Consider the following 57,671-nt stretch of genomic DNA (forward strand, 5'->3'; position numbering starts at 1 on the left):
GTCGTGGACGGCGAGGGCAATGAGGTCGGCAAGGTGACGAGCGGCGGCTTCTCGCCCTCGATCGAGGCGCCGATCGCCATGGCCTATGTGCCGACCGCTTCGGCCGCGCCCGGAAGCGACATATTGCTGTCGCAGCGCGGCAAGCTTTTTCCCGCGAAGGTCGTCGCCATGCCCTTCGTCCCCCACCGCTATCACCGCAAGGGAGCGCCGAAATGAGCGTCTATTATACCAAGGAGCATGAATGGGTCCGCGTCGAGGGCGACAGCGCGACCGTCGGCATCACCGATTTCGCGCAGGGGCAATTGGGCGACGTGGTGTTCGTCGAGGTGCCGGAGGCGGGCCGCGCGGTCAGCCGGGGCGGCGACGCGGCGGTGGTCGAATCGGTGAAGGCGGCGAGCGACGTCTATGCGCCGGTGAGCGGCACCGTGACGGAGGGCAACCAGGCGCTGGTCGACGATCCGGCCTTGGTCAATTCCGATCCGGAAGGCGAGGGCTGGTTCTTCAAGCTGACGCTCAGCGACAATCACGAGCTCGGCGATCTGATGAGCGCGGAGCAGTATCGAGCTTATTGCGACACGCTATGAGAATTTTTCTCGTCCTGGCTACCCTGACTGCCTGCGCTCCGATGCAGGGAGATTTCGATAGGCCTTCGGGCTCGGCTTTGTCCGTGACCGACGTGATTTACGGACAGCGGGATTTGATCGGAACGCGTATCGTCGTGCGCGGCCGACTCTCCAGATGCCAGCCGCTAAGCTGCGTTTTGCATGGTGTCGACGAGAATGGCCGGGAGCGATTCCTTTCAATCGGTTTCAGCGAGGCGTTCGACGCTGTGGCTCGGCGCTATGGCGGCCGGACCGTCGAGATCGAGGCCCAGCTAACCGACCGCTGCCTACCATCCCGCGATCCGGACATCATAACGGCATGTGCTGATCGCCCGGCCACCTTGGCCGATCCTATCTTCATTCGCCTCCTCTGAACGGAGAACCGATGCGTTACCTACCCCTGTCCGATCATGACCGGCGCGACATGCTGGCCGCTGTCGGGGCCAAATCGATCGACGATCTGTTCACCGACGTACCGGAGGCGGCGCGGCTCAAGGGCACGATTCCGGGATTGCCGGACCATGCCAGCGAGCTGGCGGTCGAGCGGCATATGGGCGCACTGGCCCGCAAGAATATGGTGGCGGGAGACGTGCCCTTCTTCCTCGGCGCGGGGGCCTATCGCCATCACATCCCGGCGAGCGTCGATCATATCATCCAGCGCGGCGAATTCCTGACCAGCTACACGCCCTACCAGCCGGAGATCGCGCAGGGCACGCTCCAGGCCCTGTTCGAGTTCCAGACGCAGGTCGCGCGGCTCTATGGCTGCGAGGTCGCCAACGCCTCCATGTATGACGGATCGACCGCCTGCTGGGAGGCGATCGCCATGGCCGCGCGGGTGACGCGGCGGAAGAAGGCGATCCTGTCGGGCGGGCTGCATCCGCATTATGTCTCGACCGCGAGGACAATGGCGAAGTTCACCGGCGACGTGCTGGAGACGGCGCTGCCGGAGCTTTCGGCGGAGACCGATCTCGCCCGGCTGGCGACGGCGATCGACGGCGAGACGAGCGCGGTCGTCGTGCAATATCCCGACATCCTCGGCCGGATCGAAGACCTGTCCGATCTGGCGGCGAAATGCCATGCGGCGGGCGCGCTGCTGATCGCGGTGGTGACGGAGCCGGTGGCGCTGGGCGCTTGTCGGGCGCCGGGCGAGATGGGCGCGGACATCGTGGTGGGCGAGGGCCAGGCGATCGGCGTCGGCCTCAACTTCGGCGGGCCTTATGTCGGCTTGTTCGCGACGCGCGAGAAATATGTGCGGCAGATGCCGGGGCGCCTCGCCGGCGAGACGGTGGACGCGGCGGGCAAGCGCGGCTTCGTGCTGACACTCTCCACCCGCGAGCAGCATATCCGGCGCGAGAAGGCGACCAGCAACATCTGCACCAATGCGGGCCTGTGTGCGCTGGCCTTCTCCGTCCACATGACCCTGCTCGGCGAGAAGGGCTTGCGGCAACTGGCGGCGGTCAATCATGCCAAAGCGGTCGCGGCGGCGGAGCGGCTGGCGCGGGTGCCGGGCGTGACCCTCGTCAACGAGAGCTTCTTCAACGAATTCACGCTGAAGCTGTCGAAGGAGGCACGGCCGGCGGTACGCGCGCTCGCCGATGCGGGCGTGCTGGGCGGCGTGTCGCTCGGACGGCTCTATCCGGGCGAGGCGGCGCTGGCCAACGGGCTGATCGTCGCTGTCACGGAAACGGTGACGGACGAGGATGTCGAAGCCTTCGCCACGACGCTGGAAGGAGTGCTGGCATGACGATCAACCGGAGCGGCTGGCGGCCCGAAACGAGCGCGGCGTCGAACGACGATGCCGGCGCGACCTTCACGGGCAATCGGGCGCTGATGCTCGAGGAGCCCTTGCTCTTCGAGATCGGTGATACGCGGACGACGGGCGTGGATTTCGATCTTCCCTCTCCCCTTGCGGGAGAGGGACAGCCGGCGCGCAGCGACGGCAGGGTGAAGGAAACTTCATCTGTCACATCCCCTCACCCCAACCCCTCTCCCGCAGAGGGGAGAGGGGCTAGCCGCCTCGGCGGCCTCGATCGCAACAAGGAGATCGGGCTGGCCGGGCTGACCGAGCCGCAGACGGTCCGGCACTATACCCGCCTCAGCCGGCAGAATTACGCGATCGATCTCGGACTGTTCCCGCTCGGCTCGTGCACGATGAAGCACAATCCGCGATTGAACGAGAAGGTCGCGCGGATGCCGGGCTTCGCGGACGTGCATCCGCTCCAGCCGGTCGATACCGTGCAGGGCGCGCTGGGGGTGATCAACGAGCTGGCCGTGTGGCTGATCGAGCTGACCGGCATGTACGGCGTGGCGATGACGCCCAAGGCCGGGGCGCATGGCGAATTGTGCGGCATATTGTGCATCAAGGCGGCGCTGGAGGCGCGGGGCGAGGACCGCAAGGTCATCCTCGTCCCCGAAAGCGCGCACGGCACCAATCCCGCCACCGCCGCCTTCGCCGGCTTTTCCATCGAGAACATTCCGGCCAATGCCGACGGGCGAGTCGATCTCGATGCGCTGAAGGCGCGGTTGGGGCCGGACGTCGCGGGGGTGATGATCACCAATCCGAACACCTGCGGCCTGTTCGAGCGCGACATGAAGGCGATCTCCGACGCGGTCCACGCGGCGGGCGGCTATGTCTATTGCGACGGCGCGAACTTCAACGCGATCGTCGGCCGGGTGCGGCCGGGCGATCTCGGCATCGATGCGATGCACATCAACCTGCACAAGACCTTCTCCACCCCGCATGGCGGCGGCGGGCCTGGCGCCGGGCCGGTCGTGCTGTCCGAGGCGCTGGCGCCTTATGGGCCGCTGCCCTTCACCGAGCGCTATGCGGACGGGCATATCACCCTGGTCGAAGAGGAAACGGTCGGCGACCGCCATCCCGACAGCTTCGGGCGGATGAGCGCGTTCCATGGCCAGATGGGCATGTTCACCCGCGCGCTCGCTTACATCCTGAGCCACGGCGCGGACGGGCTCAAGCAGGTCGCCGAGGACGCGGTGCTCAACGCCAATTACGTGCTGAGGAGCCTCGAGGGCGTGCTCGACGCGCCGTTCGGGGCGTCGGGGCCGTGCATGCACGAGGCCCTGTTCAGCGACAAGGGCTTCGCGGGCGGCCTCTCCACGCTCGATCTCGCCAAGGGGCTGATCGACGAGGGCTTCCACCCGATGACCATGTATTTCCCGCTGGTCGTCCACGGCGCGATGCTGATCGAGCCGACCGAGACGGAGGGCAAGGCCGCGCTCGACCAGTTCATCGGCGCGGTGAGGAGCGTGGCGCAGCGCGCCAAGGCGGGCGACGGGCGCCTGAAGGCCGCGCCGGTCTTCGCGCCGCGGCGGCGACTGGACGAGACGCTGGCGGCGCGCAGGCCGGTGCTGGTCTACAAGGAGCCGGTGCAGGCGGCGGCGGAGTAGTACGAGACACATCTGCTTCGGGCGATGCCGCGAACCATGACCGCCGGCCAAAGGGGGGAGCCATGCGGACGACAATCTTCGCGATTCTGGGGCTGATCAGCGGGGCGCTCGTAGGCATTGCCGCGGCGTTTCTTCTCGTCGCGATCTGGTACGACGTGCTGGGATATGGCGCACAGGGCGGCGACGGCCTTTCGGGCCTGTCCAGTTTCATGGCGCTGGCGCTCCTGCTTGGGCTGGGCGGCGGCGCGGGCGGCGCGATCTGGCTGGCCCGGCGGGCCGGCGGCGGCGGACGGGCCAGATGGGTCGCTCCCGCCATCGTCGTGGCGCTGCTCGTCGTGGTACTGGGCCGCATACTCTTCGTCGGCATGATTTGAGTGTGACCGACGATGCCCGCCGCTCCGCGCCGCACGTTGCGCGCAATGCCGGGCCGATCGCCGATGTGCTGCGCGATGTCCTGCCGGCATACGGGCTGATGCTGGAGATCGCGAGCGGAACGGGCGAACATGCGCTTCATTTCGCGCGGACCTTCCCGAAACTGCTGTGGCAACCGAGCGATCCCGACCCGGCGGCGCTGCGCTCGATCGAGGCCTGGCGGGCGGAGGAAGGACTGTTCAACCTGCTCCCCGCCCTATCGCTCGACGCGCGCGCGGCCGAATGGCCGATCGAGGCGGCGGACGCGATCCTCGCCATCAACATGATCCACATCAGCCCGTGGTCGGCGACACAGGGGCTGATGCGCGGGGCGGGGCGGCTGCTGGCGGCAGGCGCGCCGCTCTATCTCTACGGCCCCTATCGGCAGGCGGAGGTCGAAACCGCGCCGAGCAACGAGGCGTTCGACGAATCGCTGAGGGCGCGCGATCCGGAATGGGGGCTGCGCGATCTGGCGGACGTGGTCGGCGAAGCCGAACGGCACGGCTTCGTTCTCGAAGGCGTGGTGCCGATGCCGGCGAACAACCTGTCGGTGCTGCTCAGGAAGAGCTGAGCGGCCGATCGAGGCGGTGGCCGGACAGGCGCAGCATCAGCAAGGTCCAGGCGAGGCCGAAGCTCCAGCCGGCGATCACGTCGGTAGGCCAATGAACGCCCAGCATGACGCGGGTGACGCCGATCGCCAGCGCCAAGGTGGCCGCCGCCCACATGGCCGTCGTCCGGCCCCGCGCGCCAAGCGGCAGCAGCACGGCGAGGCAGAGCCAGACCATCAGCGCATTGGCGGCATGGGCGCTGGGGAAGGACAGGTTGCTGATCATGACGAGATGTTCGGTGGAGTCCGGGCGCGGCCGGCCGATCAGAAGCTTCTGCATCTCGACCAACACGCGTCCGGACAACGTGATCGCGATCAGCAGCAGCGCCCCGCGCCCGTCGCGCCGCCAGGCCAGCCAGGCGGCGGCGAGCGCGGTAACGGGCAGGAGTATCGCCGCGCCGCCCAACTCGGTCAGCCAGCGCGCGGCGAAAGCGAGACCGGGATGCCCGCCGGCATAAGCGAATTCCAGCAGGTCGCGATCCGTTGGCGTGCCGCCGATCAGCAGCATCACGCCCCAGGCGAGGGCCAGGCCGGCAAGGGCGAAGGGCATCAGCCCGGGCGGACCGCGCGCCAGGCGGGTCCGGTGCCCACCGCTTCGATCGCCGCGCCGGTGACGCGGCCTTCATAGGTCCGCCGCCCGTCGCCGAGATCGGTGACGAAACGGATGCGATCGCCCGCGATCCGGCCATGCTCGATCCGCGCCGTGGCATCGCCGGCCGTCGCGGTGCCGCCGAAAGTCTGGAAGCTCTGGTCGATCGCGAGCGTGGCGGTGCGCCCGTTGGCGGTCAGCGTCCAGTTCCCGGCGATCCGGGCGGGCACGATCCACAGATAGACGGTCGAGGCGCCGACCGCCTGTCGCTGGTCGGCGCGCCAGTCGCCCATGTCGAAATCGTGGCTGACGACGCGCGCGCCGGGCTGCATTTCGGCAAGGATGCGCGGCCGGAGCTGCCGGTTGATCTCGCTGGAAAGATAGAGCGTAAGCACCTCCGCGTCGCCGAGCGGCGTGGTGAACAGGTCCTGGCGGCGGAATTCCACCCGACCGGTGACGCCCGCCGCGCGGGCATTGTCGTTCGATTCGCGGATGCGGGCCGGATCGATGTCCACGCCCAGCCCATGCGCGCCATGGCTGCGCGCGGCGGCGATCAGGATTCGCCCGTCGCCCGATCCCAGGTCGATCACGTCGTCGCCGGGGCGAATCTGGGCGAGCGCGAGCATCGCATCGACGACTTCGTAATCCGTAACGACATAGGCCGCGTCGAGATCGGGGCGCTCGCGCACGAAGCGCGCCGGGTTGAACTCGGCCGGCGCCTGCTCCGCCGGACGCGATGGGCGGAGCATCGCGAAGCCGGCCAGCACCGCCGATATGATGACCGCCCCCGCCAGAACGGCGCGAACCAACGGTCTTGAACGCATCGGCGACTCCCTTTGTGATGCAAAGACCTCTTTCCCTGCCGCGCGCACAATGTCACGACAAGCATTGTCGCAAGCGGGAGGACGAAGCGTGCAGGCGGACGAAACATCCGGTGAAGCGGGCGGGTTCCGCGAGGAAGCGCGGCTGACGCCGCTCCACTCGGACCAGATCAAGCTGCTGCGCATCCGCTTCGTGCTGGCGGCGCTGGCGGTGCTGGCTCCGATCGCGCTGCTCGATCTGGCGCCTTTGCGCGAGACGGCGCTGCCCCTGGGCCTGGCCCCCGGCATCGTCGCGTCGCTCGCTTTGGTCGCGGTCGCGATCCTGCCCGGGCGGCGCTACCGGGCCTGGGGCTATCGCGAGGGCGCGGACGAGATTCTCATCCGCTCCGGCCTGTTCAAGCGGGTGAAGACGGTCGTGCCGTTCGGCCGCGTCCAGCATATCGATATCGCGCAGGGGCCGGTCCAGCGGCGCTACGGTCTCGCCACGCTCATTCTCCACACCGCCGGGACGCGCGGCGCGGCGGTGCCGTTGCCCGGCCTCGCTCTGGCCGAGGCGGAACGGATGCGTGATGCGATCCGCGCCCAGATCCGGCAAGATCTGCTGTGAGCGACAAGATGGCCGAACCGCGCCGGCTTCATCCTGCGACGCTCGTCGTCCGCTGGCTCAAGATCGTGCCGCAAATGCTGGCGGCGTTTATCGGCCTCACCGTGGCCGTGATGAAGGAAGGGGTTGGCGGCGCGCTGCTGACGGCGGTGCTGCTGCTCCTGGCGGGCGGCGTCTTCGTCGCGCTCGCCTGGTGGCGCTTCACCTATCGGGTCGAGGCCAACGAAATCGTTATCGAGAAGGGCGTGCTGCAGCGCCAGCGCCGGGTCATCCCGTTCGATCGGGTGCAGGACATCGCGATCGAGCAGCCCTTGCTCGCGCGCATCTTCGGCACGGCCCGGGTGACGGTGGAGACCGGCGGATCGGACAAGGAGGAAGGCCGGCTCGACATGATCGGGCTGGGCGACGCGCGGGCGCTGCGCGACCGGGTGCGGCGCGGCAAGGCGGGGGCGCCGGCGGCGGCGGACGCGGTGGACGCGCCGCCCGCCGAGGAGCCGCTGCTGTTCGCGATGGATGTGCCCCGGCTGCTGCTCGCCGGTTTGTTCAACTTCTCGCTGGTCTTCCTGGCGGTGATCGGCGCCGTCCTGCAATATCTCGACCAGCTCGGGCTGGTGGAATGGAACCAGTGGTTCAACTCCGAGCGGGCCGATCAGGCGCTGCACATGGCGACGATGGGGACGGTGGCGATCCTGGCGGTCGCCCTTATCCTCGCTGGCATGGTCGCAGGCGTGGTGCGGATGGTTTCGGCCAATTTCGGTTTCCGGCTGACCCGGGCGGCGGCAGGCTTCCGGCGCAAGCGCGGGCTGGTGACGCTGACCGACGTGGTGATCCCGCTGCGGCGCACGCAGGTCGCCCTGATCGAAAGCGGGCCGTTGCAGCGCCTGTTCGGCTGGCACGCCTTGTCGTTCCAGACGCTCGGCGCCGACCGCAAGGAGGGCGGCGTGCAGATCGCCGCGCCGTTCGCACGGATGGCGGAATTGCTGCCGATCCTGGCCGAAGCGGGCTTTCCCGCGCCGCCGCCGCGCACGGAATTTCACGGGGTGCCGCGCCGGGCGCTGCTGCGACGGGCGGGGCCGTGGCTGGCGTTGGCGGCGATCGCGACCGGCGCGGCCTTCGCGATCGAACCGCTCGCGGGGCTGGGCGGCGCGGCCTTGCTCGCTCTCGCTCTCGCCGCCGTGCTGCGCTGGCGCAAGCATGGGCATGCGCTGGACGATCGTGCGCTGTTCGTGCGGCATGGCTTTCTCACCCGCCGGCTGTGGATCATCCCGTTCGAGAAGGCGCAGACGATCAATGTGTCGCGCGGCCCGCTGCAGCGCCCGCTCGCGCTGGCGAGCCTGCTGGTCGATACGGCGGGTGGGTCCGGCCTCTACAATCAGGCGATCGTCGATCTCGATGCGCGGGATGCGGAGCGGCTGGCCGACCGGCTGCTCGCGCTTTTCTATCCGGCGCGGGCCAGGGCGCGGTTGCAACCGCAATGAAACGGGACTGAAATAGGGGGCGATGGCCGTGATGCGTGCCTTGCCTTTCCCTCGCGCCGCCGAACACGGCTTCACGCCCCTTCGGCGTTCCGCCGAACACGGCTTCACGCCCCTTCGGCGTTCCGCCGAACACGGCTTCACGCTTGTCGAAATGATGGTCGTGCTCGTCATTCTCGGTCTCGCGGCGGCGGCGGTCGTGCTGGTCATGCCGGAACCGGGCGGGAGCGTGCAGGCCGAAGCGGAGCGCTTCGCGGCGCGGGCCAAGGCGGCGCGCGACATGGCGATCGTCGAGGCGCGGGCGGCGGCGATCGAGGTGGGCGGCAATGGCTATGTCCTGTCGCGCCGGCAGGAAGGCGAATGGCGCGAGACGGCACGCTATGAATGGATACGCGGCACCAAAGCTGAGGGCGGGCGCACCCGTTTCGACACGACCGGGCTGGCCGATCCGCTCTACGTGATGCTGCGCCGGGGCGATGCTCGTGCGGCGATCGAGATCCGAAGCGACGGGACGATCCATGTCCGGCGATAGGCGCTGCGAACAGGGCTTTACCCTCATCGAGATGCTGGTGGCGCTCGCGATCTTCAGTCTTGCGGCCTTGGCCTTGCTCCGGCTCGGCGGGGCGACGGCGGCGAACAGTGCGCGGATCGGCGAGCAGAATCTGGCCCGGATCGTCGCCGCCAATGTCGCCGCCGAGACGCTGACCGATCCGGCCGCGCCCGCCTTCGGTACGATGACCGGCGAGGCGCTGAACGGCGGCCGGCGCTGGAGCTGGACGCGCACCGTCGCGCGCTCGCCCGAGGCACGCATCCAGCAGATCGAGATCGCCGTCGCCGACCTGGACGGCGGCCCGGGCCGGGCACGGCTGACGATCTTCCGGCGGGCGGACCGATGAGGCCCAACGGCTTCGAGTCTTCTCGGCGTTCCGCCCAACAGGGCTTCACGCCCCTTCGGCGTTCCGCCGAACACGGCTTCACGCTGGTGGAAATGCTGATCGCGCTGGCGATCTTCGGGATGCTGACGGCGGCGGGGGTGGCCCTGCTGTCGGTCAGCGCGCGGACGCAGGAGACGGCGGACCGGCTGCTCGCCGAGACGGGCGAGGTGCGGCGGCTCCAGGCGTTGCTGACTGCCGACATGGCGCAGGCGGCGCCGCGCATCCATCGCGACGGCGACGGGCGACCGCAGCGCGCTTTCACCGGGGCCAGCGGCGAGCAGGAGATGCTCATGGCCTTCGTCCGGCGCGGCTGGAGCGCGGGCGACGAGGGCGCGGCGCTGCAGCGGGTCGGCTATCGGCTGCGCGGCGGGGTGCTGGAGCGGCTGGCCTTCGAACGGGTCGACGGCGGCGGCGGGGCGACGATCGTGCCGCTGATCGACGGCGTAAGCGTGGCGCGGCTGCGCTATCGCGATGATCGCGGCGAATGGCGCGATGCCTGGGACCCGGCCGACGGCACGCGGCTGCCGGCGGCGATCGAGCTGGTGACGGACAGCGCGCGACACGGGCTGCTGCGGCAGGTCTTCGTGGTGGGGACGGGCCGGTGAAGGTGCCGTGGAAAGAGCGCGGCGCGGCCCTGCTGGCAGTGCTGCTGCTGGTCGCCGTTACCGGCGCGATCGCGGCGGCGGCGATGGAGAAATTGCGGCTGTCCCGCGCGGTGGCGGCCAATACCTATGCGCTCGATCAGGCGCGGGCCCATGCGAACGGCATCGCCGAGCTGGCCCTGCTCACCATCGACGATCTGCAATCGCAGGACCGGGACAAGACCACCTTGGCCGGTGGCTGGCAGGGGAGCGTGCGGCAAATTCCGCTGCCGGACGGCGGGCTGGCGAGCGTGCAGGTTCGCGACGGCGGCAATTGCTTCAACCTCAACAGCGTGGTCGAGGGCGATCCGCGCACAAGGCTGGTCCGGCGCAATACCGGCGTGTCGCAATTCGCCGGGCTGATGATGCTGACCGGCATCGGCGAGGGCGAGGCGCGGCGGATCGCCGAGGCGGCGGCGGACTGGGCGGACAGCGATTCGATCTCCGCGTCCGCCGGGGCGGAGGACGCGGCCTATGGCGGCGGTGCGGCGCCGTTCCGTGCGCCCAACACCTTGTTCGCCGATGTCGGCGAGGCGCGGGGGCTGGCGGGGATGACTCCTGAGATTTTCGCGCGGCTGCGGCCGTGGCTGTGTGCGCTGCCGGTGGCGAGCCTGTCGCCGCTCAACGTCAACACGCTGACCGAGAATCAGGCGTCGCTGCTGGCGATGTTGGCGCCCGGCCAGATCGACGTGGCCCGCGCCCGGCGGATCATCGCGGCGCGGCCGGCGGCGGGGTGGGACACTATGGTCGATTTCTGGCGCACCGAATCGCTCAGCGAGCTGGCCGTGCCGCTGGACGCGCAGCTCCAGCCGCAGGTGAAATCGTCCTGGTTCGCGCTCGACGTGCGGGTCGCATTGATGGGCGCCGAATTCGCCGAGGACGTGCTGGTCGATGCGCGGATGGCGCCGGTGCGGCTGTCGGCGCGAAGCTGGCGCGAGTAGATCAGCCCCGCGCGTCGAGCCTGCGGCCCAGCGCGACGAAGAGGGTGATGAACACCGGCACCATCACGATCGAGAGCACCACCTTCGCGACCATCTGACCCGCCAGCAGCCCGGCGATCGGGAAGATGCCGTAAAAGGCGATGGTGATGAACAGGAAGGTATCGACGATCTGGGAGAGCACGCTGGCGATCGCACCGCGCAGCCAGACCCAGGAGCCGACACCCGGCGCGCCGTCCGCGCCCTTGCCGCGCAGGGCGGTGAAGATGGTGACGTTGAGGATCTGGGAAATGCCGTAGGCGATGATGCCGGCGAGCCAGATGCGCGGTGTCGCGCGCATCATCAGATCGAAGGCGGCGAGGCGGTCGGGCGCCATTTCCGGCGAGGCGGGCAGCGCCAGCACGAGCGTCGTCAGCAGCATCGAGAAGAGCAGGGGCACGAAGCCGATCAGCACCAGCTTGTTGGCGACCGGGCGACCATACAGCTCCGCCACCGCGCTGGAGGTGATGACCAGGAAGAGGAAGGCGAAGATGCCGGCCTCGACCGCCAATGGTCCCAAGGCGACCTGCTTGTTGCCGAGCACGCCGGCGATGCAGACCATGCCGCCGTAGAAGATCGCGAACCAGAAGAGCGCGGGGCGCATCGGCAAGGTGGAGCTGTCGTTCATCACGACGACGTAACCGCTTTCGCCGCGCGCAAAAAGGGCTTTCCGTTCCGCCCGGTTCCGGCCATCTAGCAGAGGTGATTGAGACGAGACTGGATGTGCTGGCGATCGGCGACGCCGTCGTGGACGTGATCGCCACCGCCGAAGACGATTTCCTCGCGGAAGAGGGGCTGGTGAAGGGGTCGATGCAGGTGCTCGACGCCGCCGGCGCGACGCGCCTCTATGCGCGGATGAACCAGGCGCGCGAGACGAGCGGCGGATCGGCGGCGAACACGATGGCCGGCGTCGCGGCTTTGGGCGGGCGGGCCGGCTTCGTCGGGCAGGTGGCGAAGGACCAGCTCGGCGAGATTTTCGCCCACGACATCCGCGCCCTCGGCGTCGAATTCGCGACCCCGCCGATCGATGCGGGCGAGCCCACCGGCCGCTGCCTCATTCTGGTGACGCCCGACGCGCAGCGCACGATGAACACCTTCCGCGGCGCGGCGCACCAATTGTCGGCCGACGCGCTCGACGAAGCGCAAATCCGCGGCGCGGCGATCCTCTATCTGGAAGCCTATCTGTGGCGCTCGCCCGGCCCGCGCGCGGCGATGGAAAAGGCGATGGCGATCGCCCATGACGCGGGCCGCAAGGTCGCCTTCACCCTCTCCGACATCGCCTGCATCCAGCCGCACCGGGCCGAGATCATGGCGATGCTGCAATCGGGCGCGATCGACATGCTGTTCGCCAACGAGGCGGAAATCCGCTCGCTCGCCGACACCGACGACAATGAGGCGGCGATCGCGGCGATTGCGGCCACGGTGCCCTTGCTTGTCGTCACCTGCGGCGAGAAAGGCGCGCTGGCGGTGGCGAATGGGCAGCGGGTGTCCGTGCCGATCGCGCGGATCGGCCGGGGCGTGGTCGATACGACCGGCGCGGGCGACCTCTTCGCCGCCGGCTTTCTGGTCGGTCAGGCGCAGGGCAAGGATCTCGAGGCATCGCTCCGCATGGGCGCGATCGCGGCGGCGGAGGTGATCTCCCATTTCGGCGCGCGCCCGGAGGCGGACCTGCGCGAGCTGGTGGCGGCGGCATGAAGCGTTTGGCCGTTTATTGCGGGGCCTCGATGGGGACCGATCCGGCTTTCGTCGAGACGGCGCATGTGCTGGGCCGGATCATGGCCGCGCGGGGCATCGGCCTGGTCTATGGTGGCGGACGGCTCGGGCTGATGGGCGTGGTCGCCGATGCGGTGATGAAATCGGGCGGCGAGGCTTATGGGGTCATTCCCCGGGCGCTGATCGATCTGGAGGTCGCGCATACCGGTCTGACCGAATTGCACGTCGTCGACACGATGCACGAGCGCAAGGCGCGGATGACCGATCTCGCCGACGCCTTCGTCGCCATCCCCGGCGGCATCGGCACGCTGGACGAATTGTTCGAGGCGTGGAGCTGGAACGCGCTCGGCTATCATGCCAAGCCTTTCGCCCTGCTCAACGTCGCCGGTTTCTGGGACGGGATGATCGGCTTTCTCGATCATGTGACGACGAGCGGCTTCATGTCGCCGGCGCGGCGCGGGCAATTGCTGGTCGCCGACGGGATCGACGAAGCGCTGGACAAGCTGGACGGCGCGATCGCGGCGGCCGAACGCAAGATGGTCTGGTAAAAGCCGGGCCGGGGGGAGGGACCATGAACCGCTATCTGATCGGCATTGCCGGCATCGCCCTCATTCTGGGCATCGCCTTCCTGCTCTCCTCCAATCGCAAGGCGATCCGGCTGCGCGTCGTCGGCGCGGCTTTCGCGCTGCAGGCGGGCCTTGCCTTGCTTGTGCTCGGCACGCCCTGGGGTCAGCGCGTGATCGGCGCGATGTCGGCCGGCGTCTCCAACCTGCTCGGCTATGCCAAGGCGGGCACCGACTTCATCTTCGGCCCGCTCGCTTCGCCCGAAATGGGTGCGAACAGCTTCGCCATCGCCGCGCTGCCGGTCATTATCTTCTTCGCCTCTTTGATCTCGATCCTCTATTATCTCGGCATCATGCAGCTCATCATCAAATGGGTGGGCGGCGCGATCCAGCTCGTGACGGGGATCACCAAGGTGGAATCCCTGGGCTCGGCGGCGAACATCTTCGTCGGCCAGTCGGAAAGCCCGCTGGTCATCAAGCCCTATCTCGCCAACCTCACCCCGGCGCAGCTCTTCTGCATCATGAGCGTCGGCATGGCGGGCGTCGCCGGCACGATCCTCGGCGCCTATGCCAGCATGATCGGCCCGCACCTGCTGCCCTATCTGCTCGCCGCCAGCTTCATGTCGGCGCCGGGCGGCATCCTGATGGCGAAGATCATCATGCCGGACGATCCGGCCTCGGTCGGCATCGAGCCCGAGCCGATCGACGAGGCCGAGCATGGCGAGGAGCGCCCGGCCAACATCATCATGGCCGCCGCGATGGGCGCGCAGACCGGCGTCAAACTGGCCGTTGCGGTTGGTGCGATGGTACTCGCCTTCGTGGCTCTGGTCGCGCTGGCCAACGGCCTGCTCGGCGGGATCGGCGGCTGGTTCGGCTATCCCGAGCTGTCGTTTCAGCAGATCCTCGGCTGGGTGTTCCAGCCGGTCATGTACATGCTCAATGTGCCGTGGAACGAAGCGGGGCAGGCGGGCGCATTGTTCGGGACCAAGGTGGTGCTGAACGAATTCGTCGCCTTCATCGATCTCGGTGCGGCGCAGACGGCGGGAACGCTGTCGCCCGCGACGATCGCGATCGTCACCTTCGCGCTCTGCGGCTTCGCCAATTTCAGCTCGATCGCGATCCAGATGGCGGTGACGGGCGGGCTGGCGCCCAACCAGCGTCCGATGATCGCCAGGCTCGGCCTGAAGGCGCTGGCGGCGGGCAGCCTTGCCAACCTGATGAGCGCGGCGCTGGCCGGGCTGATCCTGTCGGCCTGATCGGGCCGGCATTGGAATCGGCGCCGCAAAGGACTAGGGTCCGGACTCATAACTGGCAACGGCCGTGACGGGATGGATTTCGGGTCGGGGCAAGGAGCGAGGAGGGAGCGATGCTTTCGCATCGTGACCGACGAGCGACGCAGCCCTGGCGCGAAAGCCGCCCGCCGCTTCGCGGTCGTCCGGAGAAGGCCGCCGGCCGCGTCGGTCGGCTGGACCGGGCCACCAGCCCGGCCTGCACCGCTCTCCTTGCCGGCGGCCTTCTCCGGACGATCCCGGCCATTGCCAGTTATGAGTCCGGACCCTAATTTCGCACCATGACCGATATCGCTTCCGCTCCCGCCACCGTGGCGTCCGTCTCGCTGCTCGATTCCGCCCGCGACCCCGAGGGTTTCGCCGAGCGGCTGGGCGGCTCCTTCGCCCGCTACGGCTTCGCCATCATTTCCGATCACGGCATCCCCGCCGATTTGATCGCGCGCGCCGAGGAGAAGGCCAGGGCCTTCTTCGCTTTGCCCGAGGAGGTGAAGCGCACCTATCACATCGCCGGCGGCGGCGGCGCACGCGGCTATACGCCGTTCGGCATCGAGACCGCCAAGGGCGCGAACGCCTACGATCTCAAGGAATTCTGGCATGTCGGGCGCGAGCTGCCCGAGGGCCATCGCTATGCCGACGTGATGGCGCCCAATCTGTGGCCGAAGGAAGTGCCGGGCTTCAGGGAGACTTTCCTGGAGCTCTATGCCGCGTTCGACACGGCGGGGCTGCGCATCCTGGAGGCGATCGCCCGCTATCTCGGCCTCGCGCCGGACTGGTTCGAGGACACGGTGGCGGACGGCAATTCCGTCATGCGCCTGCTCCATTATCCGCCGACGCCGGGCGACGGGCCGAACGTGCGGGCCGGCGCGCATGAGGACATCAATACGATTACCCTGCTGCTCGGCGCCGAGGAAGCGGGGCTGCAACTGCTCGACCGCGACGGCAACTGGCTGCCGGTGACGCCCAGGCCCGGCGAGCTCGCCGTCAATATCGGCGACATGCTGCAGCGGCTGAGCAACCGGAAGCTCGTCTCGACCACGCACCGGGTGGTCAATCCGCCGCCCGAGCGGCGCGGCTTCTCGCGCTATTCGATGCCCTTCTTCCTGCACTTCCGCCCCGATTTCCTGATCGAGACGTTGCCGAACTGCATCGATGCGGAACATCCGGACCGGTTTCCGGAGCCGATCAGTTCGCACGATTATCTTCTGGAGCGGCTCCGGGAGATCAAGCTGGTCTAGGCCCCATCCGGCCTTTGTCCTTCGGCGGCGCTCGGCTTCCCTCCGGCGGCTTGCGCTGACCCAGCCCTTGGAATGTAGGATTTCCTCTGTCATCGTTGCTGCGAATCGCGGGCTCTGCCCCGCGCGGCTCCTTGAACTGTTCCTCCCCACATTCCTTGCCCTGGATACCCTTGCGGGGGAGAGGCCCCTCCCCGACGTGGCGTCAACTTAGTCAACTTCCACACGCTCCGAAGCGGGGGGAGGCCGCGAGGCGGATGCCGGCCGAGCTAGCCCGCGTCCTTGAGGTTGGCCGGACCGAAGCCGTGCGGGATCAGCTCGGAGATGAGATGGATGGCCGTTTCGGTGCCGTCGCCGTCGGAGGATACCACCTCCAGGTCGCGGCCCGACAACTGGGCGGCTTCCAGGATCGACTGGCGGCAGCCGCCGCAGGGGGTGACGAGCGCGGCGCCGTGGAGCGCGCCGTCCGCGCCGACATGACCGCCGGCGACCGCGATGCGTGCCACCTTGTCCAGACCGAAAGCCTGGCTGGCGGCGGTGAGGGCCGCGACCTCGGCGCACACGCCCAGCCGGTAGCAGGCATTTTCCATGTTCGATCCGACGACGATCTCGCCGTCCACCGACTCGATCGCGCAGCCGACCGAGAAACGGGAATAAGGCGCGTAGGCGGCGAGCGCGGCCTGGCGGGCGCGGGCGACGAGCGGATCGGTCATGCGTGAACCATAAGCATCGCGCGGGCAAAAAGAAGGGGCCGCCGCGAGTATCCCCGCGGCGGCCCCGATCTCTTGTCCGAAGCGGCGACCTAGAAGCCGACGACCAGGGTGCCCATGATCGCGCGCGGCGCGCCGATCTGGGAGAAGGGCACGGCCGTATCGAGCAGGTTGGCGCCGAAGCCGCCGACATAGAGCTCGTCGAACACGTTGCTGATGTTGAGCTGGAAATAGGTGTCGTCGTTGAGACCGGCCCAGCCGAGCGGTACGCGCACGTCGAGATCGACGATGTTGTAGGCCGGCGTGCGCGTCGGATAGACGATCGTGGTCGTGCCGTTGCAGTCGATCGAGTTCACGAACGAAACGCTGCACTGGCGGATCGGCTGGTTGACGTCGTTCACGTAACGGCCGCCGGTGCGCTTGAACTGAACGCCGACCTCGACCGGACCGAGCGTGCCCTGGATACGGCCGCCGAAGGTGTAGACCGGCGCGCCGCCTTCACGCTGTCCCGATGTGAGCGCGAAGATCGGCGAGCCCGCGCTGCCCGACGGGCAGCTCGCGCTGACCGTCGCCGAGCAGACGCCGACCTGGACGTCGTCCTTGATGTCCGACCACAGATAGGAGCCGAAGACGTAGACCTGCAGCTGCGGCAGCGCCTGCCACATCACATAGGCATCGAGACCGTATTTATCGACGGTGCCGAGGTTGCGGTAGACGTTGCGATCGAGCTCCGGATCGTAGGTCGTCGCCAGGCGATCCTGGAAGCGGGTGAACCAGAACGAGCCCTGGGCGACGATGTTGCCCGAACGATAGCGAAGGCCGACGTCGAAATTGTCGGTCGTCTCCGGCCGGGGCTGCGCTTCCGGCGTGTTCGCCGGGAAGAAGAAGCTGTTGTAGAGATTGTCCGTGCCCGGCACCTGCAGGCCGCGCGAATAGTTCGCGAAGATGTTCGCGCGCGGCATGAACTCGTAGGTGAAGCCGATATTCGGCAGGATTTCGTCATATTTCAGCACGCGACGCTGCGGGCCCTGCACCGGCTGGATGCCGCCCGCGCCGGTGTTCACGGTCGGGTTGTTGGCCAGCCAGGCCTGCAGGCCGGCCGTGTTGGTGCCGAAACATTCGACGAAGCCGGTCACGCTCGACGTGGCGCAGAAATTGTTCAGGTCGCGCTCGAAGAAGGGCGCGCGCAGGCCGGCATTGACCACCAGGCGCCCGTCCGCGAATTCGCCGCGATATTCGCCGGCAATCTGATGCAGGGTCGCGAAGGACAGGCGATCGCGCTTCTGCAGGATGTTCCCGCCGCCATCGGCCAGGGGGTTGTTGACCGGGAAATAGGGGCCGACGCCATTGATGTTGAGCAGGCCGACCTCGCCGGTCTGGCGATGGCGGGCGCGATCGTAGCTGTAGGCGATGCGGACCGTGTGATCGTCGCTGATGTTCCAGCGCAGGCCGGCGATGACGCCGTAACGATTGGTCTGCGTCTGGCTGGGCGCGAGCACGCGCACGGTGTCGAGCAGATCGCCGTCGCCGTTGAGATCGCGGCCGAAATAGGGCGCGCCGCCGATATAGCCGGTCTGACAGCTGGTGTTCACCGCGCCAGGGTTCAGCACGCAGAAGTTCGGCGTCGCGGTGCCGCCGGCCGGATTGACGTCGCGGAAGCCTTCCTGGCCGACGACGGTGCCACCGCCATTGGCCTTCACATACTGGAAGCTCGGATCGACGGTCAGGACAAGGCCGTCGGCCAGCGTGAAGCGCGAATTGATGCGGATGTTGCCGGTGTTGGACGGGTTCCAGCGCTCGTCGAAGGTCGAACCGCAGCTGTTGGCCACGTCCTGGATACCCTGGCGCGCGACCTGGTTGGTCGTGCAGGCCGCGACGTTATAGAAACGCTCGTCCTCGGTGATCGGGAAACGCCGCGGCGGCGAGCCGGGATTGCCGATCGCGCCGTCGATGCGCAGCGGCACCGAGCCGAAGAAATTGTTGCGGTTCTGATTGTAGTGCGCGGCGATCGAGACGAAGTCGCCGTTCGAGCCGATCGGCTGGTAGACGCGCGCGTTGTACTGCTGCTTATAGATCTGACCGAAGCCGTTATAGACATTGTCGTTCATCGCCATGCTGGCGGAGAAGAAGGCGCGGGTGTCGAGGGGACCGAACCGGCCCGTGTCGATCACGCCGAAGGTGCGGAAGAAGCCATATTCGCCCACCGAGCCCTGGATGCGGACGCGGAAATCCTCGAACGGCAGGCGGGTACGATAGTTGACGGTCGAGCCGGTCGCGGCCGCCGTCGGGCTGTCCACGTCGGTCGAACCGAGGCTGACATTGACCTGGGTGATCAGCTCCGGATCGAGCTGCTGGTTCGAATAGAGCGCGTAATTGCCCGAGTCGTTCAGCGGCACGCCGTCGAACGTCTGGCTGATGCGCGTCGAATCGAAGCCGCGGATGTTGAGCGTGCCGCCGGCGGAGCCGTAGGGATCGTTGTTCTGGAAGCTGACGCCGGGCAGCGCATTGATCACGTCGTTGATGGTCTGGCCGGGCGCCTGGCGCTGGATGAATTCGGAGCCCAATGCGGCGCGCGAGCGCGAGGTCGCAGGCGCCTCGACGCCGCCGACATCGGAAGAGCGCGTGCCGGTGATGACGATCGCGCCTTCGTCTTCGAAGTCCACCGTTCCCGTGGATTGAGCCCATGCGGCGCCGGGCATTGCGATAAACGTGGTCGCACAGAGTAGAGCAAATTTTTTCATGATGTGATTCCCCCAGCGCCGATATTGGCCTGTTGCGGGCGCCTTTAACAATAGCTTTTTTACGGTTCAAAGACTCATGCCGCGATGCAGCAAGAATCTCCAAGGTGTGGCATTTGCGCCGCGCATTTGCAGCCCCCTTGCCGGATCAACGGAAGGGCGGTTCGTCGAATGCGCGCAATTTGCGCGAGTGGAGCGTGGCGCCGTCGCGCTTCAGGATGCGCAGCGTCTCAATGCCGATTCTGAGGTGCTGGCTGATCGCCCGCTCATAGAACGCATTGGCCTGGCCGGGCAGCTTGATCTCGCCGTGCAGCGGCTTGTCCGAAACGCACAACAAGGTGCCGTAGGGGACGCGAAAACGATAGCCCTGTGCCGCCACCGTCGCGGATTCCATGTCGATCGCCACCGCGCGCGACTGGTTGAAGCGCCTTGCCGAAAGCGTGAAGCGCAATTCCCAGTTGCGGTCGTCGGTGGTGACGACAGTGCCGGTGCGCAGGCGCCGCCGCAGCTCCTGTGGCGTCTCGCCGGTCACTTCTACCGCAGCCGCCGACAGCGCCTGCTGCACCTCGGCGATGGCCGGGACCGGCACTTCGATCGGCAGCACGTCGTCCATGACATGATCGTCACGCAGATAGGCGTGGGCCAGCACATAATCGCCGATCGACTGGCTAGGCCTGAGTCCCCCGCAATGGCCGATCATCAGCCACACTTCCGGCCGCATCACCGCGAGATGATCGCAGATCGTCTTGGCGTTGGACGGGCCGACGCCGATATTGACGAGCGTGATACCGCCGCCATTGGGCGCGATCAGGTGATAGGCCGGCATCTGGTGGCGCCGCCAGCCGCCCTCGGCGACCTGGGCCACCGCGTCCGGCATGTCCCTGGTGACGAACACGCCGCCCGCCGCCGATAGCGCCTCATAGGGGCTGTCCGGCTGTTTCAACTCGTCGACCGCCCAGCGGACAAATTCGTCGACATAGCGGACATAGTTGGTGAACAGCAGGTAGCGCTGCGTGTGCTCCGGCGGCGTGCCGGTATAGTGCTTCAGGCGTGCGAGGCTGAAATCGACGCGCGGCGCATCGAACAGCGACAGCGGGCGCGCGCCGCCCGGCCCCTCGACCCACTCGCCGTCGGCCAGTTCGTCGCCGATATGGGAGAGCTCAGTGGTTGGGAACCACAAGGCCAGATCTGCCGCCCGTGCGCCGTCGAGACGCAGATCATCGGTGCCGTCGAGGACGTAGGGATAAGGGATCTCGCTCACCGAGCGACCAACCGAAATGTCGATGTCATGGTCCGCGATCAGATAGCCGAGCTGCTCGGCCAGATATTTGCGGAACAGCCAGGGCCGCGTCACGCTGGTTGCATATTCGCCCGGCTGGTTGAGCCGGCCGAAAGCACGTGGCGGGAAATCGATCGTCCCGCCCTGGCGATGGACGATACGCAGCTCGGGATAGGCGAAAATCCCGTCCGCGCGCGCCGCCGGGTCGGGGCGCTCGCCCGACGTCAGGTAACGAGCCAGCGCACCGCGCAGGCTGGCGACCGATTCGTCGTAGATGGCGCAAAGCCCGTCGATCAGGCCCGGAATGTCGTCGATGCTGGTGGGCAAGCCCCATATCTCCCTGTTTCGCTCCCAATTCGGCGCGGCGCGCGCGCATGTCAAATCGCGCGGCGCGGCGTGTAAAAAATTTGATCTAGGTGAGAAAGGAAAGTGGTTAACGCGAGACTAAGCCAGGGGAGGGCCTGAGCTTGCGCAGATATCGCTACCGTACCGCCGCTTTGACCGGACCTTGGCGTGAGTCGCCGGACCTCGCCCTGCGCGACGCTGCCCGCGCGCGCCAGGCCCGGATCGAGGAGGGGTCGCCGCCCCGGGTGGAATGGACCGTTCCGGGCCGGATCGAGGAAGGCCGGGACGAGAGCGCCTCAGCGCGCTGACCCGTCCGCCTCGGCGGCAAGTCGCGCCTCCAGCCGGGCTTCGAACGCGTCGGCATAAGCGCGGCAGGCGACGGGATCGACATAGGGGTTTGGCGTTCGTCTCTCGCGCAGGCGCGCCAGCTTCTCTTCGCCGTCGGATTGGCCCGGATGTGCAGTCAGCAGGATATCGCACGGCACGGTCCGCAATCGCTGGAAGGTGGTGCGAAAGGCAGTCAGCGCCGCCGCATTGCGGGATTCGGAGAAATCATAGCCATCGGCCGCCAGCGGATTGAGGCTGGCGCCGAAAACGATATCGAGACAGACATCGCCCTCGCAGGAACGCCAGGACCAGCTCATGCTGCCCGGCGTGTGGCCGGGCGTGGCGCGCGCGACGATCTCGACATCGCCCAGCCGCAGCGTCTCGCCGTCGGCGAGCGCGCGCAGCCGCTGGACCGGCGGGAAGTCCACCAGCCAGGCCGCCTGCGGATCGTCCGGCCCGCTGCGGCCCCGGCGCAACACTTCTGCGGCCGCCATGCTCGCCACCACCGTGGCACCGCTGTCGCGCGCCAGTGCGGCGATGCCGCCGGCATGATCGAGATGCGGCTCGGTGCTGAGGATGTAGCGTATGTCTTCCGGGCGAAAGCCGAGCCGGCGGATATTGGCCTGGATCTCGCGCACCGCCTGCGGCACCGCGCCGTCGATCAGGATCAGGCCGTCGCCGCTGTCGATCAGCGCGATGTTGAGCCCCGCGAAGCCGACCAGATAGGTGTTGCCGTGGATGCGGATCGGTTCCTCCGGTCCGACCAGCCAGCGGGCCGCAGATTCGGGTGCGATCGGGCGGAGGAGCGGATCGTCGGCATCCGGCGCCTGTGCTGCGACGCTGGTGAAACTCGCCACACCGCATAACGCCAAGCCCGCAATCCACTTCATCGCCTATTCTCCTCGTCCCGGTTGATGCGGAAAGACTGGTCTTGGAGGCGTCGGCGCGCAAAGCATCATATCTCGACAGGGGCATGAAATTGATTCATGTTTGGGCATGGACCGTGCCCAGCTGCCGCTCAACGCACTGCGCGCCTTCGAGGCGGCGGCGAGGCATCTCAACTTCACCCGAGCGGCGGACGAATTGTGTGTGAGCCAGGGTGCGGTGAGCCACCAGGTCGCGCGGCTGGAGACGCGGCTCGGCGTGGCCCTGTTTCGTCGCCTGCCGCGCGGCCTGGCGCTGACCGACGAAGGGCAGGCGCTTGTACCCGTTCTGGCTGATGCCTTCGACCGAATGGGGGCGACGCTGGAGCGTTATGCCGACGGACGGCTGCGCGAGGTATTGACGCTCGGCGTGGTCGGCACGTTCGCGACCGGATGGCTGCTTCCCCGGTTGGCGGAGTTCGAGCGCGCGTTGCCGCATGTCGACCTGCGCGTGATGACCAACAACAATCGCGTGGACTTGGCTGGCGAAGGGCTGGACCTTGCCATACGCTACGGCGACGGAGCGTGGCACGGTACCCATGCCGAGCCGTTGATGGATGCGCCGCTGACGCCGCTCTGCGCCCCTGTCGTCGCCGAACGGTTGCGCGAGGCCGGTGCGCTGGCGCGGGAAGCCCTGCTCCGCTCCTATCGCGCCGACGAATGGCCGCGATGGTTCGATGCCGCCGGCCTGCCGTGCCCGAAGCTGTCCGGGCCGGTGTTCGACAGCTCGGCGCTGATGGCGGCGGCAGCGATCTCAGGCCACGGCGTTGCGCTCGCGCCGCCGGCCATGCTCTCGCGCGAATTGGCGGCCGAACGCCTGGTACGCCCGTTTGACATCGTGGTGACTCTCGGCGGTTACTGGCTTACCCGCCTCAAGTCACGGGCGGAAAGCGCAGCCATGCACGCCTTCCGGGACTGGCTGAAGCAACAGATCGCAATGATGCAAGGCTGATCCCTTGCGCTCCCGCAAAGACCGCGCCCCGATCTTTACCGAAAATTCAACAAAGGCCCGCATCATCGGACGCTGTTGATTATCGGTTTAGGGGAACCGCGATGACGCCCATCCGGGACGCGGACGCAAGCACGAAGGCGGATGCCGCTCTGATCGAAACGCTCGAGGACGGATCAGCCAGGCTGCGTGCCGCGGCGCGCGAGATCGAACATGCGCTGGCCGCGATCGACACCGCCATCGCCCTGGCCCGCCAAGCCTCGCTGCCCGCGCCGGACCGCGCGCTGGCGAGCCTGCTCGACGCGCAGCATGATCGGCTGGCGCGCACCTTGCTGCGCGCGCTGGGCAAGGATGAGGGTGCTTCTGAAGCCGCTCCCGCCGGCGCCTATCCCTTTCGCATGGACCCGGAGCAGCGCCTGGCACGGATCGGGCGGCGGCGCATCCCGCTGACCGAAAGTGAATATAAGGTGCTGGAACTGTTGTGGGAGCAGATGCCCTCGCCGGTCTCGCGTCTGACGATCGGCGATCGGCTCTATGCCGACCGCGAAGGTGTCAGCGAGGCCGTGATCGACATGTTCATCTTCAAGATCCGCTCCAAGCTGCGCAACGCCGGCTGCGCCGACGCCGCAATCAAGGCGATCCGCGGCAAGGGCTGGGTGCTGGACCTCGGCGACGGCGCGATGGAAGGCGATGCGGGAGAGGGATAAAGTCCGCATCCCATACACTTAGCCGTCACCCGACGGCGCGGCGGAAATTGTCATATCGAGAAATCGCTGGTGACCCCTACGGGACTCGAACCCGTGTTTTCGCCGTGAGAGGGCGACGTCCTAGACCGCTAGACGAAGGGGCCGTGCGCATGCGCTTTGCGGATGCGCGCATATGGGTGCGCGCGGTCCGCTGTCAAGCGAGTGTCGCGCGCGCCTCGCGGATCGCGGCTCAGTTTGCGGGCTTGTCTCCGGCGGCGGCTCCGTCGGAGGGCGGCGTGCCGCCGTCACCGGCCGGCATGTCGACCGGTGCAGCGCCGGCATCGGAGGGCTTGTCGCCCATCGCCTCGGCGGCATTGTCGGTGGCCGTTGCGAGATTCTCGGTCGCGGCGGCGGCATTTTCGGTCGCGGCGGCGAGATTGTCGGCGCTGTTGTCGGCCGCTTCCTGGCTGGTGCAGGCGGCGAGGGCGAGGGCGGCTGTGCCGGTGAAAGCGATGATCAGGCGATTCATTGTCGATCCCATTCATTGAGAAAGAGGATGCGTATTTAGCGCGAGCACGGGGCGGAAGGAAGAGGATGACGCCGCGTCGGGCTATAGCGGCTTTATCGCCAGCCTAAGCTGTGCTTAGATGCAGCACTTCATCGGCCCGGGGGTTCTTTTGATGAGAAAGCCGATCCATCGCCGCACATGTACGGGCGTGCCCGCGCGTCCGGCGCGGGCCTCCGGCAGCTGATCGGCACCATGGAGATCGTCCCCTTCCGCATCGAAAGCGGCGCACGCACACATGAAGGGCGCGTGCGCGATCATAACGAGGACAGCTTCTACGCCGCCGAGACCAACGGGCTATGGGCGGTGGCCGACGGCATGGGTGGGCATGAAGGCGGCGAATGGGCTTCCGCCAAGATCGTCGAGAAACTGGGCGAGATCGAGCCGGCCGAGGATTTCGACGCGGCCTGCGACGCGATCGAGGCGGCGATCCACAAGGCCAACCGGGCGATCCTGATCGAAGCGGGCAAGCGGCAGCGCCAGATGGGCTCGACGGTCGTGACATTGCTCATCCACGGCGGGCGCTACGCGATCCAGTGGGTCGGCGACAGCCGCGCCTATGTCCTGCGCGACGGCGAGCTGATCCAGCTCAGCCGCGATCACACCCAGGTCCAGGAAATGGTCGATCGCGGCATCATGCGGCCCGAGGAGGCGGTCGGCCATCCGATGGGCCACATATTGTCGCGCGCGGTCGGCGTGCGCGACGAGATGCAGGTGGACCGGGTGACCGGCGAGGTCGTGCCCGGCGACGCCTTCCTTCTGTGCAGCGACGGGCTGCACGGCTATGTCGAGGAAACCGATATCGGCCGTCTCCTCACCCGCGGCTCGCCCGACCGCGCGACCAGCGAGCTGGTTGAGTTGACACTCGCCAATGGCGCGCCGGACAATGTCACGGTGATCGCGATCTGGGCCAATGAGCCCACCCTCCTCTCCTTTCCGGAACCGGTGAAATCATGAGCGAAGACAAGGACAAGAAAGCGCCCGACGACGGCGAGGAACGCACCGTGTTCATGCCGTCCGGCGCGCTTGACGGGGCCGGGGCCACGCCTCCCGCGCCGGAAGGGGAGAGTACCGGACCGGAAGTGCCGACCGAAGCTGACGCGTCGGAAACCCCGGCATCCGAAGAATCCGAATCGCCGGCAACCGAAAGTCCGGCGGAGACGCCCGTCGATCCCGCACCGGCCCCGGCGCCGCCGCAGACCAGCGCCGGGGTGAGCCCGACCAATTTCACGCCCGTGGAAGGCGCGCGCGCGATCCAGATCGGCGACGTGCTCAATCATATCTTCGAGGTGAAGCGTTTCCTCGCGCGCGGCGGCATGGGCGAGGTGTTCGAAGGCGTGAACGTCAACACCGACGAGCGCGTCGCGATCAAGGTGATGCTCCCGGCGATGGCGGCGGACGAGAAGGTCGTCGCGATGTTCCGCAAGGAAGCGCGCACGCTCACCAAGCTCCAGCACGAGGCGCTGGTCTCCTACCGCGTGCTCGCGCAGGAGCCCAATCTCGGCGTGCTCTACATCGTCACCGAGTTCATCGAGGGCGTCGAGTTGGCCGACGTGCTCGGCAAGGTCGAGCGCTCGCCCGATGAGCTGGCCGGCCTCTTGAAGCGCCTCGCTTCCGGTCTCGGCGCCGCCCACAAGCTGGGCGCCATTCACCGCGACATGTCGCCGGACAATGTGCTGCTCGCCGGCGGTGACGTTCACCAGGCGAAGATCATCGATTTCGGCATCGCCAAGGATCTCGATGCCAGCTCTGCGACGATCGTCGGCGACGGCTTCGCTGGCAAGCTGAACTATGTCGCGCCCGAGCAGCTTGGCGATTATGGCCGCGAGGTCGGACCGTGGACGGACGTCTACAGCCTGGCGCTCGTCGTTCTGGCGGTGGCGAGCGGCAAGAACGTCAACATGTCGGGCTCGCTGGTCGATGCCATCGACAAGCGCCGCAAGGGGCCGGACCTGGCGGCCATTCCCGCCAATATCAAGCCGACCATCGAGGCGATGCTGCGGCCCGATCCCAAGGAACGGCTGCGCTCGATGGAAGACGTTATCGCGATGCTGGGCGGTGCGGCGGTCGCACCGCCGCCGCCCCCGCCGCCCGCGACGGGCCGGCAATCGGTGGCGGCGACGCCGAGCGGAGGGGGCGGGGCGTCCAAGGGCCTGCTGATCGGCGGCGTGCTGGCCGCCGCGCTCGCGGTCGGGGCCGGCGCCTGGTATCTGATGGGCGGCAATACCGGCGGCCTGATCCCGGGCATGGGAAACCAGGTCGCGGTCGCCAATCCCGGCGATCCGGTCGAGGCGGCGCGCGCTGCGGTCAATTCCGTCCTGCCGTCGGTCAGCTGCACCTGGCTCGACATCGCCGGGGTGGAAGGCGGCGCGGACGGCGTCCGCATCGCGATGCGCGGGGTTGCCGGCGATGCCGCCGCCGCCGAGCGCGAGATCGGCCAGGCGCTGACCGGCGCGGGACTCGCCAATGCGCGGCTCGATTTCGGCGATGTCGCCCCGATCACGCCCGCGGGCTGCGCCACCCTCGACACCTACCGCCAGGTGCGCGCCTCGTCCGACTATAAATTATCGGTGCCGCAGCCGCGCTTCGAGATGGTGATGCAGCCGCCCGGCACGCCTTATGCCGGCGAGAATGCCTCCAACACGGTGATCAACTTCAACTTCGCCGATGCCAGCCAGGATTTCGTGATCGTCGGCATTGAGCCGTCGGGCGTCATCACGCCGCTGATCCCGAATCGCGCCGGATTCGATGCGCTGGTCGCCAATTCCACCAATGGCCGGCCCATCACCAATGACGGCAATGGCCGCTACCGGCTCAACATCGATCTCGACCATCAGGGCTGGTCCGGCATCATTCTGATCACTGGCCAGGGACCGTTCGACGCCGCGACCGTCGCGCCGCCGGTCGGCGCGCGCGGGCCGTCCTGGCAACAGCAATTCCTGTCGGCCGCCGCGCAGGGCAATTGGCGGGTTGAGATGGTCTGGTTCGAATCCGTGGACCGCGAAGCGAACAGCGGCGGGCCGGTACTCGACACGATGGGAGGCACGCCGCCCTCGGACGGCAACAAGGACTAAACACCCAGGCCCGCATCCGGCGTTCGCAGCGGATGTCCGCGCGAGAGCCCGGCGGCGCGCGGAAGTTGACTAAGTTGATGCTACGTGGGGGAGGGGCCTCTCCTCCCCAAGGGCATTCACGAACGGAAAAGGGGAGCTCACGGATCAAAGAGCCGGCGAAGCGGAGCCGATGCTCCGAGTCGCGGGCGACCCTGACAGAAGAAATCCTACATTTCCAGCCGCCGGGGCTCAGCGTTCCCGGTCGCCGAAGCCCTCGCGGAGCTGGCGCTCATAGGCCTTGCGGAACTCCTTCGAGAAGACCTCCATGAAGGCTTCGTCGGATTCGTTCTTCACCTTCACATATTCCTTCTCGTAGTTCCGCCACAAGGCGGCGTCCTGCAATGAAGGCATGATGCGGGCGAGCACGCCGGCCTTAGCGGCGCGGCGGCGGATCGATCCGGGCGAGAAGCGTTCGAGCGTCGCCCGCAGCGCGCCGGGAATGGCCGACAGGGTCGCCACCTGATGCGACTGCAGGTCGAGATAGGCATCCTCGACCGCCTTGTCGGCGTCCATGAAGCCGCTTTCGGGCGGATTGAGGAGCTGGGCCAGGGCCTGCTCGGGCGAACGCGCGAATTTGAGCGGATTGTTGCCGTCGAGCTGGAGCGCGGTTGCCTCGGCCCCCATTTGCGCCTTGGCCCGGGCCCGCGCCTCGACCATCACGATCAGGCCGGAGACGAGCCGCCGCAGCAGCGAGCCGCCCTTGCGGATCAGCTCAGGCGAGCGCTGGACGTCGCGATCGCTCAGCGCGGTCGCGGCGACGAAGGCCTCGATCAGCCCGTCCGCCGTGTCGGTGTCGACGGCTTCAGCCGTCGCATCCGTCGTGCCGAAGCCGCCGCGCGCCCAGTCCACCTTGTTCATGTCGGCGAGCGAATCCCACATCACCGTCACATTCTCGGGTACCCGGTCTTCTTCTTCGGCCGGAACGGCGGCTTCGGCGGCAAGTGCCGCTTGTGCCGTTGATGCCGTTTCCGGCTCGGGCGCCGGGGGAGGTGGCGCCGGAGGCGGTGGCGGCGGTGGCGGCGGAGGAGGCGGAGGAGGAGGAAGTGGCTCCGGTTCCGGTGCCGCACCGGTCTCCTCGAACGAGGCAATTACCTCATAATGGCCGATGCGCAGCACATCTCCGGCGGCGATCGGATGTTCGCCGCTCATCCGCTCGCCGGCATCGTTCAAGAAGGTGCCGTTGGTGCTGATATCCTTGAGGACGAAGCCGTCTCCTTCGCGCCGAATCTCGCAATGGCGCGAGGAAATGACATTGTTCGAATCGGCCAAGTTCCAGTCGCAGTTGCGGGAGCGGCCGATCATGGCGAAATCGCCGTCCAGCGCGAAACGGGGTTCAATCCCCTCGCCGATCGCCTCGGCGTTACGGATGGTCAGGATCAGGGTCATGCGGCCGCTCGCAAACCTCGCGATTCTAATGACTTGGCCGACCCAGGGCGGAGCCGATGGCAACCCGGAGCCGGGGACGACGGGCCGCCCGGCCCGCTCCGCGCGGGAAACTAGCAGGGTCGTTCTGGTCAAACAATGTTCAGATATGGGGGTCTATTGGAGCGCGTATCGGTCGCGGGCGAGGCTTGCCTTGTTGGCCCGCACGACATGGAGTAATGAAGCCCCAATACCGAACGCACCCATCGGGGGGGTGTTGACTTCTTTCAGGAGGCAATATGCGTAAGATCGGTTTGACCCTTTTGGTCTCCGCCATGGCGGCTCTGCCGCATGCGGCGCTCGCCCAGGATGCGGCGACTGCCGACGATTATGTCTGCGCATTCACCGGCGAATGCGCCGATGAGCAGGCGGACGAAACGCCGCAGCCGACAGCGACCACGCCGGAAGGCGGCCGCGTCAGCGCATCGCGCGGCTTCTCGCTTTCGACCAGTTCGCCCAGTGCCGGCAACACCGCGCGCCGCCCGGCGCCGCGCGCGCGTCCTTCGGCGCAACAGGCCGCCCGCAACACCGCGCGCGCGCCCCGCGTCATCAGCCGCCAGCCCGGTCGGGTCGATCTCAGCCTGAGCTTCGGGCTGGGCTCCGCCGTGCTGTCGCCGGCCGCCCAGGCGCAGATCCGCGCGTTCGCCGAGGCGCTGCAGCGTCCTCAGCTCGCCACGATGCGGGTGGCGATCGAGGGGCATACCGACAGCTCGGGCAGCCGCGCGACCAATGTCAGCCTGTCGCAACGTCGCGCCCAGGCGGTCGCCGACTATCTCGTTGCGCAGGGCGTGGCGCGCAGCCGGCTCGATGTGCGCGGCTATGGCTATGACCGGCCGCTGCAGGGAACGCGCGCGTCCGATCCGGACAATCGCCGCGTGGAGGCGGTCAGGGTTTCCTGACCGCGTTCAACTGGCGATCAGGCGGCCGCGCTTCCTGACGGAGGCGCGGTCGTTCCCTTATGAGGGGTTGGGCACGCCGAGTTCGGTGCCGGCGGTGCGCAGCCGCTGCTGGGCCGCGGCGTCGCCCTGGAAGGCGGCAAGACCTGATTGCAGCGCCGCGCGCGCGGCATCCCGGTCATTCAGCACCATCCGCGAGCGCATCAGCATGATCCAGCCATCGGCATCGCGCGGATTCTGGCGTAGTCGCGCTTCCAGGCGGCTCACCATGTCCTGCGCCATTTCGCCCTGCTGGGTCGGCGTAAGCGCACGGGCGGCCTCCATGTCCTGACGCGTCGGGCCCGGAATGGCAGCGGTCGCGGTGGACTGTACCGGCTGGCGCGGCGCGGGCAGGCGGCCTTCGATGTCGATATTGTTGGCGACGGCGATACCGGTCACCGCCTGACGCACCTGCGATTCCCAGATCGCGCCTTCAGGCGCGTCGTTGAGCAGGGCGATCAGATCGTCCACCGCGCCGCGATGGTCGCCGCGGACATCGCGGATCGTCGCCAGATAGTAGCGCGCCTGAGCATTGCCCGGCTGCAGCTCCAGCACCCGACGCAGCAATTGTTCCGCTTCAGGCGGCGGCGAATTGCCGCCGCGCAGCAGCAGCGCTTCGGCGAGATAGGCGCGATAGTCCGCATCCTGCGGCGACAATTCCATAGCCCGGCGGAAGGCCTGCTCGGCGGCGGCGTGATTCCCGCTCTCGCGGCTGGCCAAGCCGAGCAGGAACCAGTCGCGGTGATTGTCCGGATCCTGGCGCACGCGCTCCTGCAGGGCGGCGATCATGTCCTCGATCGATTCCGCTTCGCTTCCGGCGGCCACCGCGGCGGCGTTGACCTCGGGCGGGCCGGCATCGCCGTCGCCGCCCGCCAGCAGACGGTAGCCGAGCGCGCCTACGACCAGGATCGCGGCGCCGCCGAGTGCGAGGCTGGCGGCGGAAAAGCGCCGCGCGGGAGAGGGTTGTGCGGTCATTTGGCCAGCGATCATTACGGCAAAAAAGCCAACGTCAAGTCTGGCGTCTCCTAAAGAAGCTGCTAGACTGAAACAGGCTGCCGGTTCCGCGCGTCTCGAGTGTCGTTTTCGGCTCGGGGACCGGCCGAGTGGGGGAGCGACGGAGCAAGTGGCGTCGGCGTTCAAGATTGCCATTGTCGGATCGGGCCCCGCGGGCATGAGCGCGGCGGGCCGCGCGGCGGCGCTCGGGCTCAGTCACGTTCTCCTCGAAAAGACGGATCACCTCTCCGATACGATCTACAAGTATCAGAAAGGCAAGCATGTCATGGCGACGCCGAGTCAGCTCGTGCTGCGCTCGGACATGAATTTCGATGCCGGCAAGCGCGAAAAAATCCTCGGCATCTGGGACGACGAGGTGGCCGCCCAGAAGGTCAATGTGAAGCACAATGCCGAGGTGAAGAAGATCACCGGGCAGAAGGGCGACTTCACACTGGCTCTCACCAATGGCGAGGAAATCAAGGCCGAATATGTGATTCTGGGCGTCGGCACGCAGGGCAATCCGAACAGGATGCGCTGCGAGGGCGGCGACCTGCCGCACATTCAGTACACGCTCGACGATCCCGGCGAATATGTCGATGAACATATCACCGTCATCGGCTCGGGCGACGCGGGCATCGAGAATGCCGTGGGCCTTGCCGCCGATCCGGAGCAGAACAACACTGTCACCATCCTTAATCGCAGCCCGGAATTTTCCCGCGCGAAGCAGGGCAATATCGATCTGATCCTGGAGGCCGGGCGTACCGGCCGCGTCAACGTGATGTGCGAGACGACGCCGTTGAAGGTGGCGCCGGGCTGGCTGTTCCTCGAAACCCGCGACGGCGAGCAGAAGATCAAGTGTGATCGCATTATCGCGCGCATGGGAACGTCGCCGCCGCGCAAGTTCGTCGAAGATTGCGGCATCGCCTTCACCAGCGACGACAAGGACGCCTATCCGGGTCTGTCGCCGCAATTCGAGACGAATGTCGAGGGCATTTATGTGATCGGCGCCCTAGCCGGCTATCCGCTGATCAAGCATTGCATGAACCAGGGCTATGACGTCATCGAGTTCATCAACGGCAATGCCGATCTGAAGCCGGCGGACGAGCCGATCCTGGAACAGAAGTTCGCCGCGCTGCCGGGCGCGCGCAGCGTCACCGAATGGCTGGCCTTCCTGCGCCGCCGGGTAACGATTCTCAACGATCTGTCGATGCTGCAGATGCGCGAGTTCCTGCTCGATTCCGAGCCGCGTGCCTATCGGGCCGGCGACGTCGTTTTCCAGCGCAATGAGCCGGGCGCGTCGCTGTTCGCCATCGCCGACGGTTCGCTGCTGGTCGAGATCGATCCCAACGATCCGTCGAAGACGGTGCCGATCGAGCGTGGCTCGATTGTCGGCGAGGTCGGCCTGATCTCCGGCCGCAAGCGCGGCGCGACGGTGCGCACCGCCGAGGGTGCGATCGTCGTCGAGATTCCGCGCACCGCCGCGCTGAAGCTGATCGCCACCAACAATGCCGCGAAGAAGGAGATCACCCGGATCGCGACCGAGCGGCAGCTTCTTCAGATGTTCGGCGGCACTACGCCCGACGATCTCAAGGAGGTGTTGGAGACGGCCGAGATCAAGTCGATCAGGGCCGGTCAGACGATCATCGACGAAGGCGACGAAAGCTACGACATCTTCGTCATCCGCCAGGGCTCGATGGTGGTCGAGAAGGCGATCGGTGGCAAGCCGGTCTTCCTCTCCTATCTGCCGGCCGGCTCCTATGTCGGCGAGATGGCGCTGATCGACGGCGGCCGGCGCACCGCGACAGTCCGCGCCGCGATCAAGTCCGAGGTGATCAAGCTGGACGGCGAAGCATTCCGCCGCCTGCTGGAGCGCAAGCCCGAGCTCAGAGCGCGCTTCAAGGAGGACATGGCGGCGCGCCAGCAGACGACCGGCTTCATCGAGGCACGCAAGCAGAGCTTCGGCGGCGTCGTCGACATGTATTCGGAGGTTGCCGGTTTCCTGGTCGAGAACGGCATCGGCGAGGCGACCGATGTGCTGCTGATCGACGAGAAATTGTGCATCGGTTGCGACAATTGCGAGCGGGCCTGCGCCGACAGCCATGAGGGCCTGTCCCGCCTCAACCGCGAGGCGGGGCGAACCTACGCGCATCTCCACGTCCCGACCTCGTGCCGGCATTGCGAGCATCCGCACTGCATGGCCGATTGCCCGCCCAACGCGCTCAATCGCGGGCCGGACGGCGAGGTCTATATCAACGATACCTGCATCGGCTGCGGCAATTGCCAGCGCAACTGCCCCTATGGCGTGATCCGCATGGCGAAGCCGCCGCCGAAGAAGCCGAGCCTGCTTTCCTGGCTGTTCTTCGGCAAGGGGCCCGGGCCGGGCGAACCGGACAAGAAATGGACCGACGGCAAGGTCGGTTCGGAAACGCCCAAAAAGGCGATCAAATGTGATATGTGCTCCGGCATAGAGGGCGGACCGGCTTGCGTGCGGGCCTGCCCGACGGGGGCGGCGATCCGCGTATCGCCGGAAGAGTTTCTGACGGTGGCCAGGATGGGACAGGGGGGCTGACCAGTGGCGAGCAGGGGGTTGGACAGAGCGGAATTCGGGGATGCGGCGGCCCATGAAAGCTTCCTGAGATACAGGCGCTTTCGCTGGTTCAAGATCGGCGCGGTCCTCTCGCTGCTCACTATCATCGTCTATTTCCTGGTGGACGTGCAGCCGCGCCACAATGGCGGGAGCTGGCTGGGCTACACCCTGGGCACGATCGGCGCGCTGCTGATCTTCTGGCTGTCGATTCTCGGCATCCGCAAGCGGGCGATGACGCGCGGGCGCTGGTCGCTGAAGGCCTGGACGTCGGCCCACGTCTATCTCGGCCTGGCGCTCATCATCATCGGCACGCTCCACACCGGCTTCCAGTTCGGCTGGAACGTCCACACCCTTGCCTATGCGCTGATGATGCTGGTGATTATCTCCGGCATCTACGGCATCACCGTCTATGCGGTGCTGCCCCAGGGCCTGTCCGACAGCCGTTCGGAAATGACCGGGCCGCAGATGATCGAGGCAGTGAACAGCCTCGACAAGCAGATCCAGATCTCCGCACAGCCGCTCTCCGACGAGGACAGCGCGGTGGTGCTCGGCTCGCTCGGCGAGGACCCGTTCGGCGGCGGCGCCTGGCGGCGACTGTCCGGCAATTATCCCAAATGCGGCAACCGCGCCGCGCTCGCCTATATGCGCCAGCGGCTCGATGAGACATCGGGCAAGCAGCAGCTCGCGGTCGAGCAGGTCGTCCAGCTTTTGGAGAAGAAGGCGGCGGCCCTGGCCCGCCTGCGCGGCTATATTCAGCGGCGGGCCTTGCTTGAGGTGTGGTTGTTCGTCCACATTCCATTGACGTTCGTTCTGATCGCCGCGCTCGTCGCGCATATCATCAGCGTGTTTTTCTACTGGTAGGGGGAGAGTAGAAAAATGGCGTTCCTCCTGCGGAATATCAGCCTCAGCGCCGATGGGCGCGAGATCGTGCGCACCTCGCGGATTCGCGACGACCTCTTGAAGGTCGGCCGCGATCCCGATTGCGACATTCGCCTGAACGACCTGGCGGTCGCGCTGCACCACGCGACGCTGGAGCAGATTTCGTCGAGTGTGATCGGTGTGTCGGCGGAAGCCGGGCTCACGGTCGAGATCGACGGCAGCACGACCCAGTTCGGCCAGATCGACACCGTCACCGGCGGCACGATCAAGGTCGGCCCGTTCCTGCTGCGCGTGCTCGCGTCCGAAATGGGCTCGGACGACGTCGCGATCGACGTCGCGCGCGCCGATACCGAGGAGCAGGAGGACAAGTTCGACACCAGGCGCTTCGCGCTCGCCACGGTCATGCCGGGCAAGCGCGCCATCGCCTGGACGCTGGGCATCGTCGTGGTCGGCCTGTTCCTCGTCTGGCCGATCTGGTCCTTCTACGGGCAGCGCGATCGGGGCGACGTGCTCGCCCAGGGCTTCCATGCCGATCAGATGTGGAGCGCCGGCGCGCTGTCGCGCTCGCACGCGGCGCTGGAGCAGAATTGCGTCGCCTGTCACGCCGCGCCGTTCCAGCCGGTGCAGGACGCGTCCTGCGTCGCCTGCCACACGTCGGTCCACGACCATGCCGACGCCGCGCGGCTGCAGCAATCGCGCCCCGATCTCAACCTGTGGGGCCGCTTCCAGCTCGCCGCCGGCAACATGTTTGGCCACATTCCGGGCCGCTGCGTCGATTGCCATACCGAGCATGAAGGCCCGCAGGAGATGGTGCCGACGCCGCAGCAATTCTGCGCGGACTGCCACACCGACATCCAGGCGCGGCTGGCCGACGCGCCGTTCGGCTCGGCCGCGAATTTCGAGACGGACCATCCCGAGTTCCAGCCGACAGTGCTGATCCGCTGGGACGATCAGACCCCGCGCATGCAGCGCGTGGCGCTGGGCGCCGAGAATGCGCGCGAGGCGAGCAACCTCAAATTCCCGCACGCGCTCCACCTCGATCCCAATGGCGGGGTGGCGCAGATGGGCCGCCGGCTCGGCGCGCAATACGGCTTCGGCCAGAGCATGGAATGTTCCGACTGCCACGTGCCGACGCCGGACGGCGTGCGCTTCCAGCCGGTCGACATGGAAGGCGATTGCGGCATGTGCCACAGCCTCGCCTTCGAGCAGATCGGCGGCACGGTGCGCACGCTCCGTCACGGCGAGCCGAACCAGGTCGTCGCCGACATCCTCTCCTTCTACCGCACCGCGCCGCGCGAGCGGGTCGGGCTCGACACGCAGGGCCGGGCGCGGCCGGGCGACGCCAATCAGGTGCGCGCGGCCGTCCAGGCGGCACGGGCGCGCGCGGCCGGCGGCGGGCGCGCCGAACAGGCGGTGCGCCAGGTCTTCTCGCCCGGCGGCGCCTGCTTCGAATGTCACCAGGTGGACGCGCCGGCGGCGGGATCGCTAGCCTACAATGTCCGCCCGGTCGCCTTCCCGACGCGCTACATGCTGCACGGCTGGTTCGATCACCGGCCGCACCAGTTCACCCAGCGCCCCGGCGAACCGCGCCAGGAGGGCTCCGCCGCCTGCCTGAGCTGCCACCAGGCGCAGAATTCCAGCGAGGCGACGGACCTCATGCTGCCGGACCTGGCGAGCTGCCGGACCTGCCATGGCGGGGAGACGACCCGGCTGCCGGTCGCATCCAGCTGCGCCATGTGCCACGACTACCATTTCGACGACGGCGTGCCGGCGATGCTGCTGCGTCAGCAGGTGCGCGGGCGGCGCTGGCAGACGACGGAGATCCGGGTGGAGCCGGAACGGGCGCCGAGGCCGCGTGCGCGGTAAGGCAGAAGTGACCGAAACGGGGGCGGGAGCGGGCTGAGCGCATGCTGCTGGCGCAGATCACCGACCTTCATCTGGGCTTCGACGCCGACGATCCGGACGAGTTCAACCGCCAGCGCTTCGATCAGGCGCTGCGGGTGCTGATCGAGCTCAACCCGCTGCCGGACCTGCTCATCGTCACCGGCGACATCGCCGACGACGGCGACGATCGCGTGTCCTACGCCCGCTATCGCGAGGCGATCGCCGGCCTGCCCTTTCCGGTCTATTCGGCGATGGGCAATCACGACAGTCGCGACGCCTTCCTCGCCGCCTTTCCGGACGCGCCCCATGCCGGTGACGGCTTCATCCAATATGTCATCGAGGGCCATGACCTGCGGATCGTCGTGCTCGATACGCTGGAGCCGGGACGGCATGGCGGCGCCTTCTGCGCGGCGCGGGCGGCCTGGCTGCGCGCGCGACTGGCCGAGGCGCCGGATCGGCCGACCCTCATCGTGCTGCACCACCCGCCGATTGACACCGGCATCGGCTGGCTGACCGAGGACCCGGAATCCGCCTGGGCGAAGCGGGTGCTGGGCGCCGTCGAAGGCTTCGGCAATGTGGTCGGCTACATTTCCGGCCACGTCCACCGGGCGATCGTCGCGCAATGGGCGGGGCGGCCGCTGGTCGTCTGCCCCTCGACCGCGCCGCAGGTGGCGCTGGACCTGACGCCGATCGATCCCGAGCGGCCCGACGCGCGGCCGATGATCATCGCCGACCATCCTTATTACGCGCTCCACTGGTGGAACGGCGAAGCACTGGTGAGCCATATCGACACGGCCGAGGACCATGAGGTGCTGGCCCGTTATACGCCGGACCTGCAGCCGCTGGTCCGCCTCGTGACGGACGAGCAGAAGGACGCGTAGCGCGCCAAGGCCGGCGCGAAGCGGTCGGTCCCGCCGCTGTTTTATCGACAGGGCAGGGCGGCGAAAGTTCATACAGAGCATGAACGTGGAGCCTTACGAAGTTTACGCCCTTCCCAAGTGTTTTGGCGTTCTGTTCACCCCTATGCGCGATGGCGTGGCCGCGAGATTTCTTCGCGCGAGACGGGCGTTTCAAAGAGCCGGCGAGGCAGGCCGGAACCCCGGTTCGGGGCGAACGTGACAAAGCATTTCCTACATTGGAAGCGATGAGCGGCCGTTCCGCTATCGACCCGTTGCGGCCTTTCAGCCCCTCCATTTCAAGGCAGGGAGAATAGCGACCGTTTCACCACCCATAGCGGCCATTCCGCCGCGACCGCCGTCCCCGATCAGCGCGAAGCCACACGCGGGCGGGGGCCGACCCAGTCGTCCATCGAACCGCGGTCGTTGACGCGGTAGGGGAGGCCGCGGCGGTTGAGGAACAGCCGCTCCATCTCCTGCCGGTTGAACGGGCGGGAGCCGAGACGGCCGAACACCGCGATCTGGCCGCCCGTTTCGTCCACGCCGCGATCGCGATCGAGGCCCTTGGAGAGCGAGATGGCGGGCGAGGGCGTGCGCGCCCAGGCGATCAGCTCCGGCCGGGGAATGGGCGAGAAGCCATAGACCTGGTTCGAGGTGGCGAAGGAGGTGAGCTGGATCACCTTGAGCCCGTTCCGGCCGTCCGCGACATAGGCGTACAGGGCCGCATTGGTGCTGGCGACGACCACGTCCTCCACGTCCGTCATCTGCTGATCGAAGGTGACGAAGCTCGGCGCGCCGGGCGCTTCCGGATTGGTCACATCGACGATCGCCAGGCCCTGATGCTTGGCCGCGACATAGGCGTAGGTGCGGGCGAGATAGACGCGCTGGGCGTTGTCGAACCGCACGGTGGCCTGCGGCATCGCGACCGGATCGGCCATCCGCGTCACATCGAACAGCTTGAGGCCGTCCGCGTCGGTGACCCACAGATAGCGGAACTGCAGCGCGCTGGCGCGGCCGTCATTGAGCGGCAGCGTCGCGGTAAGGCGCGGCGCCAGCGGATTGTCGAGATCGACGACGACCAGGCCGGCATCGGCGATGACATAGGCATAATGGCCGGCCAGTGTGATGTGGCGCGCGCCGTTCAGCACGCCGTCCGGGTTCCAGGCGTTGCCGCCCGTTTCCAGCCGGGCGCGGCGCAGGAAGTTGTTGCGCGGCTCGCCGTCCGCCATCGTGTCGACATTGACGAGGATGAGGCCCTCCTCGGCGTCGGTGACGACCGCATAGCGGTAGATTTCGTGGAAGCGCTGCTCCTGATTCTCCTCGAGCAGGCTGATCGTCGTGCCGTCCGGCTGCTGGCGCTGGGTTTCGGCCATCATGTCGTTGCGGTCCGGCCGGATCGGCTGGTTGGTCGGCAGCGCCATGCAGGTCGCGTTGCGCGAGCGCACGCGGGTGTTGTGGCCGAGCGGCGAGAAGGGCGCGGTCACGATCCGCTCCGAGAAGCCCTTATTGCCGATCGAGGCGATATCATAGACCATGAAGCCGCCCCGGCCTTCGGCGACGAACATATATTCGCCGCGCATCTGCAGGCAGCGGGTCGGCCCGCGCGTGCCCTGGACGACATTGGCGAATTCCTCGAGCGCGCGGGATTCGCCGCTGAACCGCTCGTCGAAGGTCCGCCCGCGCACCCAGTTCCTGAGCTCGCGACCGTTCTGTTCGACATGCAGGCGCCAGTAATCGGGATAGGCGTAGCGATGCAGGTAGGAGCCGATCACCGCCTGCGGCTCGTCCCATTCGGTGACGCGGGTCGCCTGGAAGCCGTTCTCCAGGCCCGACCAGGCGTGCATGCCGACGAAGTTCACGAAATTGGTGCCGTGCAGCAGCAGCTGCGCCATGATCGCGTTGTTGTCGTTCGCGTCCGAAAGGTGGCAGTCGGTGCAGGCCTTGGTTTCCGTCCGGCGCACCGTGTGCGGGAAATGCGGCGCGAAGGCCTGCGACGAATAGCCGGAGGCCGAAATGGGCGGCTGCTGCACGTAGATGCGCTCGCGATTGACGTTGGTCGATGACAGGATCAGCGCCGAGGTCGACCGGATCGGGGCGATGATGTTGCCCTTGGTGGTCTGGTGCCGGCCCAACTGGAACATCTCGTCGCGCGCGACCTGCGGGTTGTAGGTCGCGAAATTGCGCGTCTCGTCGCCGTCATAATGGTGGATCGTGGTGCGGCTGTTCGCTTCGATCGGCAGGTGGCAGCCGGCGCAGCTCGTCGTCCAGGACAGGTGGCAGGTGAAGCAGGCCATCTCGTTGTCGGGATGGGCCAGCTCCCCGTCCGGCACGCCCTGGCCGAACAGGTAGCGGCCGGTCTCGGCGCCGGTGCGCGACAGCAGCTTGGCGCGGGCGGAAAGCTGGTTGAAGCAGGGACCCGGAGTCGGCTGATCGCCGCGCGCCTCGCAGGGGGGCAGGCTGGGATCGGCGCTGTCGCGGACCTGGCTGACCTCCCATTCGAGGCTGGGATCGACGATCGAGCGCTGGATCAGCACCCGGCGGCCGTCGCGCTCCACCCATTCGAAGCGGCGGCGGCCGTCCTCGTTACGGATCAAGGCGAGATTGGTGCCATAGGGCGGCGCGGCCGGGCCGGAGGTGAGCAACGTGGCGAATTCGCGCGCCGTGCCGTGACAGTCCTTGCAGCCGATCTCGATCGCGTTGGCGACCTCGCCATAGAGGAAGCCGTTGCCATGCGAATCGCGGGCGAAATGGCAATCGGCGCATTGCAGGCCGCGCTCGGCATGGATGTCCATCAGGTGGACCGAGCGGCCCGGATTGACGCCGACCGGCACGAACAAGCCCTCGCCCTCGCGCCGGAACATGTCCGGATCGTCGGCGGGGATGATGTTGCCATCGGCATCGACCGGATTGCCCTGGCGGTCGCGGCGCAGGATGGCGCGGAAGTTCCAGCCATGGCCGTGATAGTCGGCGAACTGGGTCTGGCGGGCGAGCGGGTTCACCCGATCATAGACTTCGCGCAGGAATTCGGGATCGGACCACAGGCCGCGCACCGCGGCGCCTTCGGGATTGCGATCGAGCACCCGGCGCAGCTCGGCCTCGGTCGGATAGGCCTGGTTGCGGAACCGCCGCTCCTCGTCGGCATTGCGGGCGGGCAGGCGGTTCTCCGGCCCCGGCCACATCAGGTCCGCGTCGGATTCGTAGTCCCACATCGTGTAGCCGAGATAGGAGTTCAGGAAGATGTTCGGCTGGTGCATGTGGCAGTTCATGCACTGGGCGGTCGGGATCGCCCGGGTAAAGACGTGGCGGATCGGGTGGCCGCGCTCGCGCACCGCCGCATGATTGCCGTCCGCCGGCGCGTGCGCGCCCGGCACGGTCTGGCGCGCCTCTTCGGCGGTGTCGGCGCCGCCGACCGGCTCCGCGCCCTCCTCGGCATGCGCTTCGTCGCCATGGGAATCGCCGCCATGGCCGCGGTCCTGGGTCAGCCGGCTGATCACCGGATCGACCGTCGCCGTCTGGCCGTCGCGGCCATATTGGGCATAGGTCAGGCTGTGCCGCGGCTCGCGATCATTCGCATAGACGACGTGGCAGCCCGCGCAGCCCGAATGGCGATAGTCGCCGGGCTGGTCGTTCGTGCCCATGAACCACATGAACGGATCGTTGAGGCGCGTCTTGTGGATGTTGAGCACCGGGATCGACACGCGCAGGCCGGTGGCGGGGCCACGGTTCGACTGGCGCAGGTCCGGACGGCCCGGCTCCTCGAGGCGCTGGATGATGCCGGTCGGGTTGGGCAGGCCCACTTCCGCGAACTGGCTGTTGATGTTGCGCCCGCCACGCTCGAACACGCGGAAGATGTCGCCCGGCGGCACGACATGCCAGGTCGGCAGCGGGTACATTTCCGCGATGATGCCGCGCGCCCGCTGCTCTGCGGTCAGCTCACCCGAGATCGGCGACTGGATGCGCGCGGGCAGGCCGTCGCGGGTATAGGCCTCGCCCAGCAGGTAGTTCTTGAAGGGCAGGATGCCGTTATTGTAGGAGCCGCCGCCCCACAGCATCGCGCCGGTCGCCATCAGCGAACGCTCGGCGGCCTCGATCACCTCCATGTGGCAGGCGCCGCAGGAATCGCGCACCGCGCGATAATCGGACGGATTGATGAAGCGCACATATTCCGGCGCCTCGATGTTCAGCAGGGTGTAGGTACGCTGCGGATTGGCCGAGGAGGGCCAGTGCCAGGCCGCCGGGAAGCGCGGCAGGACGTGCGCCGCGTCGCGCGCGGCGACATAGGCCGGATCGGCATGCGAATCCGGCGTCGATCCGGCCGGTGCCGTGACCGTCGGATTGCCGCCATGACAATCGACGCAGCCGAGCACGACGGCCGGCGAGCGGTGCATCGTGTGCGCGTCGCTGTCGGTATGGCAGGACTGGCAGCCGGCGCTCTTCGCCCGCGCCTCGTCCCAGTCCTGGGTGCGCGGCGCCGGCGAGGCGCGCACCAGGCTGTAATCGCGCACCACCGGCTTTTCCTTCGCCGCCGCGCCGAGCTGCGACGCGCCGAACATCGCCGACGCTGCCAGCGCCGCTCCGATCAGCGTGAATTTCGCAAGCTGGCCGACGCGCATGCCCCCCACCTCAGTACGTCAGGATCGCATTGAACAGGATCGAATAGTAACGATCGTCCCGGGGGACGTTCGTGAACAGATCGCGGAAGCCCGTGCCCGGCTGCAGCACCGCGCCGGAGACGCGGAAGACCACGTTCTGAATCATCGTCGGCCGCCAGATCACCGCGGCGGACAGATCCCAGCCGAGATCGCGGCGGATGGTCTGCTGCTGACGCAGCACGTTGAGCGCGCCGGTCCGGTGGAACCACAGATGATTGGCGTTGGCGGAAAGGCGCAACGCCGGCGTGAGATCGAAATCGGCGCCGACGCCGAGCAGCATAGTGCCCGGATTGACGAAGTTCGACTGGCCCTGCTCCTTCGATGAGCGCAGGCTGTTCAGGATGCCGTTGCGGCCGTTCAGCGAGACGGCGCGGGCGCCGCCAGCGAAGGGGATGGTCTGGCGGATCCAGTAGCTGGTGTCGGCGCCGGCGAAGATCGGATTTTCGAAGATCGCGTCGAAGCCGCGCTGGACGTTGTCGAACGGATCGTCGTCGCCGCTGGCGAACAAGGCCGCGCCGCGCAGGCGTACCCAGTTGAAATCGTAGGACGGCTCGGCCGCGGCGAAGAAGGCGCGGATGTCGGCCGGCTCGCCAGTGAAAATGTTGTTCCGGTCCGTGCCGAACAGGGCATAGGCCGACGCGCTCAGGTTCATCCGGCCGATGCGGCCATCGACATTGTAGCCGAAATAGAAGGCGTCGTAATTGCGCGCCTGGAGATTGCCGATCAGCGCGGGGCGGACCGGGAAACCATTGTCGTCGACCTCGATATCGTCGCGCTCGCGATTGATGTTCCAGGTGACGCTCGCCTCGCTGGTCAGGCCGACGAACGGGAAATCCTGGCGATAGACGTTGGCGTGCAGCACCCAGTCCTGACGCGGCGTCTGGAACAAGTTGTTGAGACCGGAATTGGTGTCCTTCTCCAGCCGCCAGATCGCCGCCAGATTGAACTGCCAGCGATTGTTGTCGCGATTGCCGAACAGGCGGAAGCCGAGCTGCTGATCCTGGAACAGGAAGCCGCGGAAATCGAGGTTGAACGGCTGGATGCCGACGCGGATCGACCAGAAATCGTAGCGATAGGAGGTGTTGATGACGTGATAGTCGAGAAACGCCTCCTGCACGCCCAGCGCGTAATCGAAACGGTTCGAGCCCACCGACGGGCGCACGTCGAGTACGCGCCGCTCCGGCACGTCGACATAATTGGCCTGCGCCGCCAGCGTGATGCGCCATTCGACGTCGGGCGGCTTGTAGGCGGTCGAGCCCTTGATGAGGGCGGCGCTGAAGATGAAGGTCTGGGCCAGCACCAGGCTGTTGTTCCGGCCGAACACGTCGTTGCTGTCGGGCCGCTGCGTGTTCTGCTCGCCGCCCGGGATCGGGAAGGAGCGCGGCTCGATCACCGTGTCGGAGATCGCGCTACCGACGAAGAACCAGTCGGGCCCGGTGAGGCCCAGGATGCGCGGCGTGGCGCAGCGCGGGATGCCGGCGGCGCGGCGGCGCTCCTGCTCCTCGTCGGTCGGGATGCAGAGCGGCCGGTCGCCCTTCAGCGTGTTCTGGTTGTAGGGATCCCACCAGCGTTCGCGCACGATGCCGAGCGACTGGATCAGCCGCCAGCGATCCGGGATCGCGATATGGTCGGTCGGAAAGGCCTCGGGCGGCGGCGAACGGACCGCGCCCGGATTGAACTGGTCGATCGGGTCCGGAAGCGGGCGGACGATGTCCGGGCGGCGGCGCCCGTCGATCAGGGTCTCCTCGACCGGCGTCGGCGGCGGCTCGCTCCGCTCGTTGGGGGGCGCGGCGCGTTCGGCTTCGCTCTCCTCGGCCGGGGCCGGATCGGGCGGCACGTCCTGCAGCACCGCGGCGAGCCAGGCCATGGTCAGCGCGCTGGTGCCCGACTGCGCGACCGCGACGGACGGGATGGCGGCCGCCGGCGTCGCCACGACCGGCGCGGCGAGCCCGGCGGGCGCCACGGTCGTCGCGAGCGACAGGAAGGCAGCGCCGAGCGTCATTTGTTCTGGCACACATTCTGCTCGTTCGAGCCGACGAACGGCGCGAACGGGCAGCGCACGTAGCGCAGGTTGGACGAACCGCTCGGCAAGGGCACGTCGATGCGGTCCGAGCGAATCGCGTTGGGCGCATTGCCGATCGCGCCACCGAGGCGGATGCCGGCATTGTGCAGGCCAAGAAAGGCGATCATGTCGCTCTGGTCGTTGCCGTCGCCCGATGCCGCGATCGCGCCGACCAGCACGCCGTTGCGGTAGATCGGCACGCCGCCGGCGAACAGGGTGAGGCCGTTGTTGATCCGGTTGAAGCCCGGGCGGATTTCCGGCGAACGCGTGCAGCTTTGCGGCACGTCGGTCGCGTTGACGCCGAGGATAAACAGGATGTGGTCGATGATGTCCTGCTCGATCAGGCGCGACTGCAGGCCGGTGTCGAAGATGCTGAACCGCTCGATCGGCACGGAGAGCGGGCCCGGCGGCCGGCCGAGCTCGCCGTCCGGGAACCAGGGCCGGGAGATGTTGCCGATCGCGCGCAGCGAGAAGGCGGTGCCGCCGGTCAGCGCATTCGGATCGCCGAGGAAGGTGCGGACCGCGGCGACATAGGCGTTCACCTGCGGATCGGGGTGGGCGAGCAGATAGGCGGCGGCGGTGGGGCTGGAAAAGAAGACGGTGGTGCGCGCCTTTTGCGGCACGGCGTCGATCGCGTCGGGCAGCGCGTCCGGACCCCGCACCAGCCCGAGAATCTCGCCATTGGTATCGACCACGACGACGGTGTTCTGCGCGCGCGCCTCGGCCTCGCCCGGCGCTTCGATCCTGAGCTGGGCGCGAGCGGCGCGCTGGACCAGGAAGGCTTCCTCGAGCAGGGCGCGCACCTCGGCCTGGGTCAGCGCGCCTGCGCCGTCCGTGCCCGCGCGCGGCGGGAAGCGGTTGTTGCCGGCGCCGTCGCTGACGATCCAGGCCTCGGGCGTGCTGAACTCCGCCGCCGTGGCGGGGCGGACGCCCGATTCCTCGGAGCCGTAGATCGTGCCCGGCAGGATGCCGCCGGCCGCGTCATAATAGCCGCGTACCGACACCAGATTGCCCACCGTGCCGTTGATCGAGGCGAAACTCGGCGTCGTGCCGGCGCGGAAATCGGCGGTCGTCGCATCGGAGTAGCGCAGCAGGAAACCGTCCACCGTGACCCGATTCGCGCGGATCGAAGGATCGGGCTCGAAGCCGCGCGTGGCGGAGAGGGCGATGACCTCCTCCACATTACGGTCGTTGTCGCGATATTCGGTGTCGAAGCCATAGACCCCGTCGCCGACCACCGCGACCGCGCCGACCACCGCGCCGTTCTTGTAGAGCGGGAAGGAGCCGGGATCGGCGCCGGCGCCGAGCGGGCCGCGATGCGTGCCGGCCCGATTCGGGAAGCGGGAGGAGACGTCGGAGCAGGGCAGCTGGCTGAACTGGACCGAGAAGAGCGGGCCGCTTTCCAGCCCCTGCGTCGCGGCGGACGGCGGCAGCGTCTCCTGGACGATGTCGTTGGCGGTGCGGGTCGAGAAGGCGGCGCCGACCGACGAGAAATAGGAGGAGGTAAGCGCCTTCGAGATGCCACCGGCGAGCGCGGCGGGGGCGGGCAGGTTCAGCCCCTGCAAGGTGCCGTTCTGCCCGTTCGGCGCCTGCGGCGTGCGCAAGGTGAGATCGGCGCCGTTCATCGCGAAGACCGCGAGCACATTGCCGACCCGGTCAATCACGACGAAGCCGGACGGCTGGCCTTGCGCCTGCGCCTCGGCGACGCCCTGCGAGATGATCCTCTGGATGTCCGCGACGGTCAGTCCGACCAGCGCCGGCGTCTGGAAGACCGGCTGGCCGGGATTGGGCGGCGGATTCTGTGTCGGCGGTTCGGGCCCCGTCGATCCGCCGCCGCCGCCTCCACAGGAAGCGACGATCAGGGCGGCGATGGCGACAACGGATACGCTGCTACGCTTCACCTCAATCTCCGGATGGCCGCCGCGGCGCGGCCCAGGCTGACGCGGAATTCCCCCGGACTATATGCATTGGGATCGCGCACCGCGCGATAGGCGCCGTTGATGTCGACCCGGATCGAATTGGCGGTCCGCTCCGGCACTTCGCCGCTGCTGACCAGCGAGGACAGCAGGGTGTCCGTCGCCATCACCGCCTGGACGCTGCCGGCATAATCGGTGAAGCGCGGGCTGATCGCCTCGCTGGTGATCGCATCGATGATCGCGAAGGTCGTGGCGCGGCCCATATTGGCGGTCGAGAAGGCCTGCGACAGCGCCCGCGCGCTTTCGCGCAGGCGGCCGGCGGCGGCGACCGCCGTGTTGCGGTCGCGCGCGATCGCCTGATGGAAGGCGCGGCTGTCGGTATCGAAGCGTTGGGCGAGCTGCGGCGCGATCACCCGCGCAGCGGCCGAGAGCATGATCATGTTCTCGTCATTATAGGGAGGCATGCCCGACGGGATCGGGCGGCCCGGATTGGCGACCGCGCTGGGCCGGTAGTTCACGTCGTCCGTGATCTGCCGGTGGCAGGAGTGGCAATCGAAGAAGAAGAATTCGGGCCACGCGCCATCCGTGCCGCGCCCGGCGCTCGCATAGAGCGAGAGCGAGCGTTCCAGCGCCATCGCCTGGCCGACCGCCCAGGTCCTGAGCGCTTCGGAACGGCCCTTACGCTGGCGGTAATCCTCATCCTCCTGGTGATGCGCCTGCAGCGTCGTGAACAGGTCCAGCTCGAACGAGATGCGCGGATGGCCGGCGGCCATGATCCGGTGCGTGACGAACTGACCCTCCTGTGCGCTGCCGAAGTGGCAATCGAGGCAGACGGCGGCGCGCGCGCGCGGATTTTGCAGCGGGATCAGGCCGCGCGACACGTTGTTCGCGTTCGTCGCACCCACCGCATAATGGCTGGACAGATAGCCGGAAGCGGCGCCGTGGCAGGATTCGCAGCCGACACCGTCGGAAAGCTGGAAGCGCGGACCGCGCTGCCCGGCCGGCGCGGGCGTGGCGTGACAACCCAGGCACATCGGCGCGCTCGTCGCCTCGCCGATGCCGAGGCGCTGCGCGATCACCTGGCTGCGCGGGTCGCGCAGCACCGCATAGGCCCGGCTGTGCGCGCCCGCGGCGCTCGCCGGATCCTGCCACAGCATGATTTCGTCCTGGCGCACCACAGCGCCATCCGCCTCGCTGCGGCCATGGCAGGTCGAGCCGCCGCAGGTGGCGACGCCGACGAAGCTCGCGCCGGCGGCCTGCGGCCCCTGCGCGATCGCTTGTGCTCCGTCCGGCTTGAACAGCAAAAGCGAGAGCGCGGCGCATAAGCCCGCCACGCCCAGCCCGACGGCGATCTTCCGGCTGCCCCCCATCTGCCCTCCCTGCCGCCCAGCTGCACTGGGGCGGTCAAAGAACGTCCGACCCGAACTATGGACCGAAACGCCTCCGCCATGCAACCACAAAGCCTGCCCCGATCGCCTGTGGGCAGTCGAAGGGGTCGCCCGCAAGCGGTTGATGACAGCCGAAACAATCCCCGGTACAGCTTGGGCTCGCGCGGGGGGCGCGCCGCCGGGTCCGGCGACCGGCGCCTTCCGCCGGCATCAGCTCAACCGATCGGAGCCGGCGACATGACGAAAGCCTCGGACCTTTTCATCCAGTGCCTCGAGGAAGAAGGGGTCGAATATATATTCGGCGTGCCCGGCGAGGAGAATCTGGACATGCTGGATTCGCTCTCCCGATCGAAGCAGATCAAGCTGATCCTCACCCGCCACGAACAGGGCGCCGGCTTCATGGCCGCGACCTATGGCCGCCATACCGGCAAGACCGGCGTGTGCCTGGCGACTCTGGGGCCGGGCGCCACGAACTTCGTCACCGCCGCCGCCTATGCGCAGCTTGGCGGCATGCCGATCCTGATGGTGACCGGCCAGAAGCCGATCAAGAAATCCAAGCAGGGCCGGTTCCAAATACTCGACGTCGTCGCGATGATGGGGCCGATCACCAAATATACCCACCAGCTCGCCTCGGCCGACAATATTCCGAGCCGCATCCGCGAGGCTTTCCGCCTCGCCGAGGAGGAGAAGCCGGGGGCGACGCACCTGGAATTCCCGGAGGACGTGGCCGACGAGCAAACCGATTCGACGCCGATCAAGCCGAGCCTGGCGCGCCGTCCCTCGGCCGAGCCCAAGGCGGTGCGCGCGGCGGTGAAGAAGCTGGAGGAGGCGAAGGCGCCAGTGCTGGTGGTCGGCGCGGGCGCGAACCGCAAGATGACCGGGCGGATGCTGCTCCAGTTCATCGAGAAGACCGGCATTCCCTTCCTCACCACCCAGTTGGGCAAGGGGGTGATCGACGAGGCGCATCCCAAGTTCCTGGGCTGCGCGGCCCTGTCGTCGGGCGACTTCGTCCACAAGGCCATCGAGGCGGCGGACCTGATCGTCAATATCGGCCACGATGTGATCGAGAAGCCGCCCTTCTTCATGAAGAATGGCGGCACCGAGGTGATCCACATCTCGACCCGCTCGGCCGAGGTCGATCCGGTCTATTTCCCGCAGATCGAGGTGATCGGCGACATCGCCAACGCCATCTGGCAGATGAAGGAGGACATCGTCCCGTCCGGCCGCTGGAATTTCGACAAGATGCTGAAGGCGCGCGCGGCGGAAATCGCGCACACCGAAACGATGTGCGACGATCCGCGCTTCCCGATCTACCCGGCCTGCCTGGTGAAACGGGTGCGCGAGGCGATGCCTTCGGACGGCATCATCTGCCTAGACAACGGCGTCTACAAGATCTGGTTCGCGCGCAATTATGCGGCACGCCAGCCCAATACTGTGCTGCTCGACAACGCGCTGGCGACGATGGGGGCGGGCCTGCCCTCCGCCATGGCCTCGGCGATGGTCTATCCCGACCGCAAGGTGATGGCCATCTGCGGCGACGGCGGCTTCATGATGAACAGCCAGGAGATGGAGACCGCGGTCCGCCTCGGCCTCAATCTCACCGCGCTGATCCTCAACGATTCGTCCTACGGCATGATTCGCTGGAAGCAGGCCAATATGGGCTTCAAGGACTGGGGCCTGGAGTTCAACAATCCGGATTTCGTCAAATATGCCGAAAGCTACGGCGCCAACGGGCACCGGGTGGACAGCTCCGACGATCTGCCGCGGCTGCTCGCGCACACGCTCAACACGCCGGGCGTCCACCTGATCGACTGTCCGGTCGATTATTCCGATAACGACCGGATATTGAACAACGAGATCAAGGAGCTGAGCGCGAAACTCTAGCAATATCCCGCTCCTCCCTTTCAGGGGAGGAGATCAAGGGGTGGGTGCGATTGCCGCGAGGCAATCGCTGGCGAAGCCACCAAGACGGCCCCGTCAGCACGCTCGCTCCGCTCGCGACCCACCCCAACCCCTCCCTTGAAAGGGAGGGGCGAAGGAAAGAAGCCATGGTGAAGCTCAAGGACGTCTATCCGCTCTATCTCAACAACAAGGCGGAGCAGCCGAACGCCGATCTGGAGGTGACCGATAAGTTCACCGGCGAGGTCGCGTTCCGCTGCGCGCAGGCGGACGCGAAGACAATCGACGCGGGCATTGCCGGCGCGGTCGAGGCGGCGGAGCCGATGGCGCGGATGGCGAGCTACGAGCGCCAGGCCGTGCTCCAGCATTGCGTCGACCGCTTCAAGGAGCGGTTCGACGAGCTGGCCTATGCGCTGTGCGTCGAGGCGGGCAAGCCGATCAAGGATTCGGAAGGGGAGGTGAGCCGGCTCATCGACACCTTCCGCATCGCCGCCGAGGAGGCGGTGCGGATGACCGGCGAGGTCCAGCCGCTCGATATCTCGCCGCGCGCGAAGGGCTATCAGGGCATCTGGAAGCGGGTGCCGATCGGGCCTTGCTCGCTGATCTCGCCGTTCAACTTCCCGCTCAATCTCGCCGCGCACAAGATCGCGCCGGCGATCGCGGTCGGCTGTCCGTTCGTGATGAAGCCGGCGAGCCGCACGCCATTGGGCGCCATCATCATGGGCGAGGTGCTGGCCGAGACCGACCTGCCCCGGGGCGCCTTCTCGATCCTGCCCGCCCACCGCGAGGGCGCGGACCTGTTCACCGAGGACGAGCGATTGAAATTGCTCAGCTTTACCGGCTCGCCCGGCGTCGGCTGGGATTTGAAGGCCAAGGCCGGCAAGAAGAAGGTGGTGCTGGAGCTGGGCGGCAATGCGGCGGTGATCGTCGACAAGGATGCCGATCTGGCAGACGCGCTGGAGCGGGTGATCTTCGGCGCCTTCTACCAGTCCGGCCAGTCCTGCATCGGGGTACAGCGCATCCTGATCCACCGGCAAGTCTATGACGAATTCCGCGACATGCTGGTCGCCAAGACGAAGACATTGGTCGCCGGCGATCCCAAGGACCGCAACACCTTCATCGGACCGATGATCTCCGAGGGCGAGGCCAAGCGCCTCGATTCGTGGATTCAGGAGGCGGTGGGGAAGGGCGCCACCCTGCTCTGCGGCGGCAAGCGCGAGGGCGCGATGCTGGAGGCGACCCTGCTGGAGAATGTCGATCCGGCGACCAAGATCAATGTCGAGGAGGCGTTCGGCCCCGTCGCCTTCCTGATCAGATTCTCGTCCTTCGGCGAGGCGCTGGAGATCGTGAACGATTCGAAGTTCGGCCTCCAGGCCGGCATCTTCACCCGCGATCTCTTCCAGATGTTCGATGCCTGGGACCGGCTCGACGTCGGCGGAGTCGTCATCAACGACGTGCCTTCCTACCGCGTCGACAACATGCCCTATGGCGGCGTCAAGGATTCCGGCCTTGGCCGCGAAGGCGTGCGCTTCGCGATGGAGGACATGACCGAAATCCGCAACCTGGTGATCCGGCGGACCTAAACGGCTGGCGCCGGACCGCTTCAGTTGATGCCCGTCTCCGCGATGATGAGCGGCTCCGCATCCCGGGTCAGATCGAAATATTCGACCCGGGCCCGCGGTGAGCGACGCAGGATGCGCGATCCGGTCTGCTCCTCCCATGCCGCCGTATAGGTATAGCGTTCCAGCCGGTAGGTGGGCTCATCGTCGCTGCTGGCGGTATAGACACGCTCGCGCATCGCGGCGAGCAGCGGCGCCGCCCAGGTAGAGGAGCCGCTTTCGCGCACGATCTCCAGCTCGCCGACGCGGCCGTTCGGCTGAATCCAGAAGCCAACGTCGATCCAGCGATCCTCGAAATTGTCGGTCAGGCGCGACGTGATGCTGGCCGTCGAGCCCGGTTCGTAGATTTCACGCTGAACCAGGCTGAACGGCGGCGCGAAGACAAGCCGGCGCTGGCCGGTGAAGGTCCGCGCAACTTCGTTGACCAGCTCGTCGGAGCGCGCGGCATTGCCTTCGTCGCGGTAGAGCTTGGCCAGCATCATCCGCGCGCCGATCCGCAGCACCGGGCTCAGCGAATCGCCGCGCCGGGAATATTCGATCAGCCGCGCCCGGGCGGGCCCCTGGCGATCCTCGATCAGGGCGAGCCAAAGACCGCGCAATTCGGCCAGCGCGGCGACGTCCGGGCGGCCGGCGCGGGCGGCCCGACGGCGCAGATCGTCGAGCATGTTGCGCGCGCCATTGAGATCGCCCAGCGCGAGCTGCATGTCGGCGATCTCGAACCGCGCCGTGAAGTGACGATGGTCCTCGGTGGGGATGCCCGCCTCCAGCGTGCGCAGGATTTCCCAGGTGGATCGGCGCGCCTGCCGATCGCGGCCGAGATGGCGCGCGAGCCGGGCATCGGCACGGTACAGGCCGGACACGGGCTCCGGATAGGAGGTGGCGTGGCGCCGGTTGCGATCGATCGACGCGCCGGTGACGCGCTTGGCTTCGTCGAGCTCGCCGGTCACGAGCAGGGCCTCGGCCAGCGCGGCCGTCGCGGCGATGTCCTGATCGGGCGGGCAGGCGCGCGCCAGGCATTGGGCGAGCCGATCGCGGAAATCCTGGATGCGCACGCCGGTCACGACGATCGGCGGTTCCGCCTCGCTGCGCGCGCCCGGTTGCTGAGCCGATCCAAAAGCGGGCGAGCACGCAAAAATCGACCCCAGCAAGAGTGGCATCACCCGACGCATGGCTTCTCTCCTGTCAATCGCGCTCCTCGACGTGTTCATATCCTACCACGACCCCGCCCGCTTCGGCGAGAGCACGATTGCTGGCCCTGAGCTTGGCCTTGAGCGCGGTGGCGAAGCCGTGTTCGATGGCGCGGCGAATGTCCTCGTTCGCCTCGACATAGGGGCGCAGATCGTCCGCCGCCGCGCACCAGAAGCGCGCGGGGCCGGCAAGGATGACGGTGGCGCTCGCTTTCTCGCCCGACAGGACGGTGAGCTCGCCGATCAGGTCGCCGGGGCCGCAGCGTCCGACCTGCCGGTCGCCGTTCATCACGCGCGCTTCGCCCTCGGCCAGATAGTAAAGCTGCGCGACCGGCTCGCCTTCGCGGGTCAGCACGTCGCCTTCCTTGCCGGACAGCCACACGCCCTGATCCATCAGATGCCGCGCGCTGCCGTTCGAGATGCCGGCGACCAGTCCGTCGAGCAGCGCCCGTTCCTCGGCGGTGAAGCGAATGCGGCGGCTGGTCAGCAGATTGCGCGCGAGCAGATAGAGGCAGAGGACGAGCAGGATGCCCGCCCAGACCGCGCCGGCGCTGTCTTGCGTCCAGACCAGCGCCCGTGCCAGCCAGGCCGCCGCGGCCAGCGCCGCCAGCACGCGCAGGTTCGTCGGCCGCGCGACGAGAACCGCCGCGACGAGTAGCGCGTAGCCGAGATGGAGCAGCAGGGCTTCGACCGGCGGCATGTGTCTCCCATCTGGTGTGCGCGCATCATGCGTCAAACCATCGAGGTACGGAAGGCCCGGCGGCGTTGCATCGCCGCCCGTCTTGCTTCACTATCACAGCTTCAGCGCTGGCGCGAAGCAGCGCGCCAGCGATTCAGGCAAAGATGGAGAAACGAAGGTGAAGGCGATTTTCCTTGCGAGCGCGGCGGCCCTGGCATTGGGGGGTGGCGCGGTATCGGCACAGCAGACCGGCGCGCCGGCGGCTTCGGCGACGACGGCCGTGCCCGACAATGTGCTTCTCGCGGACTGGACCGGCGACCATGCCGGCGTGCCGCCGTTCGACCAGGTCCGGCCGGAGTTGTTCGGCGAAGCCTTCCAGTTCGCGCTCGACGAGCGCCGCCGAGAGATTCAGGCGATCACCCGCCACCGCGCCGCGCCGACCTTCGAGAACGTCATCGTGCCGTACGAGCGGGCCGGCCGCCGGCTCAACCGGGTCTTCGCCGTATGGGGCGTGATGACCGGCAACATGACCACCCCGGCCTATCAGGCGCTGCAACGCGAATGGGCGCCGCGCCTGGCCGCCGCGACCGACGAGATCTACCTCAATCCCGAATTGTTCGCCCGGGTGCGTGCGGTCCATGAGGCGCGCGAACGATCCGGCCTCGACGCCCAACAGCAGCGGCTGGTGACGCGCATCTACGAACAGTTCGTTCAGCGCGGTGCCGCCTTGTCCGCCGAACAGAAGCAGCAGCTTTCCGCCTACAACCAGCAGCTTGCCGGATTGTTCGCCGAATTCAGCGAGAAAGTGCTGGCCGACGAGCAGACCTATATCGCTGCGACCGAGGCGGAGCTGGCCGGCGTGCCGCAGGACGTGCGCAACGCCGCCGCCGCCGCGGCCCGTGCCCGCAGCCTCCCGGCCGGGCAGTTCGCGATCGTGAACACCCGCTCGGCGGTCGATCCGGTGCTCACCTTCGCCGACGACCGGGGCCTGCGCGAGCGCGTCTACAACGCCTTCATCAACCGCGGCGACAATGGTGACGCCAACGACACGAACGAGACGATCCGCCAGATCGTGCGCGTCCGCGCCGAACGGGCGCGGCTGCTCGGCTATGAAAGCCATGCCCACTGGCGGATGCAGGACACGATGGCCGGCACGCCGGAACGCGCGCAGGAGCTGATGATGCGGGTCTGGCCCGCCGCCGCCGCGCGGGTGCGCGAGGAAGTGGCCGACCAGCAGGCGATGGCCAATCGCCTGGGCCACGACATCACCATCGAGCCGTGGGACTATCGCTATTACATGGAGAAGGTCCGGCAGGACCGCTACAGTCTCTCCCAGGACGAGATCAAACCCTATTTCGAGCTGGGCAACATGATCCAGGCCATGTTCCACATGGCCGGCGAGCTTTACGGGCTGCGCTTTCAGGAGATTACCGGGCAGGTGCCGGTCTGGCATCCGGACATTCGCGTCTGGCAGGTGACCAACACGGCCGGCGAGGATGTCGGCGTCTTCTACGGCGACAATTTCGCGCGCCAGGGCAAACGTTCCGGCGCCTGGGCGACCACCTATCGCAGCCGTTCCGGCCTGCTCGGCGATTCGCTGGTGCTGGGCTCGAACAACAACAATTTCACGCGTCCCGACGACGGCCAGCCGGCCTTGCTCAGCATCGACGATGCCGAGACCCTGTTCCACGAATTCGGCCACGCCATCCATTATTTCCTGTCGAACACGCGCTATCCGAGCCTCAGCGGCACGCCGCGCGATTTCGTGGAATATCCGAGCCAGGTGCACGAGAACTGGCTGCTGACGCCGGAAATCCTGAACCGCTTCGCGCGCCATCACGAAACCGGCGCGCCGATGCCGCAGGAGCTGGTGCAGCGGATCGAGGCGGCGGCCCAGTTCAACCAGGGCTTCGCGACGGCGGAATATCTGTCGTCGGCGCTGGTCGACATGGCCCTGCACGTCCGGCCGGACGGCGATGTCGATCCCGACGCGTTCGAGCGCGAGACGCTGGCCGCGATCGGCATGCCGCGCGAGCTGGTGATGCGGCACCGCCTGCCGCAGTTCAACCACCTCTTCTCGTCAGACGCCTATTCGGCCGGCTATTATTCCTATCTCTGGTCGGACACGATGGGCGCGGACACCTGGGCGGCGTTTGTGGAAACCGGCAATGTCTGGGACCCGGCGACGGCACGGCGCTTCGCCGAGACATTGCTCTCCACCGGGAACGAGACCGATCGGGCGGAAGCCTATCGCGCGTTCCGCGGCCGCGACCCGGGCGTCGAAGCCTTGTTGCGGACGCGCGGCTTCCCGACGGGCGAATAAGCAAAAGGGCGCCTCTCGCGAGGCGCCCTTTTCAAATCCGCCGAAGCGACGGCTTCAGATCATTCGGCCGGCGCGCTGTCGACCAGCAGGTCGAGCTGCTCTTGGCAGCCATTGGCGATCAGCGCCTGCGCCACCGCCTGCATGTCGCCGGGCGCGGAGGCCAGAGTGCGGAAGGTGATGTTGGTCGGCACTGCGGTGCCGGCCTGGCTCAACTGATAGCGCGCGCCATTGGCGATCGGCAGGTCGCTGGGCCAGGCGGTCGTGACATTGCCCGCCGGCCAGCTCAGGGTGCGCGACGCGCCGCTGCCGGAAATGGCGAGACTGGCGGTCTGGCTGGCGTCGGGCCGCCACAACGTGACTTCGCTCGTGTTGGCGAGGCAGACGGTGCCGCCCTGCGACACGTCGATCTGCCAGATCGAGCTGGGGCTGGCCGGCACGATGCCGGCGCTGCGCACCGCACCGATCCGGGCGCGGCGATTGTCGGCGGTCTGCGCGACGCGCGGGCCCGCCGCCGCGGCGCTGGCCGGCGTGAACGTGCCGGGGCCGCGGAAGGTGCGGGTGCCGCGCGCGTCGAGCACGACCAGCGTGTCGCCGCCGCGCAAGGTGATGCGCGCATCGTTGGGCAGCGAACGGCCGGCCGGATAGGTCGACGCGGACGGTCCCGAGGCACGGACGACGAGGACATCGGCGGACGCGGCGGTCGCGCCGGAAAGGAGAAGGACAGTGAGCGCGAGACGGCTCACGCGACGCTTACTTTGATCCCAAGACAAAGTGACCTCCCGGACCTGCTTCACGGGCCCTATAGACGAATTCCTGCATTGCTGCATCCTCCTTATCGGAGTCGGCTATTTCGGAAAGCTGAACGAGCGCTCCAGCGTCGCCGCCGTCGAACCGTTCCCAGAGAGCGGCGAGGCGTGCGCGAGCTTCGGCGTCCATTTCCGGGACGGGTTCCCAGACCTCCACGGGGGTCGCGCGGCCGCTCAGCACCACCCGGCCCATCGGTCGAAAGATGTCGAGAGTCGATTGGTCCTTCGCCTCCTTGCTGACCAATGCCCGGGTCTTGAGCGCCTTGTTGGCGGATTCGAGCCGCGCCGCCGTATTCATGCCGTCGCCCAGCGCGGTATATTGGATGCGTCCCTCGCCGCCGAAATTGCCGACCACCGCCTCGCCGCGATGCAGGCCGACGCGGGTGATGCCGATCGGCGGCAGATCGGCGCCGCCCTCGGCCGAGAAGAGATTGCCGGCCTCGTACATCTCCACGGCCGCGCGCACCGCGCGGTCGGCATCGTCGGGCCGGGCGATCGGCGCCCCCCAGAAGGCGACGACCGCGTCGCCGACGAACTTGTCGATCGTGCCGCCATGCTTGAGGACGATGTCGCTCATCCGGTCGAGATAGCGGTTGAGCAGATCGGAGAGCTGTTCCGGCGAGATCGCGTGGCTGAGCTTGGTGAAGCCCTCGAGATCGGTGAACAGGGTGTAGATCTGCTTCTTCTCGCCCTTGAGCGCGAGCTGCGAGGGATCGCGCATGATCTGCGCGGCGATGTCGGCGGGGAGATATTTGCCGAGCGCAGACTGGGCGAAGCGGCGCTGTTCCGAGCCGACCGCGCGCGCCGCCATGCCGACCGCGACGAAGGCGAGCAGCCAGCCCGCTCCCCAGCCGAAGGCGGGCAGATCGATCGTGTCGATGCCGGTCCCCTGGAGATGGAAGGGGAGATAGCCGAACAGGCCGGCCTGGGCGGCGAGCAGCAGCGCCAGCTTCCAGCCGCGCAGCTCGACCAGATTGGTCAGCGCCCCCGCAGCGACCACGCCCACCGCCAGCAGCCACAGCGCCCAGGGGGCGACCGGCGGCTTCATCCGACCGTCGAGCAACTGGGCGAGGATATGGGCGTGGACCTCCAGTCCCTTCATCCAGCGCCCGGAGACGCGGGTCATCGGCGTCTCGTAATCGTCGAGATCCTGGATGTCGCCGCCGATCAGCACATAGCGCCCGGCGATCATGTCGCGCACGCCGTCGGGAAATTCGGCGACGAACTGGATCGGCAGGTTGGTGAAGACCGGCACCTCGTCATTTTCAGCGGTGCCGGGCAGGCGGAAATCGATGCCGCGCGTGTAGCGGCGGAATTCGGGATGCACGCCCGGCGCCATGGCGTTGGCGAGCAGGGGCGGGAGCGCGGCCGGCTGATCCGGCCAGCGGCGGATCACGCCGTCGGCGAGATCGGGCTGGAGCCGGATGCTCGCCGGGCGGACGGGGCCAGGCGCGACCTCGCGCATCATGGTGTCGAGGAAACCCTGCTGCCAGTGCAGCATCTGGTCCGGATTATATTCGGCCGAGGCATAAGCGAGGAAGGTGGGCGTGCGCATCGCCCGGAAGGTCTCGATCAGCTCGGCATCCTCCGGCTGGGCCTGATCGATCAATATGTCGATGCCGATCGCGCGCGGGCCCATGGCGTCGATCGCGCGCAGCGCCCGGGCGAGCAGGGCGCGGTCGAGCGGTGAGCGCTTGCCGAGCTCGGCAAGCGTGTCGTCATTGTACGTGACGAGGACGATGCGGTCGTCCTGCGCCATGACCCGCTCCGCCTCGCGATCGAAGCGGATGTCGTAGAGCGCGCGCTCGGCATCGGCGGCGAGCGGCATGTCCCAGGCGAAGCGCGCCGCATAAAAAGCGAGGCCGAGGCACAAGAAGGTGACGACAAGCCGCGCGGCGCCGATCTGCTTGAGATCGCGCTTCAGCTTCCCCCGCCAGCCGCTTCCCGTCTCCGGCATGAGTTCCCCCGGTCCCCCCGGCAGGTTAGGCAATCCGTCTAGCGCGCGCCAGCCTTCTTCGCCTGTTCCCACGCCAGGTCGGCGA

The 57,671-nt window shown here is 67.6% G+C and carries 49 protein-coding genes and 1 tRNA gene (2 of these 50 running past the window's edge); 30 read left to right on the forward strand and 20 right to left on the reverse strand.

Annotated features, from left to right (window positions below):
• The 7 genes from gcvT to KF780_07070 all read left to right on the forward strand — a co-directional run.
• Positions 1-216 carry the 3' end of a glycine cleavage system aminomethyltransferase GcvT gene (gene gcvT, locus KF780_07040; GenBank protein MBX3561556.1) on the forward strand. The gene continues 897 nt to the left of window position 1, outside the view, so only the last 216 of its 1,113 coding nucleotides appear in the window; its start codon lies off the left edge, out of view; it ends in the stop codon at positions 214-216.
• Positions 213-584, forward strand: coding sequence for a glycine cleavage system protein GcvH (gene gcvH, locus KF780_07045; protein MBX3561557.1), 372 nt, complete (start codon positions 213-215; stop codon positions 582-584). Before gcvT ends, gcvH begins: the two co-directional genes overlap by 4 nt.
• Positions 585-667: 83 nt before the next feature.
• Positions 668-976, forward strand: a complete 309-nt coding sequence (locus KF780_07050; protein ID MBX3561558.1) for a hypothetical protein — start codon at positions 668-670, stop codon at positions 974-976.
• Positions 977-987: 11 nt separating this feature from the next.
• Positions 988-2,346 carry an aminomethyl-transferring glycine dehydrogenase subunit GcvPA gene (gene gcvPA, locus KF780_07055; GenBank protein ID MBX3561559.1) on the forward strand — a complete coding sequence of 453 codons (1,359 nt, stop codon included), beginning with the start codon at positions 988-990 and terminating at the stop codon, positions 2,344-2,346.
• Positions 2,343-4,010 carry an aminomethyl-transferring glycine dehydrogenase subunit GcvPB gene (gene gcvPB, locus KF780_07060; protein MBX3561560.1) on the forward strand — a complete coding sequence of 556 codons (1,668 nt, stop codon included), beginning with the start codon at positions 2,343-2,345 and terminating at the stop codon, positions 4,008-4,010. Before gcvPA ends, gcvPB begins: the two co-directional genes overlap by 4 nt.
• A gap of 62 nt (positions 4,011-4,072) precedes the next feature.
• Positions 4,073-4,384, forward strand: a complete 312-nt coding sequence (locus KF780_07065; protein MBX3561561.1) for a hypothetical protein — start codon at positions 4,073-4,075, stop codon at positions 4,382-4,384.
• On the forward strand, positions 4,309-4,992 hold the full coding sequence (locus tag KF780_07070; protein ID MBX3561562.1) for a DUF938 domain-containing protein: 684 nt from the start codon (positions 4,309-4,311) through the stop codon (positions 4,990-4,992). The genes KF780_07065 and KF780_07070 overlap by 76 nt, the downstream gene beginning before the upstream one ends.
• Here the strand turns inward: KF780_07070 and KF780_07075 are convergent.
• Positions 4,979-5,578, reverse strand: a complete 600-nt coding sequence (locus KF780_07075; protein ID MBX3561563.1) for a phosphatase PAP2 family protein — start codon at positions 5,576-5,578, stop codon at positions 4,979-4,981. The two genes, KF780_07070 and KF780_07075, sit on opposite strands and share 14 nt — an antisense overlap.
• On the reverse strand, positions 5,578-6,441 hold the full coding sequence (locus KF780_07080; GenBank protein ID MBX3561564.1) for a class I SAM-dependent methyltransferase: 864 nt from the start codon (positions 6,439-6,441) through the stop codon (positions 5,578-5,580). The genes KF780_07075 and KF780_07080 overlap by 1 nt, the downstream gene beginning before the upstream one ends.
• Before the next feature lie 88 nt (positions 6,442-6,529).
• On the opposite strand from KF780_07080, the gene KF780_07085 reads away from it, so the two are divergent.
• From KF780_07085 to gspK, 6 genes are read left to right on the forward strand one after another with little or no spacing between them, the layout of a single operon-like run.
• The gene (locus KF780_07085) at positions 6,530-7,045 is read left to right on the forward strand and encodes a PH domain-containing protein (GenBank protein MBX3561565.1); all 516 of its coding nucleotides are present in this window, start codon (positions 6,530-6,532) and stop codon (positions 7,043-7,045) included.
• Positions 7,042-8,520 (forward strand): PH domain-containing protein, encoded by a 1,479-nt coding sequence (locus KF780_07090; protein MBX3561566.1) that lies wholly within the window; start codon positions 7,042-7,044, stop codon positions 8,518-8,520. The genes KF780_07085 and KF780_07090 overlap by 4 nt, the downstream gene beginning before the upstream one ends.
• A 22-nt stretch (positions 8,521-8,542) precedes the next feature.
• The gene (locus KF780_07095) at positions 8,543-9,049 is read left to right on the forward strand and encodes a prepilin-type N-terminal cleavage/methylation domain-containing protein (GenBank protein ID MBX3561567.1); all 507 of its coding nucleotides are present in this window, start codon (positions 8,543-8,545) and stop codon (positions 9,047-9,049) included.
• Positions 9,036-9,413, forward strand: a complete 378-nt coding sequence (gspI, locus tag KF780_07100; GenBank protein ID MBX3561568.1) for a type II secretion system minor pseudopilin GspI — start codon at positions 9,036-9,038, stop codon at positions 9,411-9,413. The genes KF780_07095 and gspI overlap by 14 nt, the downstream gene beginning before the upstream one ends.
• A complete protein-coding gene (gspJ, locus tag KF780_07105) occupies positions 9,410-10,057 on the forward strand; it encodes a type II secretion system minor pseudopilin GspJ (protein ID MBX3561569.1) in 648 nt (215 codons plus the stop codon). Before gspI ends, gspJ begins: the two co-directional genes overlap by 4 nt.
• Complete coding sequence (gene gspK, locus KF780_07110; protein ID MBX3561570.1) at positions 10,054-11,034, forward strand: type II secretion system minor pseudopilin GspK; 981 nt, start codon at positions 10,054-10,056, stop codon at positions 11,032-11,034. Before gspJ ends, gspK begins: the two co-directional genes overlap by 4 nt.
• Before the next feature lies 1 nt (position 11,035).
• On the opposite strand, the gene KF780_07115 is transcribed toward gspK, so the two are convergent.
• Complete coding sequence (locus KF780_07115; protein ID MBX3561571.1) at positions 11,036-11,698, reverse strand: queuosine precursor transporter; 663 nt, start codon at positions 11,696-11,698, stop codon at positions 11,036-11,038.
• Here KF780_07115 and KF780_07120 point away from each other — a divergent pair.
• The 4 genes from KF780_07120 to KF780_07135 all read left to right on the forward strand — a co-directional run bounded on the left by KF780_07120 (position 11,581) and on the right by KF780_07135 (position 15,870).
• Positions 11,581-12,765, forward strand: a complete 1,185-nt coding sequence (locus tag KF780_07120) for an adenosine kinase (protein MBX3561572.1) — start codon at positions 11,581-11,583, stop codon at positions 12,763-12,765. The genes KF780_07115 and KF780_07120 overlap by 118 nt on opposite strands.
• Positions 12,762-13,331 carry a TIGR00730 family Rossman fold protein gene (locus tag KF780_07125; protein MBX3561573.1) on the forward strand — a complete coding sequence of 190 codons (570 nt, stop codon included), beginning with the start codon at positions 12,762-12,764 and terminating at the stop codon, positions 13,329-13,331. Before KF780_07120 ends, KF780_07125 begins: the two co-directional genes overlap by 4 nt.
• A gap of 23 nt (positions 13,332-13,354) precedes the next feature.
• Positions 13,355-14,602 carry a NupC/NupG family nucleoside CNT transporter gene (locus KF780_07130; GenBank protein ID MBX3561574.1) on the forward strand — a complete coding sequence of 416 codons (1,248 nt, stop codon included), beginning with the start codon at positions 13,355-13,357 and terminating at the stop codon, positions 14,600-14,602.
• Between the two features lie 314 nt (positions 14,603-14,916).
• Positions 14,917-15,870, forward strand: a complete 954-nt coding sequence (locus KF780_07135) for an isopenicillin N synthase family oxygenase (protein MBX3561575.1) — start codon at positions 14,917-14,919, stop codon at positions 15,868-15,870.
• Between the two features lie 266 nt (positions 15,871-16,136).
• Here the strand turns inward: KF780_07135 and KF780_07140 are convergent, their stop codons facing one another.
• The 3 genes from KF780_07140 to KF780_07150 all read right to left on the reverse strand — a co-directional run bounded on the left by KF780_07140 (position 16,137) and on the right by KF780_07150 (position 20,921).
• Entirely contained in the window at positions 16,137-16,580 is a 444-nt protein-coding gene (locus KF780_07140) for a cytidine deaminase (protein MBX3561576.1), read from the reverse strand.
• Between the two features lie 89 nt (positions 16,581-16,669).
• Entirely contained in the window at positions 16,670-19,318 is a 2,649-nt protein-coding gene (locus KF780_07145; protein MBX3561577.1) for a TonB-dependent receptor, read from the reverse strand.
• Between the two features lie 145 nt (positions 19,319-19,463).
• On the reverse strand, positions 19,464-20,921 hold the full coding sequence (locus KF780_07150; protein MBX3561578.1) for an AMP nucleosidase: 1,458 nt from the start codon (positions 20,919-20,921) through the stop codon (positions 19,464-19,466).
• 140 nt (positions 20,922-21,061) lie between these two features.
• Between KF780_07150 and KF780_07155 the strand changes: the two genes are divergently transcribed.
• The gene (locus KF780_07155) at positions 21,062-21,247 is read left to right on the forward strand and encodes a hypothetical protein (protein ID MBX3561579.1); all 186 of its coding nucleotides are present in this window, start codon (positions 21,062-21,064) and stop codon (positions 21,245-21,247) included.
• On the opposite strand, the gene bla is transcribed toward KF780_07155, so the two are convergent.
• Complete coding sequence (gene bla / locus KF780_07160) at positions 21,236-22,156, reverse strand: subclass B3 metallo-beta-lactamase (protein ID MBX3561580.1); 921 nt, start codon at positions 22,154-22,156, stop codon at positions 21,236-21,238. The two genes, KF780_07155 and bla, sit on opposite strands and share 12 nt — an antisense overlap.
• A gap of 106 nt (positions 22,157-22,262) precedes the next feature.
• Between bla and KF780_07165 the strand changes: the two genes are divergently transcribed.
• Both KF780_07165 and KF780_07170 read left to right on the forward strand, forming a co-directional pair.
• Complete coding sequence (locus KF780_07165; protein ID MBX3561581.1) at positions 22,263-23,141, forward strand: LysR family transcriptional regulator; 879 nt, start codon at positions 22,263-22,265, stop codon at positions 23,139-23,141.
• A gap of 101 nt (positions 23,142-23,242) precedes the next feature.
• A complete protein-coding gene (locus KF780_07170) occupies positions 23,243-23,845 on the forward strand; it encodes a winged helix-turn-helix domain-containing protein (protein MBX3561582.1) in 603 nt (200 codons plus the stop codon).
• Between the two features lie 67 nt (positions 23,846-23,912).
• Here KF780_07170 and KF780_07175 read toward each other — a convergent pair.
• Both KF780_07175 and KF780_07180 read right to left on the reverse strand, forming a co-directional pair.
• Positions 23,913-23,988, reverse strand: a tRNA-Glu gene (locus KF780_07175).
• Between the two features lie 86 nt (positions 23,989-24,074).
• On the reverse strand, positions 24,075-24,353 hold the full coding sequence (locus KF780_07180; protein ID MBX3561583.1) for a hypothetical protein: 279 nt from the start codon (positions 24,351-24,353) through the stop codon (positions 24,075-24,077).
• 231 nt (positions 24,354-24,584) lie between these two features.
• Here KF780_07180 and KF780_07185 point away from each other — a divergent pair, with 231 nt between their 5' ends.
• Together KF780_07185 and KF780_07190 are read left to right on the forward strand one after the other, a co-directional pair.
• The gene (locus KF780_07185; protein ID MBX3561584.1) at positions 24,585-25,346 is read left to right on the forward strand and encodes a serine/threonine-protein phosphatase; all 762 of its coding nucleotides are present in this window, start codon (positions 24,585-24,587) and stop codon (positions 25,344-25,346) included.
• A complete protein-coding gene (locus tag KF780_07190; protein MBX3561585.1) occupies positions 25,343-27,463 on the forward strand; it encodes a serine/threonine protein kinase in 2,121 nt (706 codons plus the stop codon). Before KF780_07185 ends, KF780_07190 begins: the two co-directional genes overlap by 4 nt.
• A gap of 228 nt (positions 27,464-27,691) precedes the next feature.
• On the opposite strand, the gene tagH is transcribed toward KF780_07190, so the two are convergent.
• Positions 27,692-28,888 (reverse strand): type VI secretion system-associated FHA domain protein TagH, encoded by a 1,197-nt coding sequence (gene tagH / locus KF780_07195; protein MBX3561586.1) that lies wholly within the window; start codon positions 28,886-28,888, stop codon positions 27,692-27,694.
• Positions 28,889-29,163: 275 nt separating this feature from the next.
• Here tagH and KF780_07200 point away from each other — a divergent pair, with 275 nt between their 5' ends.
• Positions 29,164-29,823 (forward strand): OmpA family protein, encoded by a 660-nt coding sequence (locus tag KF780_07200; GenBank protein MBX3561587.1) that lies wholly within the window; start codon positions 29,164-29,166, stop codon positions 29,821-29,823.
• 57 nt (positions 29,824-29,880) lie between these two features.
• On the opposite strand, the gene KF780_07205 is transcribed toward KF780_07200, so the two are convergent.
• The gene (locus tag KF780_07205; GenBank protein ID MBX3561588.1) at positions 29,881-30,834 is read right to left on the reverse strand and encodes a tetratricopeptide repeat protein; all 954 of its coding nucleotides are present in this window, start codon (positions 30,832-30,834) and stop codon (positions 29,881-29,883) included.
• A 148-nt stretch (positions 30,835-30,982) separates the two neighbouring features.
• Between KF780_07205 and KF780_07210 the strand changes: the two genes are divergently transcribed.
• Genes KF780_07210 through KF780_07225 form a run of 4 tightly spaced genes read left to right on the forward strand, consistent with a single transcriptional unit; the run spans position 30,983 to position 37,083 of the window.
• On the forward strand, positions 30,983-33,421 hold the full coding sequence (locus tag KF780_07210) for a cyclic nucleotide-binding domain-containing protein (protein MBX3561589.1): 2,439 nt from the start codon (positions 30,983-30,985) through the stop codon (positions 33,419-33,421).
• Between the two features lie 3 nt (positions 33,422-33,424).
• A complete protein-coding gene (locus KF780_07215; GenBank protein ID MBX3561590.1) occupies positions 33,425-34,300 on the forward strand; it encodes a hypothetical protein in 876 nt (291 codons plus the stop codon).
• 15 nt (positions 34,301-34,315) lie between these two features.
• Positions 34,316-36,184: a cytochrome c3 family protein gene (locus KF780_07220; protein MBX3561591.1), complete on the forward strand. Its 1,869-nt coding sequence runs from the start codon at positions 34,316-34,318 to the stop codon at positions 36,182-36,184.
• Between the two features lie 41 nt (positions 36,185-36,225).
• Positions 36,226-37,083 (forward strand): metallophosphoesterase, encoded by an 858-nt coding sequence (locus KF780_07225; protein ID MBX3561592.1) that lies wholly within the window; start codon positions 36,226-36,228, stop codon positions 37,081-37,083.
• A gap of 383 nt (positions 37,084-37,466) precedes the next feature.
• Here KF780_07225 and KF780_07230 read toward each other — a convergent pair whose 3' ends face one another.
• The 4 genes from KF780_07230 to KF780_07245 are packed head-to-tail and all read right to left on the reverse strand — an operon-like array spanning position 37,467 to position 47,098.
• A complete protein-coding gene (locus KF780_07230; GenBank protein MBX3561593.1) occupies positions 37,467-41,711 on the reverse strand; it encodes a hypothetical protein in 4,245 nt (1,414 codons plus the stop codon).
• A gap of 10 nt (positions 41,712-41,721) precedes the next feature.
• Positions 41,722-43,752 carry a hypothetical protein gene (locus tag KF780_07235; GenBank protein MBX3561594.1) on the reverse strand — a complete coding sequence of 677 codons (2,031 nt, stop codon included), beginning with the start codon at positions 43,750-43,752 and terminating at the stop codon, positions 41,722-41,724.
• Positions 43,749-45,719, reverse strand: coding sequence for a heme-binding protein (locus KF780_07240; protein MBX3561595.1), 1,971 nt, complete (start codon positions 45,717-45,719; stop codon positions 43,749-43,751). Before KF780_07240 ends, KF780_07235 begins: the two co-directional genes overlap by 4 nt.
• Complete coding sequence (locus KF780_07245) at positions 45,710-47,098, reverse strand: hypothetical protein (protein ID MBX3561596.1); 1,389 nt, start codon at positions 47,096-47,098, stop codon at positions 45,710-45,712. The genes KF780_07240 and KF780_07245 overlap by 10 nt, the downstream gene beginning before the upstream one ends.
• 255 nt (positions 47,099-47,353) lie before the next feature.
• Here KF780_07245 and KF780_07250 point away from each other — a divergent pair, with 255 nt between their 5' ends.
• Positions 47,354-49,000, forward strand: coding sequence for an acetolactate synthase large subunit (locus KF780_07250; GenBank protein MBX3561597.1), 1,647 nt, complete (start codon positions 47,354-47,356; stop codon positions 48,998-49,000).
• A gap of 164 nt (positions 49,001-49,164) precedes the next feature.
• The gene (locus tag KF780_07255) at positions 49,165-50,598 is read left to right on the forward strand and encodes an aldehyde dehydrogenase family protein (protein ID MBX3561598.1); all 1,434 of its coding nucleotides are present in this window, start codon (positions 49,165-49,167) and stop codon (positions 50,596-50,598) included.
• A 20-nt stretch (positions 50,599-50,618) separates the two neighbouring features.
• On the opposite strand, the gene KF780_07260 is transcribed toward KF780_07255, so the two are convergent.
• Together KF780_07260 and KF780_07265 are read right to left on the reverse strand one after the other, a co-directional pair.
• A complete protein-coding gene (locus tag KF780_07260; protein ID MBX3561599.1) occupies positions 50,619-51,803 on the reverse strand; it encodes a hypothetical protein in 1,185 nt (394 codons plus the stop codon).
• Between the two features lie 13 nt (positions 51,804-51,816).
• Positions 51,817-52,521 carry a cyclic nucleotide-binding domain-containing protein gene (locus KF780_07265; protein ID MBX3561600.1) on the reverse strand — a complete coding sequence of 235 codons (705 nt, stop codon included), beginning with the start codon at positions 52,519-52,521 and terminating at the stop codon, positions 51,817-51,819.
• Here KF780_07265 and KF780_07270 point away from each other — a divergent pair.
• On the forward strand, positions 52,520-54,823 hold the full coding sequence (locus KF780_07270) for a M3 family metallopeptidase (protein MBX3561601.1): 2,304 nt from the start codon (positions 52,520-52,522) through the stop codon (positions 54,821-54,823). The two genes, KF780_07265 and KF780_07270, sit on opposite strands and share 2 nt — an antisense overlap.
• Before the next feature lie 59 nt (positions 54,824-54,882).
• On the opposite strand, the gene KF780_07275 is transcribed toward KF780_07270, so the two are convergent.
• The 3 genes in view from KF780_07275 to KF780_07285 are tightly spaced (at most 38 nt apart) and all read right to left on the reverse strand, a layout consistent with a single transcriptional unit that may run on beyond the window.
• Positions 54,883-55,566, reverse strand: a complete 684-nt coding sequence (locus KF780_07275) for a hypothetical protein (protein ID MBX3561602.1) — start codon at positions 55,564-55,566, stop codon at positions 54,883-54,885.
• Positions 55,567-55,573: 7 nt separating this feature from the next.
• Complete coding sequence (locus KF780_07280) at positions 55,574-57,586, reverse strand: adenylate/guanylate cyclase domain-containing protein (GenBank protein MBX3561603.1); 2,013 nt, start codon at positions 57,584-57,586, stop codon at positions 55,574-55,576.
• A 38-nt stretch (positions 57,587-57,624) separates the two neighbouring features.
• Positions 57,625-57,671: the 3' end of a phosphotransferase family protein gene (locus KF780_07285; GenBank protein MBX3561604.1), read on the reverse strand. It continues 1,036 nt past the right edge of the window; 47 of the gene's 1,083 nt are visible here — the last part of the coding sequence; its start codon lies beyond the right edge, outside the window; its stop codon occupies positions 57,625-57,627.

The sequence above is a fragment of the Sphingomonas sp. genome, from assembly GCA_019635535.1.
Classification (GTDB): domain Bacteria; phylum Pseudomonadota; class Alphaproteobacteria; order Sphingomonadales; family Sphingomonadaceae; genus Allosphingosinicella.

Bases quoted from the DNA above. Each gene is read 5' to 3' on its own strand.
- gcvH (MBX3561557.1), top strand. From the start codon at position 213: ATGAGCGTCTATTATACCAAGGAGCATGAATGGGTCCGCGTCGAGGGC.
- gcvPA (MBX3561559.1), top strand. From the start codon at position 988: ATGCGTTACCTACCCCTGTCCGATCATGACCGGCGCGACATGCTGGCC.
- gcvPB (MBX3561560.1), top strand. From the start codon at position 2,343: ATGACGATCAACCGGAGCGGCTGGCGGCCCGAAACGAGCGCGGCGTCG.
- KF780_07065 (MBX3561561.1), top strand. From the start codon at position 4,073: ATGCGGACGACAATCTTCGCGATTCTGGGGCTGATCAGCGGGGCGCTC.
- KF780_07070 (MBX3561562.1), top strand. From the start codon at position 4,309: ATGGGTCGCTCCCGCCATCGTCGTGGCGCTGCTCGTCGTGGTACTGGG.
- KF780_07075 (MBX3561563.1), bottom strand. From the start codon at position 5,578: ATGCCCTTCGCCCTTGCCGGCCTGGCCCTCGCCTGGGGCGTGATGCTG.
- KF780_07080 (MBX3561564.1), bottom strand. From the start codon at position 6,441: ATGCGTTCAAGACCGTTGGTTCGCGCCGTTCTGGCGGGGGCGGTCATC.
- KF780_07095 (MBX3561567.1), top strand. From the start codon at position 8,543: ATGGCCGTGATGCGTGCCTTGCCTTTCCCTCGCGCCGCCGAACACGGC.
- gspI (MBX3561568.1), top strand. From the start codon at position 9,036: ATGTCCGGCGATAGGCGCTGCGAACAGGGCTTTACCCTCATCGAGATG.
- gspJ (MBX3561569.1), top strand. From the start codon at position 9,410: ATGAGGCCCAACGGCTTCGAGTCTTCTCGGCGTTCCGCCCAACAGGGC.
- KF780_07120 (MBX3561572.1), top strand. From the start codon at position 11,581: ATGGTCCCAAGGCGACCTGCTTGTTGCCGAGCACGCCGGCGATGCAGA.
- KF780_07115 (MBX3561571.1), bottom strand. From the start codon at position 11,698: ATGAACGACAGCTCCACCTTGCCGATGCGCCCCGCGCTCTTCTGGTTC.
- KF780_07125 (MBX3561573.1), top strand. From the start codon at position 12,762: ATGAAGCGTTTGGCCGTTTATTGCGGGGCCTCGATGGGGACCGATCCG.
- KF780_07130 (MBX3561574.1), top strand. From the start codon at position 13,355: ATGAACCGCTATCTGATCGGCATTGCCGGCATCGCCCTCATTCTGGGC.
- KF780_07135 (MBX3561575.1), top strand. From the start codon at position 14,917: ATGACCGATATCGCTTCCGCTCCCGCCACCGTGGCGTCCGTCTCGCTG.
- KF780_07140 (MBX3561576.1), bottom strand. From the start codon at position 16,580: ATGACCGATCCGCTCGTCGCCCGCGCCCGCCAGGCCGCGCTCGCCGCC.
- KF780_07145 (MBX3561577.1), bottom strand. From the start codon at position 19,318: ATGAAAAAATTTGCTCTACTCTGTGCGACCACGTTTATCGCAATGCCC.
- bla (MBX3561580.1), bottom strand. From the start codon at position 22,156: ATGAAGTGGATTGCGGGCTTGGCGTTATGCGGTGTGGCGAGTTTCACC.
- KF780_07165 (MBX3561581.1), top strand. From the start codon at position 22,263: ATGGACCGTGCCCAGCTGCCGCTCAACGCACTGCGCGCCTTCGAGGCG.
- KF780_07170 (MBX3561582.1), top strand. From the start codon at position 23,243: ATGACGCCCATCCGGGACGCGGACGCAAGCACGAAGGCGGATGCCGCT.
- KF780_07180 (MBX3561583.1), bottom strand. From the start codon at position 24,353: ATGAATCGCCTGATCATCGCTTTCACCGGCACAGCCGCCCTCGCCCTC.
- KF780_07185 (MBX3561584.1), top strand. From the start codon at position 24,585: ATGGAGATCGTCCCCTTCCGCATCGAAAGCGGCGCACGCACACATGAA.
- KF780_07190 (MBX3561585.1), top strand. From the start codon at position 25,343: ATGAGCGAAGACAAGGACAAGAAAGCGCCCGACGACGGCGAGGAACGC.
- tagH (MBX3561586.1), bottom strand. From the start codon at position 28,888: ATGACCCTGATCCTGACCATCCGTAACGCCGAGGCGATCGGCGAGGGG.
- KF780_07200 (MBX3561587.1), top strand. From the start codon at position 29,164: ATGCGTAAGATCGGTTTGACCCTTTTGGTCTCCGCCATGGCGGCTCTG.
- KF780_07205 (MBX3561588.1), bottom strand. From the start codon at position 30,834: ATGACCGCACAACCCTCTCCCGCGCGGCGCTTTTCCGCCGCCAGCCTC.
- KF780_07220 (MBX3561591.1), top strand. From the start codon at position 34,316: ATGGCGTTCCTCCTGCGGAATATCAGCCTCAGCGCCGATGGGCGCGAG.
- KF780_07225 (MBX3561592.1), top strand. From the start codon at position 36,226: ATGCTGCTGGCGCAGATCACCGACCTTCATCTGGGCTTCGACGCCGAC.
- KF780_07230 (MBX3561593.1), bottom strand. From the start codon at position 41,711: ATGCGCGTCGGCCAGCTTGCGAAATTCACGCTGATCGGAGCGGCGCTG.
- KF780_07235 (MBX3561594.1), bottom strand. From the start codon at position 43,752: ATGACGCTCGGCGCTGCCTTCCTGTCGCTCGCGACGACCGTGGCGCCC.
- KF780_07245 (MBX3561596.1), bottom strand. From the start codon at position 47,098: ATGGGGGGCAGCCGGAAGATCGCCGTCGGGCTGGGCGTGGCGGGCTTA.
- KF780_07250 (MBX3561597.1), top strand. From the start codon at position 47,354: ATGACGAAAGCCTCGGACCTTTTCATCCAGTGCCTCGAGGAAGAAGGG.
- KF780_07255 (MBX3561598.1), top strand. From the start codon at position 49,165: ATGGTGAAGCTCAAGGACGTCTATCCGCTCTATCTCAACAACAAGGCG.
- KF780_07260 (MBX3561599.1), bottom strand. From the start codon at position 51,803: ATGCGTCGGGTGATGCCACTCTTGCTGGGGTCGATTTTTGCGTGCTCG.
- KF780_07270 (MBX3561601.1), top strand. From the start codon at position 52,520: ATGTGTCTCCCATCTGGTGTGCGCGCATCATGCGTCAAACCATCGAGG.
- KF780_07265 (MBX3561600.1), bottom strand. From the start codon at position 52,521: ATGCCGCCGGTCGAAGCCCTGCTGCTCCATCTCGGCTACGCGCTACTC.
- KF780_07280 (MBX3561603.1), bottom strand. From the start codon at position 57,586: ATGCCGGAGACGGGAAGCGGCTGGCGGGGGAAGCTGAAGCGCGATCTC.